Origin of the sequence: Hungatella hominis (assembly GCF_014288005.1) — a bacterium.
Lineage (GTDB): Bacteria > Bacillota > Clostridia > Lachnospirales > Lachnospiraceae > Hungatella > Hungatella effluvii.
The window spans coordinates 1-57671 of record NZ_JACOPB010000018.1 but is presented as its reverse complement, the minus strand read 5'-3'; the positions used below and the strand labels follow the sequence as shown (position 1 = coordinate 57671).

General features: G+C 47.2%; 40 protein-coding genes (1 of these 40 running past the window's edge). 9 read left to right on the top strand and 31 right to left on the bottom strand.

Annotated features, from left to right (window positions below):
- The 5 genes from H8S75_RS26140 to H8S75_RS26120 form a co-directional block, all read right to left on the bottom strand.
- Positions 1 to 594, bottom strand: partial view of a LytR/AlgR family response regulator transcription factor gene (locus H8S75_RS26140; RefSeq protein WP_187024036.1) — the 5' portion only. The gene continues 123 nt to the left of window position 1, outside the view; only the first 594 of its 717 coding nucleotides appear in the window; the start codon lies at positions 592 to 594; its stop codon lies beyond the left edge, outside the window.
- Positions 595 to 603: 9 nt separating this feature from the next.
- The gene (locus H8S75_RS26135; protein WP_187024035.1) at positions 604 to 1668 is read right to left on the bottom strand and encodes an LCP family protein; all 1065 of its coding nucleotides are present in this window, start codon (positions 1666 to 1668) and stop codon (positions 604 to 606) included.
- A 178-nt stretch (positions 1669 to 1846) separates the two neighbouring features.
- A complete protein-coding gene (locus tag H8S75_RS26130) occupies positions 1847 to 2500 on the bottom strand; it encodes a hypothetical protein (protein ID WP_243270468.1) in 654 nt (217 codons plus the stop codon).
- 708 nt (positions 2501 to 3208) lie between these two features.
- The gene (ppdK, locus tag H8S75_RS26125) at positions 3209 to 5833 is read right to left on the bottom strand and encodes a pyruvate, phosphate dikinase (RefSeq protein WP_187024034.1); all 2625 of its coding nucleotides are present in this window, start codon (positions 5831 to 5833) and stop codon (positions 3209 to 3211) included.
- Between the two features lie 278 nt (positions 5834 to 6111).
- Positions 6112 to 6792, bottom strand: coding sequence for a hypothetical protein (locus H8S75_RS26120; RefSeq protein WP_187024033.1), 681 nt, complete (start codon positions 6790 to 6792; stop codon positions 6112 to 6114).
- Positions 6793 to 6871: 79 nt separating this feature from the next.
- Here H8S75_RS26120 and H8S75_RS26115 point away from each other — a divergent pair, with 79 nt between their 5' ends.
- On the top strand, positions 6872 to 8254 hold the full coding sequence (locus H8S75_RS26115; RefSeq protein ID WP_187024032.1) for a B12-binding domain-containing radical SAM protein: 1383 nt from the start codon (positions 6872 to 6874) through the stop codon (positions 8252 to 8254).
- Here the strand turns inward: H8S75_RS26115 and H8S75_RS26110 are convergent.
- Entirely contained in the window at positions 8232 to 9575 is a 1344-nt protein-coding gene (locus H8S75_RS26110; RefSeq protein WP_187024031.1) for an MATE family efflux transporter, read from the bottom strand. The genes H8S75_RS26115 and H8S75_RS26110 overlap by 23 nt on opposite strands.
- Positions 9576 to 9753: 178 nt before the next feature.
- Between H8S75_RS26110 and H8S75_RS26105 the strand changes: the two genes are divergently transcribed.
- From H8S75_RS26105 to H8S75_RS26090, 4 genes are all read left to right on the top strand, one after another.
- Positions 9754 to 10938: a BMP family lipoprotein gene (locus tag H8S75_RS26105; protein ID WP_187024030.1), complete on the top strand. Its 1185-nt coding sequence runs from the start codon at positions 9754 to 9756 to the stop codon at positions 10936 to 10938.
- Positions 10939 to 11038: 100 nt separating this feature from the next.
- Positions 11039 to 12577: an ABC transporter ATP-binding protein gene (locus H8S75_RS26100; RefSeq protein ID WP_187024029.1), complete on the top strand. Its 1539-nt coding sequence runs from the start codon at positions 11039 to 11041 to the stop codon at positions 12575 to 12577.
- On the top strand, positions 12574 to 13719 hold the full coding sequence (locus tag H8S75_RS26095; protein ID WP_243270466.1) for an ABC transporter permease: 1146 nt from the start codon (positions 12574 to 12576) through the stop codon (positions 13717 to 13719). The genes H8S75_RS26100 and H8S75_RS26095 overlap by 4 nt, the downstream gene beginning before the upstream one ends.
- Entirely contained in the window at positions 13716 to 14669 is a 954-nt protein-coding gene (locus H8S75_RS26090; RefSeq protein WP_029466867.1) for an ABC transporter permease, read from the top strand. Before H8S75_RS26095 ends, H8S75_RS26090 begins: the two co-directional genes overlap by 4 nt.
- Before the next feature lie 111 nt (positions 14670 to 14780).
- Here the strand turns inward: H8S75_RS26090 and H8S75_RS26085 are convergent, their stop codons facing one another.
- From H8S75_RS26085 to H8S75_RS26055, 7 genes are all read right to left on the bottom strand, one after another.
- Positions 14781 to 16847, bottom strand: a complete 2067-nt coding sequence (locus H8S75_RS26085) for a DUF5054 domain-containing protein (RefSeq protein WP_187024028.1) — start codon at positions 16845 to 16847, stop codon at positions 14781 to 14783.
- A 12-nt stretch (positions 16848 to 16859) separates the two neighbouring features.
- Positions 16860 to 19325, bottom strand: coding sequence for a glycoside hydrolase family 38 N-terminal domain-containing protein (locus tag H8S75_RS26080; RefSeq protein ID WP_187024027.1), 2466 nt, complete (start codon positions 19323 to 19325; stop codon positions 16860 to 16862).
- A 34-nt stretch (positions 19326 to 19359) separates the two neighbouring features.
- Positions 19360 to 20892: a sulfatase-like hydrolase/transferase gene (locus H8S75_RS26075; RefSeq protein WP_187024026.1), complete on the bottom strand. Its 1533-nt coding sequence runs from the start codon at positions 20890 to 20892 to the stop codon at positions 19360 to 19362.
- Positions 20893 to 20925: 33 nt separating this feature from the next.
- On the bottom strand, positions 20926 to 21645 hold the full coding sequence (locus tag H8S75_RS26070) for a GntR family transcriptional regulator (protein ID WP_187024025.1): 720 nt from the start codon (positions 21643 to 21645) through the stop codon (positions 20926 to 20928).
- Between the two features lie 13 nt (positions 21646 to 21658).
- Positions 21659 to 22471: a carbohydrate ABC transporter permease gene (locus H8S75_RS26065; RefSeq protein ID WP_187024024.1), complete on the bottom strand. Its 813-nt coding sequence runs from the start codon at positions 22469 to 22471 to the stop codon at positions 21659 to 21661.
- A gap of 46 nt (positions 22472 to 22517) precedes the next feature.
- Positions 22518 to 23393 (bottom strand): carbohydrate ABC transporter permease, encoded by an 876-nt coding sequence (locus tag H8S75_RS26060; protein ID WP_187024023.1) that lies wholly within the window; start codon positions 23391 to 23393, stop codon positions 22518 to 22520.
- A gap of 169 nt (positions 23394 to 23562) precedes the next feature.
- Positions 23563 to 24921 carry an ABC transporter substrate-binding protein gene (locus tag H8S75_RS26055; RefSeq protein WP_187024022.1) on the bottom strand — a complete coding sequence of 453 codons (1359 nt, stop codon included), beginning with the start codon at positions 24919 to 24921 and terminating at the stop codon, positions 23563 to 23565.
- 263 nt (positions 24922 to 25184) lie between these two features.
- On the opposite strand from H8S75_RS26055, the gene H8S75_RS26050 reads away from it, so the two are divergent.
- Positions 25185 to 25733 carry a Fic family protein gene (locus H8S75_RS26050; RefSeq protein ID WP_187024021.1) on the top strand — a complete coding sequence of 183 codons (549 nt, stop codon included), beginning with the start codon at positions 25185 to 25187 and terminating at the stop codon, positions 25731 to 25733.
- A 108-nt stretch (positions 25734 to 25841) separates the two neighbouring features.
- Here H8S75_RS26050 and H8S75_RS26045 read toward each other — a convergent pair whose 3' ends face one another.
- The 11 genes from H8S75_RS26045 to H8S75_RS25995 all read right to left on the bottom strand — a co-directional run bounded on the left by H8S75_RS26045 (position 25842) and on the right by H8S75_RS25995 (position 40571).
- Positions 25842 to 27248 carry a glycoside hydrolase family 1 protein gene (locus tag H8S75_RS26045; RefSeq protein WP_187024020.1) on the bottom strand — a complete coding sequence of 469 codons (1407 nt, stop codon included), beginning with the start codon at positions 27246 to 27248 and terminating at the stop codon, positions 25842 to 25844.
- Between the two features lie 11 nt (positions 27249 to 27259).
- Positions 27260 to 29137, bottom strand: a complete 1878-nt coding sequence (locus H8S75_RS26040; RefSeq protein WP_187024019.1) for a beta-glucoside-specific PTS transporter subunit IIABC — start codon at positions 29135 to 29137, stop codon at positions 27260 to 27262.
- A gap of 161 nt (positions 29138 to 29298) precedes the next feature.
- Complete coding sequence (locus tag H8S75_RS26035; protein ID WP_187024018.1) at positions 29299 to 30192, bottom strand: MurR/RpiR family transcriptional regulator; 894 nt, start codon at positions 30190 to 30192, stop codon at positions 29299 to 29301.
- Positions 30193 to 30207: 15 nt separating this feature from the next.
- Positions 30208 to 31596, bottom strand: coding sequence for a glycine--tRNA ligase (locus H8S75_RS26030; RefSeq protein ID WP_187024017.1), 1389 nt, complete (start codon positions 31594 to 31596; stop codon positions 30208 to 30210).
- Positions 31597 to 31640: 44 nt separating this feature from the next.
- Positions 31641 to 32267: a hypothetical protein gene (locus H8S75_RS26025; protein ID WP_187024016.1), complete on the bottom strand. Its 627-nt coding sequence runs from the start codon at positions 32265 to 32267 to the stop codon at positions 31641 to 31643.
- Positions 32268 to 32340: 73 nt separating this feature from the next.
- The gene (locus H8S75_RS26020) at positions 32341 to 33744 is read right to left on the bottom strand and encodes an ATP-binding protein (protein ID WP_349768993.1); all 1404 of its coding nucleotides are present in this window, start codon (positions 33742 to 33744) and stop codon (positions 32341 to 32343) included.
- Between the two features lie 81 nt (positions 33745 to 33825).
- Positions 33826 to 34488: a DNA repair protein RecO gene (gene recO, locus H8S75_RS26015; protein ID WP_055654406.1), complete on the bottom strand. Its 663-nt coding sequence runs from the start codon at positions 34486 to 34488 to the stop codon at positions 33826 to 33828.
- A gap of 15 nt (positions 34489 to 34503) precedes the next feature.
- Complete coding sequence (era, locus tag H8S75_RS26010; RefSeq protein ID WP_187024014.1) at positions 34504 to 35409, bottom strand: GTPase Era; 906 nt, start codon at positions 35407 to 35409, stop codon at positions 34504 to 34506.
- Positions 35410 to 35471: 62 nt separating this feature from the next.
- Positions 35472 to 38396 (bottom strand): insulinase family protein, encoded by a 2925-nt coding sequence (locus tag H8S75_RS26005; RefSeq protein WP_187024084.1) that lies wholly within the window; start codon positions 38394 to 38396, stop codon positions 35472 to 35474.
- A gap of 324 nt (positions 38397 to 38720) precedes the next feature.
- Positions 38721 to 39545, bottom strand: a complete 825-nt coding sequence (locus tag H8S75_RS26000; RefSeq protein ID WP_187024013.1) for a YdcF family protein — start codon at positions 39543 to 39545, stop codon at positions 38721 to 38723.
- A 312-nt stretch (positions 39546 to 39857) separates the two neighbouring features.
- On the bottom strand, positions 39858 to 40571 hold the full coding sequence (locus tag H8S75_RS25995; protein WP_187024012.1) for a LytR/AlgR family response regulator transcription factor: 714 nt from the start codon (positions 40569 to 40571) through the stop codon (positions 39858 to 39860).
- Positions 40572 to 40829: 258 nt separating this feature from the next.
- Between H8S75_RS25995 and H8S75_RS25990 the strand changes: the two genes are divergently transcribed.
- Genes H8S75_RS25990 through H8S75_RS25980 form a run of 3 tightly spaced genes read left to right on the top strand, consistent with a single transcriptional unit; the run spans position 40830 to position 45600 of the window.
- A complete protein-coding gene (locus H8S75_RS25990) occupies positions 40830 to 41552 on the top strand; it encodes a LytR/AlgR family response regulator transcription factor (RefSeq protein WP_187024011.1) in 723 nt (240 codons plus the stop codon).
- The gene (locus H8S75_RS25985) at positions 41549 to 43702 is read left to right on the top strand and encodes a hypothetical protein (RefSeq protein ID WP_187024010.1); all 2154 of its coding nucleotides are present in this window, start codon (positions 41549 to 41551) and stop codon (positions 43700 to 43702) included. The genes H8S75_RS25990 and H8S75_RS25985 overlap by 4 nt, the downstream gene beginning before the upstream one ends.
- 2 nt (positions 43703 to 43704) lie before the next feature.
- Positions 43705 to 45600: a sensor histidine kinase gene (locus H8S75_RS25980; RefSeq protein ID WP_187024009.1), complete on the top strand. Its 1896-nt coding sequence runs from the start codon at positions 43705 to 43707 to the stop codon at positions 45598 to 45600.
- Between the two features lie 64 nt (positions 45601 to 45664).
- Here H8S75_RS25980 and H8S75_RS25975 read toward each other — a convergent pair whose 3' ends face one another.
- From H8S75_RS25975 to H8S75_RS25945, 7 genes are all read right to left on the bottom strand, one after another.
- Entirely contained in the window at positions 45665 to 48502 is a 2838-nt protein-coding gene (locus H8S75_RS25975; protein ID WP_187024008.1) for an alpha-mannosidase, read from the bottom strand.
- A gap of 351 nt (positions 48503 to 48853) precedes the next feature.
- The gene (locus H8S75_RS25970) at positions 48854 to 50680 is read right to left on the bottom strand and encodes a hypothetical protein (protein ID WP_187024007.1); all 1827 of its coding nucleotides are present in this window, start codon (positions 50678 to 50680) and stop codon (positions 48854 to 48856) included.
- Between the two features lie 34 nt (positions 50681 to 50714).
- Positions 50715 to 52544 carry a hypothetical protein gene (locus tag H8S75_RS25965; protein WP_187024006.1) on the bottom strand — a complete coding sequence of 610 codons (1830 nt, stop codon included), beginning with the start codon at positions 52542 to 52544 and terminating at the stop codon, positions 50715 to 50717.
- 12 nt (positions 52545 to 52556) lie between these two features.
- The gene (locus H8S75_RS25960) at positions 52557 to 54347 is read right to left on the bottom strand and encodes a sensor histidine kinase (RefSeq protein ID WP_187024005.1); all 1791 of its coding nucleotides are present in this window, start codon (positions 54345 to 54347) and stop codon (positions 52557 to 52559) included.
- A 27-nt stretch (positions 54348 to 54374) separates the two neighbouring features.
- Entirely contained in the window at positions 54375 to 55211 is an 837-nt protein-coding gene (locus tag H8S75_RS25955) for a carbohydrate ABC transporter permease (protein ID WP_187024004.1), read from the bottom strand.
- On the bottom strand, positions 55192 to 56070 hold the full coding sequence (locus tag H8S75_RS25950; RefSeq protein WP_187024003.1) for a carbohydrate ABC transporter permease: 879 nt from the start codon (positions 56068 to 56070) through the stop codon (positions 55192 to 55194). The genes H8S75_RS25955 and H8S75_RS25950 overlap by 20 nt, the downstream gene beginning before the upstream one ends.
- 81 nt (positions 56071 to 56151) lie before the next feature.
- Entirely contained in the window at positions 56152 to 57546 is a 1395-nt protein-coding gene (locus tag H8S75_RS25945; RefSeq protein ID WP_187024002.1) for an ABC transporter substrate-binding protein, read from the bottom strand.
- Positions 57547 to 57671 lie beyond the last annotated feature (125 nt).

The window sequence follows — 57671 nt, the reverse complement described above, 5'->3', positions numbered from 1 at the left end:
GTAAAGGTTAATCATGTAGCCTCTCTCAATCGTCAGGAACTCCTCTCTGCCAAGCTCCTCTTTTACCTGTCCCAGCGCCTTTCGGACCGGCACCTCCTCCCCAGGCAGAACCAGACAAGAGTATTTCTGTTTTTTATAGATATAGAGAATGTCGCTCATCGCCACCTTCATGATCTGGCGCGGTGTTTCCACCACGTAACACTCCTTCACCTTCCAGGAAAGCAGCCGGATCCCATCCGAAACCGCCATGGATAAGCAGCTTTCCACCTCCACCTTCGGTATATAGCGGAAGATGGAGAGCTCAAAGGACTTGACCGCGTACTTTGTATGGGAGGTTATAAAGGAGACAAGCGCCTGGGGCAGCGAATCCTTTATTAAATCCGCCAGCTCCATGCCGGAGAAACCAGGCATCTCGATATCGAGGAAAAGCATATCGAAATACCGCTTCTCCCCGATGTCATAGGCCAGCATGCCGCTGTCGGTATAGAGAACCGTCTCCGACGAAACGGAAAGCGCGCGGCACTCTGCTTCAATGAGCGTCTTCACCCGCTCTGCAAACGCAGGCTCATCATCACAAACTGCTATCCGAATCATAGTGTCACCTCACTCTCCCAATGCCTGTTTAATAATTTCTCCCCCGATCTCTTTCACCCGGTCTGAGTTCTGATAGTCCTGATCTTCGTACAGGAATTCATGAAGCGCCGTCACATTGGATTCCAGCGTGTTGGGAATCAGACAGCTTCCCAGTTTTCCAAGCGTGGCTGCCTTGTACACGGTCGGAAAGCCTTCGGTTTTTACAATATGGTAATTTCCGGCGTTCTTTCCCAGTTCCAGAAAGTCGCCTGCGTCTATGCTGGTTGCAACCTGTGGCAGCACCGTCTCCAGAAGACGGTTGATCGTCGGAATATCCGCCTGCTTCAGCTTCTCCAATACGGCCTCGATCACCTTCTGCTGTCTCTCCGTCCGGTTCATGTCGGTGTCCATCAGACGCAGCCGGCTGTAGGCGACGGCCTGGACTCCATCGAGATGAGCCGGCCCCGGGCCCGTTAAATGTACCGAAGGGATTCCCGTACTATCCACGGTTTCTGTGATAAAGGCATTGATATACGCATACTCCGCCTTTGTGATATCCATATCGATTCCCCCCAGCAGGTTGACCGCGTCGGCAGCCGCCTTCCAGGAAAAGGAAACGTAATCCCCGATTTTCAAATCCAGGTTTTCATTTAATGCCGTGACAGCCTGCTCCGGCCCGCCTTCCGAATAACTGGAGTTTATCTTCCGGCACTTTCCTTCCTTCACATTGCTCATCAGCAGCGTATCGCGGTAAACGGATACCAGCCGGATTTCTCCATTGGCGCGGTTAAGCGTGAGAAGCATCTGCGTGTCCGCGCTGGTTCCTTTTCCAATGTTGCCGTTGCGGCTGTCCACGCCAAAAATAGCCACTGTCCAGTAATCGTCCATCTGCTTCTCCGTCGCTTCATTCAGATAATCATTGCTGATCGCCTTGATGTCCGCATCCGGGATTTTCTGTGTGGATGTCGCCAGCTTCGTCACATAAAGCAGCGCGGAGCAGGCAAAAAATAACAACAGCGCCAGAATACATGCCGCCGCCTTCTTCCATACGGGTTTCTTCGTTCCTTCTTCTTTCTTTTCTCTGAGTTCATACATAAACTGCCATTCCTTTCCGGGTCATTTGATGGTTTTATTATAGTCTTTTCCGGCCCGGGCCGTATGATCTGACCGCGAATGACCATTTTTTTGCCGTAATTTATGCAGACAGCGAAAAACCTCAGGACCAGCCCGAGGTTTTCTATGTAATCGCGCAGACACCAGTGCGGCTGCTCACCTATTCCTTTACTGTCCCGTCTGTAAATACGATCTGTGTCACCTTATACTCTGATTTTAAGTCTTCATACGCTGTCGTATACAGCTTCATATGCTCGTTGATAAACTCATTGATTTCAAAGCTCAGATCATCGTTGACCACAGTCTCCCCCGCCGGTATGGTATGTCCGGTAAAATCACATCCGGCTGTTAAAATCTCTTTGCCGAACAGATCCATGATCTTTAATTTTCCCTCGATTCCCTGTATATCTTTGTCCGTATTGTTTGTAATCTCAAACTTCAAATTGCTGTAGCTGTTAAATATCCATTTGGAGGAGTCTTTCTCCACATCCTCTTTCCCAATCAGTCTGACGACGACATCTCCATCCTGGATTTCCGCTTCCTTAGCCATCTCATCGATCGTCGCCTGCAGCGCCGCGGCTTTCTTCCCGGCCTCTTCCTTCTGCTCCTTCGCCGATGCCAGTTCGGAAGAAAGGCTTTCCTTCTCGCCTTCGAGACTCTCCATTACCGCTGACAGGCTCTCCACCTGCGACTTCAGCTCCTGGTTCTGAGCCTCCAGTTCCCCCGTGCCGGAGCACCCGGAAAGCAGCCCCGCAGCCAGAAGACCAACGATTCCATATCTCAATACCAAACGCCTTGCCACTCTTCTCCTCATCCTCTTTATCCCCCGTTTTCCGGCATCGCTGCCTCATTTGTTATACTGTTTCTTCTAAACTATTATACTCGATTAAATGGTATTACACAACCGCCAACACAGTCCCCGGAATCCCGGTCCAATCGCTGAAAAGGTATGCCATGGGCCTTCATCCTTCGGTATTTCCATGGTTTCAGGCAGCTTTTCCGTTATTTTGCTTCCTGTAAGCAAATATATTTTCCACTATTTACCATACATTTAACTTGTTACGGTAACATTTTTCGAACTCTCTCTGATTTTATACCTGTTCCTGATCTTGAATATCATACGGATATGTTTCAAGTTTAAAACGGTATTAAAAGAAAACCTCAGATCAGCGCCTCTGAGGTTTTCACTTTTATTCAGAACCTAAATTTATTTAATATTCAACAATCGGAATCTCTCGTATTCTACTGTTAATCACGCACAATAAAACTTGTCGCACCCATTCTGGCAACAGGAAGGAGGGGGCTTACATAATGGATATATTCACTTTTATTCTCTCTATCGCAGCAAGTATTGTTGCTTACTTTATTTGCAAATGGCCAGATAGGAGATAACAGCGACAATTAACCCAAATGAAAACCCCAGGACTTGCACTCCCGGGGTTTTCTCTTGATGCCTACATAAAAGATTTGCTCTCTTTTTGCTTAGTGAAAATATATCACATATTCAAAACAGTTTCAACTATTATTTGTTGTTTAACGCCGCCTGAGCCGCAGCCAGTCTTGCGATCGGCACACGGAATGGAGAACAGGATACGTAGTTTAAGCCTACCTTGTGGCAGAACTCGATGGAGGACGGATCGCCGCCATGCTCGCCGCAGATACCAAGCTTGATGTCAGGTCTTGTCTTTCTGCCCTTTTCAGCAGCCATAGCAACAAGCTGTCCAACACCGGTCTGGTCAAGTCTTGCGAATGGATCAGACTCGTAGATCTTAGCCTTGTAGTAAGAATCTAAGAACTTGCCAGCGTCATCACGGGAGAATCCGAATGTCATCTGTGTTAAGTCGTTTGTACCGAATGAGAAGAATTCTGCTTCTTCCGCAACAGCGTCTGCTGTTAATGCAGCTCTCGGGATCTCGATCATGGTACCGATGTGGTACTGGATGTCAGAGCCTTTTTCTGCCTTAACTGCTTCTGCAGTCTCAACTACGATATCTTTTACAAACTTTAATTCCTTCTTCTCGCCTACGAGCGGGATCATGATCTCAGGAATGATGTCGTATCCTTCTTCTGCCTTTACTTCGATTGCAGCTTCCATAACGGCTCTTGTCTGCATCTTGGCAATCTCAGGATAAGTAACTGCCAGACGGCAGCCTCTGTGGCCCATCATTGGGTTGAATTCATGTAAGCCATCGCATTTTTCTTTAATTGCTTCTACAGTAATTCCCATATCAGCAGCTAAAGCTTCGATGTCCTCTTCCTTTGTCGGAAGGAACTCATGTAACGGCGGATCTAAGTAACGAACTGTCATTGGTCTGCCTTCCAGAGCCTTGTACATCGCCTTGAAGTCACCCTTCTGGAACGGAATCAGTTCATTTAATGCTTCTTCTCTTGCTTCAACCGTATCGGAAAGGATCATCTTTCTGATCTTCGGGATTCTGTCTTCTTCGAAGAACATATGCTCGGTACGGCAGAGGCCGATACCTTCTGCGCCTAACTTCACTGCGTTTAATGTATCCGCAGGAGTATCCGCGTTTGTTCTTACATGGAGTGTTCTGAACTCATCAGCCCATCCCATGATTCTGCCGAAGTCACCGCTTACGGTAGCTTCTACTGTAGCGATATCGCCAAGGTAGATCTTACCTGTGGAACCGTCTAAGGAGATGTAATCGCCTTCTTTGATGGTATGTCCGCCAAGTTCGAAGTACTTAGCTGCTTCATCAATCTTGATCTCGCCGCAGCCGGATACACAAGCGGTACCCATACCACGTGCAACTACTGCTGCGTGAGAGGTCATGCCGCCGCGAACGGTTAAGATACCTTCTGCTGCGTGCATTCCTTCGATGTCCTCAGGAGAGGTCTCAAGACGAACGAGAATCACTCTCTCGCCTGCCTCATGATGAGCCTTTGCATCCTCAGCTGTGAAGTAAACCTTACCAGCTGCAGCACCAGGAGATGCCGGAAGAGCGGAACCGATTACTTCGCCTGCCTTTAATGCAGCGGTATCGAATGTCGGATGCAGTAACTGATCGAGGGATTTTGCTTCGATTCTTAAAACTGCTTCCTGTGGTGTAATCTTTCCTTCGTCTACTAAATCACAGGCAATCTTGATGGCTGCCGGAGCAGTTCTCTTGCCGTTACGTGTCTGTAAGAAGTATAATTTGCCTTCCTGGATCGTGAATTCCATATCCTGCATATCGCGGTAATGGTCTTCCAGCTTATGAGCGATTGCCATGAATTCTTTGTAGCATTCCGGTAAATCCTGCTCCAGCTTTGTGATCGGCTGTGGTGTACGGATACCTGCAACAACGTCCTCGCCCTGAGCATTGATTAAATACTCGCCGTAGATGCCGTTCTCACCAGTAGATGGGTTACGTGTAAATGCAACGCCTGTACCGGAGGTATTGCCCATGTTACCGAATACCATGGCCTGTACGTTGACAGCGGTGCCCCAGTCGCCAGGAATATCGTTCATACGTCTGTAAACGATCGCACGAGGGTTGTCCCAGGAACGGAAAACAGCCTTAACAGCTTCCATTAACTGAACCTTCGGATCCTGCGGGAACTCTTCGCCCATTTTCTCTTTGTAAATGGATTTGTATTTTGCGATAACTTCCTTTAAATCATCGGCAGTTAAGTCTGTATCGTACTTAGCGCCCTTAGCTTCCTTTACTTCATCAAGGATGCCTTCGAAGAAAGTCTTGCTCATCTCCATAACAACGTCGGAGAACATCTGGATAAATCTTCTGTAAGAATCGTATGCAAATCTTGGGTTGCCTGTCTTCTTGGCAAAGCCTTCCACTGCAACGTCGTTAAGTCCCAGGTTTAAGATTGTATCCATCATACCAGGCATGGATGCTCTTGCACCGGAACGTACAGATACTAATAACGGATCTTCGGTATCACCGAATTTTTTACCCTGAATTTCCTCTAATGTCTTCAGAGCGTCAAAAATCTGTCCCTGAATCTCATCAGTAATCTTCTTGCCGCTGGTATAATAGTCTGTACAAGCTTCTGTCGTTACAGTAAAGCCCTGTGGAATCGGAAGACCTAAATTAGTCATCTCCGCTAAGTTAGCTCCCTTACCGCCTAACAGGTTCTTCATGTCGGCACTGCCTTCTTTGAACAAATAAACCCATTTTGTTGCCATAAGTATTTCCTCCTCAAATAAAGTTATCGGTTCGCTTTCGCGCCATAATAAAAAAACGCGCAAAAGACCTGTCAATATTATATCATAATTCAATTTCTAGTAAAGAGGTTTTCTTGATTTACCGGCAAAAATTCGCTCTTTTTTCAGTACAATTTTATGAAAGTGCTTTCAAATTCTGTCATTTTCTGATATGCGATTTTCGTTCGCATATACGATTTTCCATTATCTGACAGGTTCTGCTTATTATCAGATATCCCATTTCTTCCTCTTATATTATCTCACATTTTGTCCGTGACACGAAAACGCACCTTTTCAGGGCGGAAGTGTCCGGAGGCGCGGTGAAAGACCTGGCGGAAAAGCAGTTCCTTTATAATATACAGCGTTTTCGCAAGGTATTCCTTTTTCGGCGTTTCCCGGAAAAAGTCGTCCTCCATTCCGTCACGGCTGGAATTATCCAGAGTCCCCTCGTATAAGAAATACGGCTCCAGCAGTTCGGAAAACAGCTTTGGCGTATAACGGTAATAAGGCTGGTGGAGTTTGATTCCCGCCGCCTCCAGAACCTTCGCGACAAACTCGCCGCAGTGAAACGCCTTATAGAGCGGATGACCTCCGAAGACCGGGATCAGAAGCATATGGATTAAGTTGTACATGATCTCGGGATCATTTTTCACGTCTTCCATATATCGGATGGCGTTCCGGTATCCCTCCCTGGTGACCGGTACCCGGAAAATCTTCGTGTAAATGGGCACATCCTCCCCCAGCGTATAATAGATTCTCTTCTCCTCAATATATCCGGAGATGGGAGGCGTCTTGGCCCGAAGCCTGGAAAATGCATAAAAATGGGTGTACGTATCGTCCAGCGACACCGCCGCATGGGTGTACCGGTAGCCCGTCGCCCGCTGTGTCAGGCGGCCGAAGCCGGAGGGGAGGTAGAGCAGAAGTATATAAATGTATTCCATTGTAGTTCCTTTCTTGCCTTTTTCCCTATTCTACCATATAATTTGATCAGAGGACAGCGCAATTGAAAGGAGGAATGGTATGATTCTGCTGGTAAAACCGGAGGCCGCAGACAGCGGCTTCAGCCTGGATATGGCCCTTAAGACGGAGCCGCTGGAACTGGAGTATATAAAAGCCATGCTGAAGGAATATGATGTGGAAAGCATGATCTATGAAGCCTCCTTCGACAGGCGCAGTTTTGATGAGATTTTTAACGAATACACCCCCGTCGCGGTGGCCGTCACCGGCTATATCACGCAGGAAAAATTAATGCTCTCCTACGCCCGGCGTGCGAAGGCGCTTCTCCCCGGCTGCGTCACCATCATCGGCGGCTCCCATGCCCAGCTGAACCCGGAGCGTTTCTTCGATCCCGCCGTGTCCTACATATGCCGTTCCGACAATATTTATGCGATTGCGGAGGCACTGAGGGCGGAGGGGCTTATTCCGCCGGAAAATGGTTTTTGTCCGCCGGAGCTGTCTGTGATTGACGGACTTTGTTATCCGGAAAATGGGGGCTGGCACAAAAATCCCATGAAACCGTTTGATTTAAATAAACTCCCAATCCCCGACCGAAGCACCTTTTCCACCTATCAGGACCACTACCGCTACTTAGACGTCTCCCCTGTAGCCCTTTTAAAGACCTCATCTTCCTGTCCCTACCACTGTGCCTTCTGCTATGGCCGGGAGCTCAACTGCGGCACCTACTGCCAGCGGGACTTGGAAAAGATCATCGAGGAGCTGGAGACCATCCCCTGCAGCAATATCCAGATCACAGATGACGACTTCCTGTTCGATGTCCCAAGGCTGAAAGAATTTATGCGGCTGCTCCGGGAGCGGAATATCAGAAAGACCTTTATCTGCTACGGACGCTCGGATTTTATCGCCGTTCATGAGGACTTAATCCGGGAACTGGCGGAGGCCGGCTTCCGTTACATCATGGTCGGCCTGGAGGCGGTTTCCGACAGCTTTCTGGACTCCTATCAGAAGCATTCCTCCCAGTCTCTCAACATTAAGACCATCCGGATGCTTCAAAAATACAGCATTCATCTGGTGGGGCTCTTCATCATCGACAGCCGTTTCAAGAAAGAGGATTTCCGGAAAATGCGGCGTTTTATCCACGCACACCGGATCACCTATACGGGAGTCTCCATTTTCACGCCCATACCGGGCACGGCGCTGTTTAACGAATACCGGGACAGACTGACCACGGATAACTGTGAAAAATGGGACTTCATGCATCTGGTGGTCAAACCGGAATGCATGAGCCGCTTCCATTTTTATTTTGAATACTATCTTCTCGTTATGGATTTGTTCCGAATTGCGCAGAAAGCCGGAATATACAGCTTTCTGCGATTAGAAGACTATAAGAATATTTTTCTGAAGCTGCTCTTTACAGACAGCTTTAAGCCCTGGACACGCCGGTAGACGGCAGTTTTTTATTCTGGCCTGCCAGCAGAAACCGGCAGATGATCAGCGTTACAAATTCCGTCACAGGCATGACGGACCAGATTCCGGTAACGCCGAAAGCGACCGGCAGAAGGAACACGAGAATTCCATTTATCACCATCCCTCTCATCATACAGATGAACAGGGAGTATCCCGGCTTCATCACGGACTGGAAATAGGTGCCGTAAAGGATATTAAAGCCCATGGCGAAGAATGACAGGAAATAGATCCGCACGGCCGGGACCGACATGGCCAGGATCTCCGCCGTCGGCTTCACGAAGGCCGCGGTCACCAGGGCCGGCAGAAGAAGGCCGATTCCCGTAAACAGAATGCCCGATATGGTCACCGCCATCTCTCCCATATGGCGCGTCTCTTTTAATCTGGACTTTCTTCCCGCACCGTAATTGGTAGCGAGTATCGGCTGTACGGCCTGGGAGATGCCGTTGCTGATGGACGCCACGATCAGCGCGCTGTTGGAGATAATTCCGTATACGACCACACCCAAATCGCCCACGTAGACAAGGAGCTGGCGGTTGAATAAGAATGTCACTACGCCATTGCACATCTCCAGCAGGAAGCTGGCAAATCCGTTGACCACGACCTCCCACGCCTTCTTCCACTCGGGGCGGGCCACCACCTTCAGCGTGTTGTCCGGCGAGGAAAGATGGGTCAGCAGGATTCCAACCGTCAGGAGGGAACCGATCACCGAGGCGATCGCTGCCCCGGCCATCCCCATTTTCATTGGAAATATAAATATATAATCCAGTACCACATTGGTCACACCGCCGGACACAACCGCCGCCATGGATACCTTTGGCGCCCTGTCGTTCCTGACAAATGCCTGTAAAAAGGCCGAGAACAGGAAGACCGGAGCGCCTGTAACCAGAACGCGGCCGTACTCGTCGACATAATTTCCCATAGTATCATTTCTGCCCAGAAATTCCGTCACAGGCTTAAAAAGCAGGTGCCCGCCTGCAATGTAGAAGACCGCAAAGGCCACGGCCAGCCAGAGAGCCACCGTAAAATACTCCTTTGCCGCCTGCTCGTCCCGGCGTCCCTTCGAGATCGAGAGGAGGACGCCTCCTCCGACGCCGAAGAGCATGCCCGTTCCAAAGAACAGGCTGAATAAGGGAAGCAGCAGGTTCAAGGCCGCGATTCCCACAGGCCCCACGCCCCGGCCGATCATCAGCGTATCGGCCAAAATATAAATAGAAGTAACCAGCGTAGCACTGATGGACGGCATCAGATACTTGATAAACAGCTTTTGTACCGGTTCTTCCAAGAGATTTAGTTTCTGCACAATATTCCTCCTTCTGTTGAAATCCTTTATCAGTTTACCATTTTTTCTTTAAATAACAAGCTGCTTTATAATAATTCTGTAAAATTGCCCTACTTTACATTGTTTCTGATACCAAAATATGGTAAAGTAGAATTAGCTCTAATAACAATCTTTCAAACGATAGGAGGAATTACGTATTATGAAAAAGAGAGCATTAGCAGTAACACTGGCGGTCATGATGGCTGCATCCTTAAGTGCATGCGGTTCTTCGAATTCCGGTTCGGGCAGCACGACAGCCGCTCCCGCCGAGACCACAACTGCCGCAGAAGCCAAAGCGGCAGAGGCCGAGACGACAGCCGGTACCGCAGTGAAATCGGAAACTTCCGATGGTTATGAACTGGCTCTTGTTACCGACCTCGGTACTATCGACGACAAATCCTTCAACCAGGGCGCATGGGAAGGCATGAAGAAATACGCGGAAGAGAATGGTATTTCCTACAAGTACTACCAGCCTCAGGAAGGAACGACGGACTCTTATTTAGAGACCATCGGTCTGGCAATTGAAGGCGGTGCAAAACTGGTCGTATGCCCTGGATTCTTATTTGAAGAGCCTGTTTATCTGGCACAGGACCAGTACAAGGACGTACATTTCATTCTTCTGGATGGCGAGCCTCACAGCGGCGACTACTCGGAATACAGAACCGAGGCCAATGTAATGCCGATTCTGTTCCAGGAAGATGAGCCTGGTTTCCTCGCAGGGTATGCGGCAGTAAAAGACGGCTATACCAAGCTGGGATTCTTAGGCGGTATGGCAGTTCCGGCCGTAATCCGTTACGGCTACGGCTTTGCAGAAGGCGCTGACTACGCGGCCAAGGAGATGGGCGTGGACGGCATCGAGATTATGTACAACTACACAGGCGCATTTGCCGCGACACCGGAAGCGCAGTCCATGGCTGCATCCTGGTATCAGAACGGTACGGAAGTCATCTTCGGATGCGGCGGCGCAGTTGGAAACTCCGTTATGGCGGCGGCAGAAGAAAAGAGCGCCAAGGTAATCGGCGTGGACGTTGACCAGAGTTACGAATCCGACACCGTGGTCACCTCCGCTATGAAACAGCTTTCCGTATCTGTTTACGACGGCGTAAGAGATTTCTATGCAGGCAGTTTCCCGGGCGGCAAGACCAGTATCTTCTCCGCGAAGAATGACGGCATCGGCCTTCCGATGGAGACCTCCAAGTTTACGACATTCACACAGGCAGATTACGACGTTGTCTATGCTCAGTTAAAGGATGGCAAGATTACTCTCGTACAGCCGTCTGAAGACAACAACGATCCCACCAAGGATTTAAAGCTTGAAAAGACAACTATCAACTTCGTAGAATAATCGAATCTACATAAGAAAGGAGATGTCGTTTGATTCCCCAGTCACAACTGAAGACGGGTATCTTACGGCATCTCCTTTTTTGCACTGCAAGGGGGTTCTCATGGATGATTATATTATCGAGATGCTGAATATTACGAAGGAATTTCCCGGCATCATCGCTAACGACAACATCACTCTGCAGCTGAAAAAGGGTGAGATTCACGCCCTTCTCGGCGAAAACGGCGCAGGGAAATCGACGCTCATGAGCGTGCTGTTCGGCCTCTATCAGCCGGAAGCTGGCGTCATTAAAGTCAGAGGAAAAGAAGAAAAGATTACCGGGCCGCTGGATGCCAACGCGCTGGGCATCGGCATGGTACATCAGCATTTCAAACTGGTACATAATTTTACGGTTCTCCAGAATATCGTCCTCGGCATGGAGACCACGAAACACGGCTTTTTAAAAATGGACGACGCACGGAAAAAAATCATGGATTTGAGTGAGAAATACCAGCTCACCATCGATCCCGACGCGCTCATCTCCGACATCACGGTCGGCATGCAGCAGAGAGTCGAGATTCTGAAGATGCTTTACCGCGACAATGAGATCATGATCTTCGATGAGCCCACGGCCGTCTTAACGCCTCAGGAAATCGACGAACTGATGCAGATCATGAGGGATCTGGTGAAGGAGGGGAAATCCATCCTCTTTATCACGCATAAGCTTAACGAAATCAAGGCGGTCGCCGACCGGTGTACGGTCCTGCGCCGTGGAAAATATATCGGAACCGTAGAGGTAAAGGACACCACGCCGGAGGAAATGTCCGAGATGATGGTAGGCCGCAAGGTGAATCTGACCGTGGAAAAAGGCCCCGCCACCCCCAGGGACGTGGTGCTGGAGGTAAAGAATCTGTCCGTCAAGGCCACCAAAGAGGGCCACACGAAGAATCTCGTAAGCAATGTCACCTTCCAGGTCCGGAAGGGTGAGATCGTCTGTGTCGCCGGTATCGACGGAAACGGCCAGACAGAGTTGATCCACGCCATCACCGGCCTGGCCGGGATGAGTGAGGGAACCGTACTGTTAAACGGTGAGGATGTGACGAAAAAGAGCATCCGCTATAAAAACACCCACGGTCTCTCCCATATTCCGGAGGACCGCCACAAACACGGACTGGTGCTGGACTATAATCTTGGCTACAATCTGGTGCTCCAGCAGTACTTTGAGAAGGACTTCCAGAAGTATTCCTTCTTAAAGAATGACAGCATCTACGACTATTCGGATAAGCTGATTGAAGATTACGACATCCGAAGCAGTGAGGGGGCTTACACCAGCGCCAGAAGCATGTCCGGCGGCAACCAGCAGAAGGCGATCGTGGCCCGGGAAGTTTCCAGAGATCACGACATCCTGCTGGCAGTACAGCCTACGAGAGGTCTCGACGTGGGCGCCATTGAATATATCCACAGGGAGTTAATCAAGCAGCGTGACGCGGGAGCCGCGATACTGCTGGTATCGCTGGAGCTGGACGAGGTCATGAACTTAAGCGACCGGATTCTCGTCATGTTCGAGGGCTCCATTGTGGCTGATTTAGATCCCAAGAAAGTTACGGTACAGGAATTAGGTCTTTACATGGCCGGTTCGAAGAAAGAAGGTGGCAAATCATGAAACAGAAACAACCACGGGATTTACTTTCCGCCGAGCGTAAGAGAGCGGGACTTTCCTATGATGGCATCCTGTCTTCCGTCTTTGCCATCGTGCTGGGACTGATCGTCGGCCTGATCATCCTGTTTCTCTGTAATCCGGCCCAGGCTCTGCCCGGGTTTGCAACCATCCTGACGGGTGCATTTACTCACGGGGCAAAGGGCATCGGACAGGTATTCTACTATGCAACACCCATCATATTAACCGGTCTCTCTGTTGGTTTCGCCTTTAAGACGGGACTCTTCAACATCGGGACACCGGGACAGTTCATCATGGGCGGCTTCGGAGCCGTCTACGTAGGGATCCTGTGGACCTCCCTGGGGCCGGCGCACTGGTTTGTGGCGCTGCTGGCCAGCGTCGTCATGGGCGCCATATGGGGCCTCGTTCCCGGCCTCTTAAAGGCATACTATAACGTCAATGAGGTTATCGCTTCCATCATGATGAATTACATCGGCATGTATCTCGTCAACTGGATCGTAAAGAGCAGCAAGCCCCTGTTTAACAATCTGAGAAATGAATCGAGAAACGTGGCGGCTACTGCAAATATCCCGAAGATGGGACTGGATAAGATTTTCCCCGGCTCCAGCGTCAACGGAGGCATCATCATTGCCATTATCGTCGTTATCCTGATTTATCTGCTGTTAAACAAGACCACCTTCGGTTATGAGCTGAAGGCGGTTGGCTTCAACCGCGATGCCAGCAAGTACGCCGGAATCAATGAAAAGAAAAGCATCATCATGTCCATGATGATTGCAGGCGCCATCGCCGGACTGGCCGGCGGCCTCCTCTATCTGGCCGGAACCGGAAAGCACATCGAGATCAAGGATGTTCTGGCTTCCGAAGGCTTTACCGGTATCTCCGTAGCCCTGCTGGGCTTAAGCAATCCGATCGGGGTACTGTTCTCCGGCATCTTTATCGCTTACTTAACGGCGGGCGGATTTTATCTGCAGCTGTTTGAATTTTCAACAGAAATCATCGATATCATTGTCGCGGTTATCATCTACTTCAGCGCCTTTGCCCTCATGGTAAAGATGCTGATCGGAAAGGTGCAGAAGGCGCGCCATGAAAAAGAAGAGGCACAGACGAAAGGGGGAGGAGACGCATGAGTGTTATTTATTTTATCTTTCAGCAGACCATGTATTTCATGATTCCTCTTATGATCGTGGCTCTGGGCGCCATGTTCTCGGAACGGAGCGGTATTATCAATATCGCGCTGGAAGGAATCATGACCATGGGCGCATTTACAGGGATCCTGTTTATCCATTTCACGGGAGGCACCATGAGCGGCCAGATGCAGCTGATTCTGGCAGTCTTAATCTCCATGGCGACGGGCATGTTCTTCTCCCTGTTCCATGGATACGCCTCTATCAATATGAAGGCGAACCAGGTTATCAGCGGTACCGCCTTAAACATGTTCGCCCCCGCGTTTGCCATCTTCGTGGCCCGCGTCATTCAGGGCGTACAGCAGGTACAGTTTACTAATACCTTCCGGATCACCTCGGTTCCCATACTTGGCAGAATACCGTTTATCGGACCGCTGCTGTTCCAGAACGCCTACATTACCACCTACATTGGAATCGCAATCTTCGTGCTTTCCACCGTTGTACTCTACAAGACGCGGTTTGGACTGCGCCTGCGCTCCTGCGGCGAGCATCCCCAGGCGGCCGACGCGGCGGGCATCAACGTCTACCATATGCAGTACGCGGGCGTCCTGATCTCAGGAGCTCTCGGAGGCTTAGGCGGACTGGTATTCGTCGTTCCGACCTCCACCAACTTTAACGCCGATGTGGCCGGATACGGCTTCCTGGCTTTGGCCGTTCTGATTTTCGGCCAGTGGAAACCGGTGAAAATCATGCTGGCCTCCCTGTTCTTCGGACTGATGAAGGCAGTGGCCGCTGCCTACTCCGGAATCCCGTTCTTAAGCAGCCTCGGAATTCCCAGTTATTTTTACAAGATGGTGCCGTATATCATCACATTGATCGTGCTGGTATTCACATCGAAGAATTCCCAGGCTCCGAAGGCGGAAGGCGTGCCTTACGACAAGGGACAGAGATAAAGTCATACCGCCCCGCATCCTGCCCGCCATAAAAATATCCGGGAGTGTCGGACACAAAATACATGTGTTCGCCATTCCCGGTCATTTTTATGGTTAATAGTATTGGCTATTTTATGAATACTTTTCCGATATGGCAATTCTGAATTCAAACTTACAATCATCCTCACACCACATTCTGAAGTTAGTTCCCCATTTATTATTGAATAAGTTAAAGGCAAACCCCTTTTTCAGATCAGGCAGTTCCCGGTAGTCATCATAGAGATTTCTGCCTCCCACGCTGACCAGCGGCGCATGAAGGCTTTCTATTTCCATACTTCCATCCGCGCCTTCATAAGCCAGCTTCTCCACACAGTGCTGCAGACGGTTGCCTCCTCTTAACACATTAAGTGGTGAAACCTGCGTTCCCATCTTTTCCAACAGCCACCGGTTTGGATTCTCCACATTTGGTACAAAATCAAACCACAGCGCCTCCGGCATTCGGTTCGCATCCTTTTCAAACCACGCCAGACTGCAAGTAATGGATTCCGTAAATGTATATTTTATCTGTGCCGCCCTCGGACATCCGTATTTTTCTGATGCCTCTTCGTCGCCTGCCAGATTCAGAACAAGTTCATTGCCTGCTGCCTGTATTCCTCTGACGCCAAACTCATAATACCGGTTCTCTAAATCCTCTACAAACTCCAGACCAGGCTTGGAGAAATCTCCCTCAGACCAGCAGCCATTTTCATAAAACGCCCGGTTATAACGGTAATAATTCTGTACACAGTTTAAAGCGTTAAAGGTTTCATAACCCAGACGTCCCAAAACACCATATCTGGCCCAGTCCCTTCCGTTTCTTTCCAGCTTTCGGAGTGCTCCGCTCCCATCCACGGAGACTTTCCAGCCACCAATCTGCAGCGTTTCCCCTACTCCGGCGGCTTGACCGTTTCGCTTCTCTTTTTCCGGGACACAGCCATCCAGGGCACGCATGGCCTCTTCTTTCAGCTCCGCCGGAAGCTCCTCAACCGCCTTTTTCAAATATTCTCTCTGTTCCTCATGAGAGCTTTCGTACTGCCGGTAAGATCCGGTAAAGACACCGCCCCGGTACCGTTTGAAATCAATATCCAACACTTCCCGCATCTGTGCATTGCGGTTCGTTAAAAATTCCAGAGTCGTCGTATCCTGCTCTCTTGCCTTCTGAAAATCTTCCTTAGTCCAGTTTTTAAAGTCCGCCAGGTACTTTTTATAATCCAATCCCCAGGTATGCTCCGCGATCAGCATCAGATTCATCATAAACGCATCGTATCCCCTGGTACCTTCAAAAAATCTGCCTTCCCTTTTCCACTGATTCTTAAGCTGAATGAGCGTCCGGTAACGGCTGACCTTCCATGGGTCCGAGGCGATTCCATGGATCCATGTATCCCCTATCTCTTCCTCGATTACGGGCAGCCTCTCTTCCACGGAAAGAAGACTCTCAGCATATGCATCCAAAGTGGAGGCTTCTACCTTTGCGTTAGGATACAAGCTCTGAATCCGCTCAAATTCAGTCTCCACCTCTCCCTCGGACTGGGGTCCCAAATTATCTCCGGTGTGGGCGAACTCCAGAACCTCATCCATACCTTCCACATAACCAGGCGCCCCGTACTGGGCAGAATACTGAACGATCACCCGTTTGTTTCCATGTTTCCATACAAATGTCTGCGGCACCTCCGGTACCATGGAAGATGCGTTAACACCGATATGCAGAAAATGGATTCCATGGTCAGCAAGTGCATCCACAACGGCAATCGTGTGACCAGGAACATCTGTCATCTTCGCCGCAATCGTGTGTTTTCCATACTGGTCATCCAGTCTGCGGCCAATTTCTAAATCATAGCAAAACAGATCCATATCCAGAAGTTCGGTGTGGGTCGTACCGGCTATGCCATGCCAGCAGATATCTCCGGCCTCAATCGCCTCCTTAAGCTCCTTTTGGGCAGCAGCATCCGCATGCCGGAAATAGTAATCGATCAGATAGGATCCCACTGTCCAGATAAACTTCTTTTGTTCTCTGGTATTCATCTCCCTCGCAAGACGGACGGAATGTGGAATATGCTCCTTCATATACCTGTCCAGCACGTTCTGCCCCATATCCGTGAATCCTATATCCAGATGCGTCTTATATACTACATGAACTTTTTTAATTTTCTGATAATCCATACTTCCAACTCCTTATTTTTCAATATAGAATGCCAGCAGCCCCTCATTATCTGCTTCACAGATTTCAAGCGCCTCTGCCGGATTTTTTCCTTCCATAGTTCTGACCGTATAAGTGAACTCATAAAAGCCGCCTAAATCCGCCTTAAAATTTGTTTCCCAAAAGTTATTCATCACCCAGGAATACAGAGGCGCACGATTTCTGTCTCCATTCTCTCCGCTGCAAAGCCTGACCGGAGCAGCCTTCAAATCTCCAAAGACCGCCATAGGCGCATCCTTAAAGGCAGCCGTTACAATTCTGCCCTCCTGTTCCCATACCACACCATTCTGCAGCAGATAGAAATCCTGGCAGCTTCCCGGAAGCTGGTCGATTCCCGGACGGATTACGCAGCCAGTCTTATCCAGATAGCTCACACTGGCTTCTCCGGCAGTAAACGGAAGTGCAATATAGAGATTCTCAGGTTCCCACACGCTGTCCTTATGGATGCGTATTCTGGCCTCTATCTTTCTCATTTCTTCATAGATTTTCAAGTAAACGGTATAGAAGCGGCAACCCTCAAGGCTGTAGCTAAGTTGGACCGCAGTATAGACGTCTCCCCGTTCCACGATCCCGATGTTCTCTAAAACACTGTGATACCGCTTCGTCGCAGTCGACTTACGGTTTCTTCCCATGCTTCTTCTGATTTCACGGGCATCCCCATTCATTCCGGTCACCTCATAGATTCCGGAAAATGGAGCGTCTTCCATACCATTTCTTAAAAGTTCTCTTCCCCATAGCTTATCTTTCACAGAGCAAATACCCTTTTCCTGATCAAACAAAACCTGGTAATGCTGTGTTTCCACACAGCCATCATCCTTGCGCATTCCGTCTTCCAGCAGGTCGGCAACGCCTTCGGCTCCCACGTGCGCTCTGTTTTCATATGTTACGGTTTTTCTCTGGCTGGCCAGGCGAATTTCCACAATCCGCTCTTCTTTCGGCTTCATAGTCAATATGATTTCCACTGCTGTCGCCCTGGCAGTCATGTGAATCTGGCTGGGAATGATTTGGCCCGTTACGCAGTCCCTCACCTCAATCGGAATCTCTGTATCATAACGGATACCTTCCACGTACTCCCACAGTTCAATATACAGGCATACTCCATCCTTCACCGCTACGTTATGAGGATTTATGATCCGGTATCGCTGCCCTTTGTCCCTGCAGATACTGATCTCCCCTTTTTTTGCCAGGAGGCGGTCCAGCCACTTAGATGCCGCGCTGTTACCATTCACAGCATACGACGCCTTTTTCCATTCCAGGCTTCCCACCAGTGATTCCCACGGCTCGATTACGGAAGAGGAGTACCCCCAGGTATGCTCCGCATACAGCATCATATTTTCCGCAGCCTCTTCTTTCAGCGCCTTTTCACGCTCGCCTTCCTCTTCCCCCAATTTCTCGCAGATGTCATACTTTCGCCTTCCATCGAGATAAACTTTTACTGCCGCAGGTGTAGAACCGACTCCGTCAGCCCACCAGTCATTCCAGTCACCCCGATAACAGGGTATCTCTTTGCACTGCTCCTTTACAGAGTCAAAGAACTGCTCTAAATTCACCATTTTACATGTGATTTGCCCATTGTACCTCTGGTTCATCTCATTCACCCGCTCTGCTACCGCGGCGCTGGGCGGCGCGTTATCCGTAATACACCCCGATACCATAAACGGAATAAAATTCCACGAATACGATTCTTCTTGCAGATTTTCCAGATATCGTTCCAGACGCTTCTGCCCGATCTCCCACTCCATTTGATCTGTATTCTCAGATGACCGGTTTAAAATCATATGGCTGATAAAGGGTTCATGATACTCATCCCTGATTTGATACGTATTACCGCCGTGAGGAGCGATGAACAGCTCATTGCCCAGATGGTAGTAATCTCCATTCCAGACCAGAATCCGCTTTCCCTTCGGTGTCTCCCAATAGAACGGCTGCTGCTTCTTATACAGAGGAAACATGCCGTGATGCGGATGAATACAGGTAAAAAAACTGGTAACGCCATTCTCATACAAGGCATCGCCATAGCCCCATGCCATCCCATTGACATCCGCACACATACCACTGGTGACAGGATGGCCGATTCGTTCCCCATACTCTTTTGCCATGCGGATTCTGCTGTCCAGCACCTCCGCGGATACCAGCTCCGTCATATTTAAGTAATTGCCGGATAACCCGATCTCTCCGGTCCTCACATACCTCTCGAAATCCCGTATGTACTCTTCTGAAGCATTTTCATAGAAGTTTTTTACCTGCCAGAAATTCTCACACTGCCAGACGAAGCCTTCTGCCTTCTTCTCCTCTCCTGCATGAATCCTATTCAGGATATCGATAGCCTGAATGATAAAATCACAATGGTATCTCATAATTTTATCCTGACGCTCCGTATAACCTATATCTGTGTGGGAGTGATGAATGAGATATACCGTCCATGTTTTCTTTAATGCCATGTTAGTCCTCCAGTCCTCGATGCTGCTGTGCCAGTTAAACCGTCCATTCTTTGATCCTGTTGATCTTGCAGAAGCCGGCTCGGGCCGGATCCTTATGCCGCCTCATCCAGTCCGCGAAGCTGTTTTTCATTTCTGCAAGAACCGAATCAAAGTCTTCCCTGTATGCCAGATTCTCCATCTCAGCAGGATCTGACTCCAAGTCAAACAGCTGATCCATATCCCCTGCGGTGAAGACGTATTTATACTTTCCTTTCCGGAACATCCGTTGTGTCGCCACGATATCCAGGGCTCCCATCCCCTCCGTCACTATCTCATCAGGCCAGGGCAGTGTCTGATCTGTAAAGAATCCACTCAAATCACGCCCATCCCCGAAGCCATGAGAATCCTCCGGCACAAAACCCGCCTGGTTTAAAATCGTAGCATAAATATCACAGGTACCGACCAGCGCAGGCTGATGATACCCCTCATATTTGGAGGCCGCAGGCTTGATCATAAGTGGTACCTTCGCCGTGTCATCATACATGCCATACGATTTATTTTCCAGCTTTCCATGACAGCCCTGGTTATCTCCGTGATCGGCTGACACGATGACGACGGAGTTCTCATACAATCCTTTCTCTTTTAAATAAGTGATATATCTCCTAATCTGAGCATCAATATGGCTGACACACGCATAATAGTGGCGCAGCGTCTCCTGGAAAAACGGCCATTCTGCTTCCGGCCGGCGAAGCATCTCATAAATCCTCGGCATATTTTCGGCCGGCTCCTCAAAGCTGGGCCATGGCTTCAGCTCTATATTACGGTACATGTCCAAAAAGGCCGAAGGTGCAAAAAACGGCTCATGAGGGCCCCAGAAATTAAGATTCATAAAGAATGGTTTTCCTTGTTCTGCCATCTCCTCTGTCAGTTCCATGGCACGCCCGGCAACATAGTATTCAATGGTTGTTTCGATTGGAGAAACCACCTCTCCCATATACGAATGGTCGCCTGCCCGCCGTTGTGGTCCCTGGTTGACAATCTCCAGTGTCAGCCCGTTTTTTCTCAGATACTCTTGAAACTGGGGATAGGCCCACCCTCCGTTGCCGTGCCCCGGAAAATCGTCTCCAATATATCCGATATCTGTGGGAAGCGTTCCATATCCCACATAGGCGGCGCCTTCCATGTACCCCTGTCTCATCCGGTCCAGCAGAATTCTGCCCTCCGTCGAAGAAGCCTTTTCTTTCCCAAATCCCAGATGCCATTTCCCTGTATAAGCCGCAGCATAGCCGGCACGTGTCAGTCTTCTGCTAAGCAAAAAATCCGTATCCTGCAGTTCATGGGTTCTGGTTCCGGTCTGGTATAAATTTGTCTCCATCCCTGTCTTAGAGGGATACAACCCCGTCTGCATAGAACACCTGGCCGGGGAGCAGACCGGATTGCTGGCGTAGGCGTTATCAAACACCACGCACTCTGCCGCGAGAGCTTCTAAATTGGGTGTACGGCACACCGTATCCTTCTGATATACCGATAATGTGTCCGTACGGTGCTGGTCCGTACAGATAAATACTATATTTTTCTTCTTTTCCATCCTGTTCTCCATTCTGTCTTCCGGAACCGGTCATCAGAGTTCTATGGTATATTTATACCGCTCTCCCGCATAATAACATATGGTATATTCCAGAATATCTCCGTCCTGGTCATAGGTATTGCGAATACGCTTAAACACAGGCTGGCCCTGCTCTATGTTTAAAAACTTTCCTGTCACGGCTGTTGCCAGCGCCGCCTCAAAGGAATCGCACCCGCGTGCTATTACGATACCATACTCTTCTTTTAACAGCTCATATAAGGAATTACGATACAGGTCATCGTCAATAGGAAGCCGGTATTTGTTGGTCAGCCAGGTAATGGAGTATACAATCGGAATATTCTGTGCACAGCGTACGCGCTCCAGCTTATAGCAGTAACTGCCCTCCGGGATTCCAAGATTCAGCGCCACCGTCTTCCCCGCCTTTTCCCGGCCCATAACGCAGTGGCTTGTTTTCATAGTAATACCATGGTGCGCCATTTCCTCGGAAAAGCTTATGACCTGCTTTAAGTTCTCGTTAATCTTATTGAATACCACAACAGTTCCAATACCTCTGGAACACTGAAGATACCCTTCATTTGTCAATTCACTGACTGCCTGGCGCACTGTAACGCGGCTTACTCCGAACTTCTCCTGCAGCTGCCGCTCTGTTAGAAAGGTGTCTCCCTTCTTGTATTTTTCTTCTTCAATCTCCTGTTTCAATACCTCCTTCAACTGATAGTACAGAGGCGGCGAACCCTTTTCTCTATTAAGCATTGATGTCCCTCCTTCACTTTGTCGTATAGACAAAGCCGCTGTCAAAATTTTTCTGGAGCAGAACAAATAGAATAATCGTCGGCAGAGAAACAATGAGACAGGCCAGGAACAGCACCGGTACATTTCCCCTGTCCATTAAAGATACCGTCGCCATAACGGTACGGATCCCCTGGGTCTTCGTGAATGTCAGGCCAAACATCAGATCGTTCCATGACCAGTTAAATTGAGACATGAATAAAATCGCAATCGGCGCTTTAGCCATAGGAAGAAAAATTCTTGTCAAAACCTGAAATTTCGAAGCGCCGTCTACCCTGGCTGATTCACTGATTTCCTTATCTATTCCCATGAAGAAATTGCGCAGAACGAACATACAGAATGGGATGCAGATCGCCATATAAAATAGGATCATCCCAAATCTCGTATCGTAAAGCCCGACCTTTGAATATGCCTTATAGATCGGAATTAAATAGATTTGAAATGGGAAAATAGTTCCGCTGTAGATAAACAGGAACCAGAACATCCGATGCCTGATTCGTAAATGGGCGATTGCATATGCCGCCAGAATTGCCATAATAAGCGCCCCGCCTGCTCCTAATACCGCATAAATAAAACTGCTGGTCATCCCGCTGAAAATAACCTTACTGTCTATAATATATTTAAAATTGGCAAACAGCTGATTCCCCTCCGGCAGTTCCCAGAGACTTCCCAGATTATACTCCTGCTTACCCTTTAATGTATTTAACAGTACGAAGACTATCGGTGCAAGCCACACGCAGGTAAGCAGGCATAAAATACCGTTAATCAGCCAGTTTTTTTTGTTCTTCATGTCTTCCTCCATTTCTGTATCGCTGTTGTGATACCATAAATCAGGTTCAGTCTTCCCGGAATGTATTTCTGATATTAAAATACGAAACAATCAGAATTACAACGGTAAGCACCACAGCTACTGCTGCACCTGCTCCCAGTCTTCCGTATGCAAAGGATTCCAGATACATGGTAAGTGCCAGCGTTTCACTGGTCCGGTATGGACCGCCCTTGGTCATAACCCAGATACTGTCAAACACCTTGAAGCTGTTCACCAATGACATTAAAAGTACTACGATGATCGTAGGCTTAAGCAGCGGAAGAATTACCTTCTGATACATTTTTATAGTTCCCGCGCCTTCGATTTGAGCCGCCTCGATGGGGCTTCTGTCAATATTGTGTAAACCAGATATGAAGAGAAGAATATTGAGCCCTATTCCCTGCCACAATCCGGTGGCAATCATAATAAACGTATTCACATATGGAATGGAGAGCCAGTCATAAACCAGATCATCCATACCCATATACTTAAATATCTGGGGAAGGCCGGACAGAGAAAGAATTGTAAAAATCACCAGACCTCCAACCGTACCCGACAACGCAGTCGGAAAATAAAATACATTCTTAAAGCCTGACGGCCAGAAACTGTTGGTTATCAGAATTGCAAAAAGAAGCGGAATCACTAAAGAAACCACCAGAGAGCAAACAACCCAGATAATTGTATTCATACAGGAGATTCTGAAATTAGGATCCTGAAACAGTTTGATATAGTTAGAAAAGCCAGTGAATTCCATGGGCGAAAAGCCATCCCACTCAAAAAAGCTCAAATTTATGGTAAAAAGAATAGAACTGATAAAAAAGCAGCCGACAAACAGTACCGCAGGTGCCAGATAGAGATAGTCGGTATTGATTTTTACCTTTCTGTTTTTGTTCCTCTCCTTCATGATAAACCTCCAATTGTAATCATTCTCCAACGCAGAGAGCGGTGCTGTAAACGATATATTCAGGCCAGGTGGCTCTGGCCCGGCACCGCATATCGTTTGCAGCGCCGGACCCTTTTTTACCGCCTCGCTGCCGCTGTCTTACTGCCGCAGCCTTATTTGCTGTCATGTCCTATTTTGTGCTGGTCCAGTATTCATCTGCCTTGGCCTGAATAACAGCCAGTACATCCTCGATCGTGCCGTTACCGAGTTCAAAACGCATCAGTTCATCTAAAGCAACATTTCTGATATCCTCGGGCGTATTCTCGTAATATCTCAGCATCAGGGAGATTTCATCCGGCCTGGCAGAGTATTCCAGCGTCTTCGCATATGCGGGATCAGTTACATCTACTGTGCTGGTATTGGCTAAACCTATGTTCTGATAAATATAGTTCTGATGATCTTTATCGTACCATTTTTCCAGAGCCTTCATCGCAGACCCCCTGTCCGCACTTGCTTTGGCAACACAGATCGGAGCAGTCTCAAAGAAGATTATTTTTTTGCCTCCATTCATGGATGGCAGTACAAACGAATCCAGATTTTCTCCGGAAACCATACCATAATCTTTTACCAGCGGACTAATTTCACGGTTTGGCTCCAGAATCATGGCAATCTCACCACCTGCTATCTGCTTCTCCATATCGGTTATGGAGATCGGTTTTGTAAAATACCCCTTATCTATCATTTCTTTCCAGATATTCATTACCTCTACAACACGCTCATCGGTGTATTTGGCGGTTCCGTCACACAGATCCTGATACAGCTGCGGTTCATAGGCCGCAATCAGAGACTGAAACCAGATAAAGCCCGCCCATGAGTCATTCTTAAACGCGATCGGGGTTACTCCAGCCGCTTTCAGCGTTTCACATACTGTCAGAAATTCATCGAAAGTCTCCGGTTCCTTCACCCCCGCTTTATCAAATACCTCTTTGTTGTAAAGAATCACATTATAAAGTATACTGTAAGGAGCTGCATAAATCTTACCGTCATATGTAAATGCGTCTGCAATATCAGCGGAAACACCTGCAGGCGTAATATAGTCCTTCCATAGATCCGTCAAATCTTCTACCAGCCCGTTATCTACCAGAGTCTGCAGCTGATAGCCGCCCCACCAGGTAAATAACCCCGGTGCACTCTTATCATGAATACTTTGCTGAATCGATGTTTTATAAGCGGCCACATCAGGTGATGTTACTATTGTCACATCAATTCCTGTCACATTTTTGGCACTCTCTTCATATCCCTGAATGATACTTAAATCAAGGTTGAGAAGCTTGTCATTGGCAAACTCTGTCTTACCTGTAATACCGCCGCCTCCCCCGGCCTCTGTCTTTGCCGCTTCTGCTTCTTTATTCTCTGTCTTCTTTCCCGCTGCTTCCTCCTGTTGTGCCGTCGGTCCTTCTGTTTCCTTACCACCGTTTCCGCCGCAGCCTGTGATGGAACATGCTATCATCGCTGCACTCAATAATACCGCTAATGTTCTTTTCCTCATTATGATTGAACCTCCCTCTTTAAGGTGTATAATGTTATAACATTATAATATCATAATTCATATTTATTGTCTATTATGTATTTATTTTTCATGATTACGCTGTTTTTTTAAGCAGTTTTTCATATATTATGTATAGAACATTCGTGAGGGTTGTATTGAATTTCAACTGTTTTTAATACGTCTCACCGGTGGTAATGTATTGACCGTTCCCCATTGCCCCCTTTTATTACCTTATGGTATAATAAGTTCAGGAGGAATCTATCATGATACAATTAAAGGATCTTTTACAGCAGGCAGACAGCTGTCAATGCAGCTCTCCTGAAGCTTTCACAGTTACGGAAGACACTATTAAGGAACTTCACAGAACGGCCATGGCGGGCAGCAGTGCCCTGCCGTCTGATGCATACCGTACCGGTATGCCCACCAATTTCGCAGACAGGTATCATCCGCCTCATCCGGAAGATATTAAAAGACTAACAGGTCACCTGGCGGATCAGATCCAGTCCTCAAAGTCTTCGCTCCATCCCATTGAACTGGCGGCCATGGCTGGTAAACGACTGATTGATATTCAGCCCTTTGACGATGCAAATGAAGAGACTGCATTACTGCTCATGAACCAGATTCTGATTTCTGCCGGCTACCTCCCCATCTCTATCGGCCCAGAGCGTCAGGAAGCGTATCACCATGCACTCACTATATCCAGAAAAGAATACAATATGGAGCCATTCTCCCGTCTGATCGCAGAATGCGTCCTGGAGGAAGGGCAGAAACGTGTTCCACAGCCCGACAGGCCGTGTCAGGAAATAAGATAATAAATAACCACACAGCTTAAACAAAAACAAGGAACCGGTTCGGAAATGATACGATGCTGTCATTCCCGAACCGGTTCCTTGCTATAGTACGTTTTTTGTTTCTCTGATCTATAAACTGGCACCGTTGCCTGCGATCACGTCCCGATACCACCAGAATGACTTCTTGCGGTACCGCTTCAAGCTTCCGGTGCCGTCATCATTCCGGTCCACGTAGATGTAGCCATACCGTTTTCTCATCTCCGCCGTGGAGGCGCTCACCAGGTCGATACAGCCCCAGGATGTATAGCCCATAATCTCCACACCGTCGCATATGGCTTCGCGCACCTGGATCAGATGCTGCCGCAGATAGTCGATCCGGTAGTCGTCGAGCACCGTCTTTTCCCCATTTTCCAGAGTCACCAGCTGATCCTCTGCACCGATGCCGTTTTCCACGATAAACAGCGGAAGCTGATACCTGTCATAGAGCCGGTTCAGCGTGTAGCGAAGCCCCTTGGGATCGATCTGCCAGCCCCAGGCGGTAGCCTTTAAATACGGATTCTTATACCCCTTTGACAAGTTGCCGCCGGTCGGCTCGCCAAGCTCTTTATGGGTGGTGGCGCAGATGCTGGAATAGTAGCTGAAGGAGATGAAATCCACTGTGTTTTTCAGGATTTCCTGATCCTCCGGCTCCATACGGATCTCAATTCCATGATCCTTAAAATAGTTTAAGAGATACTTCGGATACGTTCCGCGGGCGTGAATATCTGCAAACAGGAGCGTTTCCCTGTCTTTCTCCATGGTCGCAATGATATCGTCCGGATCGGGAGTCAGGGGATAGACCGTAATTCCCAGAATCATACAGCCGATCTTCGCACCGGGCATCAGCTCATGGCCCAGCTTTACAGCCAGGGCGCTGGCTACCAGCTCGTGGTGCATGGCCTGGTACAAATCCTGTTCCGTCAGCTGTTCCGCCGGCGTTTTAATGCCCCCGCTCATAAACGGGGCGTGAAGAAGGGAATTGATCTCGTTAAATGTCAGCCAGTACTTCACCTTATCCTTATATCTGGTGAAAATGGTGCGGCAGTACCGCTCGAAAAATCCGATCAGTTTCCGGCATCTCCAGCCGTCATACTTTTCCGCCAGCCCCAGCGGAGTCTCATAATGGGATATCGTAACCAGCGGTTCTATCCCGTATTTTAAGCATTCGTCAAACAGGCGGTCATAAAATTCCAGCCCTTTCTCATTGGGCGTCTCCTCGTCTCCCTCAGGAAAGATTCTCGACCAGGCGATAGAGGTTCGGAATACCTTGAATCCCATCTCTGCAAAGAGACGGATGTCTTCTTCGTAGCTGTGGTAGAAATCGATCGCTTCCAGCTTCAGATTGTCTGCGGTGGGACCCTCTGTCCGTTCTCCCCGCAGGCCGTGGGGAAGAACATCCTGGACAGAAAGACCTTTCCCGTCTTCGTTATACGCTCCCTCACACTGATTGGCGGAAACCGCGCCGCCCCATAAAAAGTTTTCCGGAAATGTCATCATTCGTCCCTCCATCAATGCAGCCTCAAAAGCGGTTCTCCTGTCTTCACATGGCCTTCAGCCGCCGCGTCGACAGAACTGTAGTTAAAATGATTGGATATGATGACAGGTGTGATCACATCGTATCCTTCTGCTTTTATCGCTTCTAAATCAAATTCCAGAATGCAGTCTCCCACTTTTACCGTGTCGCCGGACTTCATTTTTACATGGAAATGTTTTCCCTTTAAATTTACTGTGTCCAGGCCTACGTGGATCAGAATCTCCGCCCCGTCCTCCGACACAAGCCCCATGGCGTGGCCGGTCTCAAAGATCGTGGCAATGGTTCCGTTCACCGGAGATACCACGCGTCCCTCCGACGGCTGTATCGCAATGCCTTTTCCCAGAATGCCTTCCGCAAATGTGGGATCATTGACTGTTTCCAGGGATACGGCCTCGCCGGTAAGCGGAGCAGCGACAAAAACCGTCTTCGTATTTGAGGAATCCTTAAGCTGGTCTTTGGCACTCATTTTACCGTCCTCGTCCTGCGGATCCTTATACAGTACATAGGAAATAATGAACGCAATCACGACACTGACCGCCGCGCCTGCACAGGCAAAGTAAAAGCTGGTGAGTGTGTCGCCGCCTAAATAGCTGGGCAGTGTTAAAAATCCCGGGGAACCGCCTGAATAGTTCTTAACATTTAAGATTCCCATCAGGAAGCCGCCCACACCGCCGCCGATCATGGACGCGTACAGTGGTGTCTTGAAGCGGATGTTGATACCGTAAAGTGCAGGCTCTGTAATTCCGCAGACTGCCGTGATTCCGGCCGAGGATGCCAGCTGCTTGATCTCAGATTTTTTACTCTTGAATGCTACCGCCAGAGCCGCGCCGCCCTGCGCCACATTGGAGCCAAGCATACCCGGATAGATCAGGGTATCGTAGCCCATGGTCATACGGTTGTTGATGCCGATAGGGATCAGTCCGTAATGGGTTCCTGTCATGACTAAAAGCGGTGTAAATGCACCTACCAGAGCCGGTACCAGCCAGCTGCAGTAATTGTTTAAGCTGTGTACGCCGGAAGCGATTAAGTTACTGATAATGGTCCCGATCGGTCCGATGACCACCAGGCCAACGATTCCCGTCACGATGGCTGTGATCAGAGGCTTCGTAAAGAATTTCACAGGTTTCGGAGAAATCCGGTCTGCGATCGGCTCTACATAGGACATGAACCATACGATCAGGATAATCGGAAGTACGGAGGATGAATATCCCGCATTAGTGATTGGAAGCAGGAAGATTCGGATCGCTTCCCCGCTCTCCTTCGAGGCCGCCACCATATTGATAAAATCCGGATGCAGCAGCATACCGCCCAGCATCATCGCCAGGTAAGGATTACATTTGAACTTTTTAGCTGCGGAATTCGCCAGCAGAATCGGCAGGAAATAGAACGCCGCGTCCGCCATAAAATTCAGGGTCTGGTAGGTGGTGCCCGTCTTGTCCACGAGGCTGAACGCTGTTAAAAGCGCCAGGATCGCCTTGATCATACCGGCGGCGGTGATAGCCGGAAGAATCGGTGTGAAGATGCCGGAAAGTGTGTCCACCATCCGCGCTACGATCTTCCTGTCATCCTTCTTGTCTTTCCCTGAGCCGCTTTCGTCTTCCGCCGTGTGCTCGCACATCTCCGTCAGCGGCTTGTATACGCTGGCCACGTCGCTGCCGATGACCACCTGATACTGGCCGCCTTTGCTGATGACGCCCATGACGCCGTTCACTTTCTTTAAGGCCTCCGTCTGCGCCTTTCCCTCGTCTTTTAAATTAAAACGGAGTCTGGTGGCACAATGGGTAAGCCCGGAGATATTCTCTTCTCCGCCGATTTTTATAAGGATTTCTTCTGCAAGTTTTTTATAATCCATTTACTCGGTCCCCTCTTTTCTTTTGATGGACTCATCGTAACACATCATACCCATTTCTTCACTACGGAAAACGGGAAATGGTTCACCGTTTCAAAAATCATCAAAAAAACCGCTGTTTTTTTGAAACAGCGGTTCAAAACAGATTCTTATTGTGCCTATCATCAAGAGCTTTCCCCGTCCTCCGGCGGTTCCTTCAGATTCCAGTAGTCCACACCGATCCGGAGCGTCTCATGGCAAACCATCTCAAGAGAGGATTTCACATGCTTTTCATACGTCTGGGCCAGAAGCATGGAAAAGAAGATATCCAGCACATAGGTGGCCGCAGTAAAGGAGGTGATCACCTTTAGGCTGAGCAGGGAATCTCTGGAAGGGATTTCCACGATCTCGTGACACCATTTACGGATCTCTTCATTGTGACGGCCTACAATCCCCACAACGAACGTTTCCGTCGTTTCCTTCAAATACCGGGCGGCTTCGATCATGTTCTTGTTGGCTCCGGTATATGTGATCACAAAGGACACCGTTTTCTTCTTTTTTCCCGCGGACAGATAATGCGCGTTGACGCTCTCATATGCCGCGCACTCCATACCGAGGGTGGCGAACTTAAATGCTGCCGACTGGGCCAGGATATAGCTGATCCCGCTGCCATAGATATCGATCCGGTCCGCCGCCTTAATCCGGTTGCAGACGCGGATCATGACGTTCCTGTCCATGCACAGCTCCGTGTCGGTGATGGCCTTGTCATACAGCTTCGGCAGCGTATGGAGGATATCCGAAAATGTGCTTTTCTCCGTGATCGGCTCCTTGCTTAAGAGCTGATTGACCCGGATGTTCTGCACCATCTCCGAGACCAGCTTTAATTTCAGTTCCTGATAGCCCTCCACCTCCAGCTTTTTGCACAGCCGGACAACCGTGGCTTTGCTGGTAAAGGATACCCTGGCTAACTCCTCGGTGGACATCTGCTGGATTTCCTCTACGTGGTCCAGAATGTACCGCGCCACCGCCTGCTCCTGGTGGGTAAAGCCTTCCATACGTTTTAATTTTTCCAGAATCATCCGATCACTCCCGCATTAAAAACGGAATTTATCCTCAAAATAGTTCTTCAGTTCGGTGATCGGAACTCTCACCTGCTCCATGGTATCGCGGTCACGGACCGTAACCGCATGGTCTTCCTCGGAATCAAAATCGTACGTTACACAGAACGGTGTTCCGATCTCATCCTGTCTTCTGTAACGCTTGCCGATGTTTCCTCTGTCGTCGAATTCACAGTTGTAGTACTTGGAAAGCTCGGCGTAAATTTTCTCTGCGCCCTCGTTCAGCTTCTTGGAAAGCGGTAGCACACCGATCTTCACCGGCGCGATAGCCGGGTGGAAATGGAGAACGGTACGCACATCGCCCTCGCCGATCTCTTCCTCATCGTATGCAGAACATAAGAATGCCAGTGTCACACGGTCGGCGCCGAGAGACGGCTCGATTACGTATGGAATATATTTTTCTTTCTTCTCATCATCAAAATAGGACATATCCTGGCCGGATGTGTTCTGATGCTGCGTCAAGTCGTAATCCGTTCTGTCCGCAACACCCCAAAGCTCGCCCCAGCCAAATGGGAACAGGAACTCGATGTCCGTGGTGGCCTTGCTGTAGAAGCAGAGCTCTTCCGGAGCGTGGTCACGGGCGCGCATCTCGTCTTCCTTCATGCCCAGCGCCTTCAGCCAGTCGATACAGAACTGTTTCCAGTAGGAGAACCACTCTAAGTCGGTACCCGGCTCACAGAAGAATTCCAGCTCCATCTGCTCAAACTCTCTGGTACGGAAGGTAAAGTTGCCCGGCGTAATCTCGTTGCGGAAGGATTTACCGACCTGTCCGATGCCGAACGGAATTTTCTTTCTGGAGGTTCTCTGAACGTTCTTAAAGTTTACAAAGATTCCCTGTGCTGTCTCAGGTCTTAAGTAAACTGTGTTCTTGGCGTCTTCCGTAACGCCCTGGAAGGTCTTAAACATTAAGTTGAACTGGCGGATGTCGGTGAAATCATGCTTTCCGCAGCTGGGACAGCAGATGTTGTTGTCATCAATGTACTTTTTCATCTCTTCCTGAGACCAGGCATCTACAGAGCCTTCGATCGTGATGCCGTGCTCGGCCATGTAATCCTCAATCAGCTTATCTGCGCGGAAACGCTCCTTGCAGGCCTTGCAGTCCATTAACGGATCGGAGAAGCCGCCTAAATGGCCGGAAGCCACCCAGGTCTGTGAGTTCATTAAGATCGCACAGTCCACACCCACGTTGTACGGGCTTTCCTGGACAAATTTCTGCCACCATGCCTTCTTTACATTATTCTTCAGTTCCACACCCAAGTTGCCGTAATCCCAGGTATTTGCAAGGCCGCCGTAAATCTCAGAACCCGGATAAACGAATCCTCTCGATTTTGCCAGCGCTACAATTTTTTCCATTGTCTTTTCCATGTCCTCAAACCTCTCTTCTTTTATTCCATCCGCATCCGGATTCTTTATTTGAATATGATGTAATTCTTTCCTTCGGAGATCTCTGCGATGAAGCTGCTGTTTAATTTTACTCCGTCGGAGGTGTACATAATCTTTCCTTCTGTCTGAAGCTTTATCGGTCCGCCGTCCACGGCTACGACGTGGTAATCGGTCTTCTTTGCAATCTCATCCGTAGATGCCGTCTTGCCGTCCGCCGTCTTGACAAATATCGTTCCGGCCGCCCCCGCTTCTTCCAGGGCCTGAGCCACGGGAATGATATCGATGGAGTTCACTAAATTGGCTGTGTCCTCGTAAAGGGCCGTAAACTGGGCTAAGTCGCTTCCTGTCGCATAATCAAAGATCATGCTGGCAGTGCCTTCCTTTAAACTGCATGTCTGTAAGGTAACCGCTCCCTCTCCGTGTTCCGCGTTATACGCCGCCACGTTTTCTTCAAGGAAGGTCTTCCATTCCTCTTCATTATAATAATCCTGGTTGTCGTACGTCTCAACGGTAGCCGTCGAAAATGTTCCCGCATCCGTCACGAAAATGCCGCTGCTCTTAGGCTCAAAGGTACTTGTTCCCCCTCTTCCGGCACATCCGGCGAGTATCCCCGCTGTGATGAGAACCGCCAGGACCGCTTTCATTTTTTTCATTCATCATCCTCCTGCATTTGGCGCATATGAAAGCATTATACCAAATGCATTCCGTCATTTCAATAGTTTATAGTCAAGAAACCTCCCAATAACCATTCCTGTTAGAGCCAATCCTTCGGATCTGCCCCTGATTGTTTAATAATTTCATTAAACTTTGTACCTGCTTTCTGGACAGATTTAATTTTTCCATAATTTCACCCTGTGTGATACTGGGATTTGCTTTTATCAATGACAGTATTTTTTCTTTTCGCTCCTCCATTTTTTGAATCTTCATTTTTTCGGCTCCTTTTTCGGCTCCTTTTTTGGCTCCTTTTTCGGCTCCTTCATAATTAAGATTCTTCAACGTCAGAATAAAATTTTCTTTATCTGAATAAAATTGGGGACTCAGCCTATCCGTATATAAATATTGAGACTGATATACACTTTGGATTTTCTTAAATCCACTTCCTCTTCTTTCCATATACTTCAAACGGTTAAAAATATCTGCAATAACCGGATTTCTGCGCTTTGATGGAATTTTATTAATATCCCGCTCCTGTATAAACGAACCATCGCACATTCCACCCGGCGAGTAAATTTCCAGCCGGTCATCAAAAATATCAATGTGTACCTCACTCCCCAAATCCAAATACTGGCGATGAATCAATGCGTTTACCAGTCCCTCCAAAACACTTCTTCTTGGATAGTCCGGCAGTTCAATTCTCTCTTCCCCAGTCTTTTTCCATTTCACTTTTGAATTAGTCCTTACAAAGTCCAGCCCATTTTCCAGGAGCACCACCAGACTTCCTGTAAATTCCTTATCATCCAGCGCATCCATAGTTCCTGCCGCTTTATCCACTCCGTTCCATCTCGTACAGAATAAGCGAGAGTGTCTGATCGGGGATTCATCCGCCAGCAATGCCCCGGCATTTGTCAATTTTCCATCCTCCGAAACAATGCCAAAAGAAATAAAATCGTCCTCGTCAAAGTTTTCTCCAGTTCTTTGTTTATAGGCCGCCTTCAGTTTAGTAAACGAATAATTTTCAAATTCGTATCGTGAAATGCTGCTGTCATAAGTAGAATCAATTCCTCGTAATATCAGTTCCTTAAGACCCCTGGCATCAACCGGTATACTCTCATTTCCCACCCTCTGATACGCAGTGCGGGTCCCTTCACTCACATAATAATAAGGAGTCTCCAGTCCTCTGCTGATTTCCAGAATGATAATTTCTTTATTGTCTACAGTTTGAATAACCAGATCAAACTTGGGGATTGGGTCTATCCTGCTTTTTATTTGTTCGCTGATTACTTCCGAATCGTGCCTCACATCACCAAGCCCTGTAATAGTGTCATCATCTGCAACACCAAAAATCAGCTTATTGCCATTTCCATTTGCAAATGCACTGACACTTTTACACCAGCTTTTAGGTCTGCGTTCCTCTAATGCCTGCTTTTTATCATAAACATTTGTCTCACCTATCAGTTCTTTTATATTCACCCGCATTCCCCTTTTCTTTTTAAAGAAAAGGCACAGCCGAGTTCCTCCGCCATACCTTTCCAATAGATCAGACAGCACTTTTCACAGAGGCCGCCGCCCCGTCATCGCCTCCAGAATATCCAGGGAATGAAATTCCCGGTCGATAAAGCGCTTCTTATTAATCTCCACGCACCTCCCGAATTCCTGGGAGACGGCGTCGGTCAGCGCAAAGGTATAGAGATGCTCAATCGGCGACAGCACGACGAATTCCCATGCGTAATTGGCCGAGTCGCTGACCTCCCTGGGGGGCTTTTCCGTGTACTCCCCGTTGATGGCCATGGCCTTCAGTTCGTACACGCGCCGGACCAGCTCATTGGGAACCGCCGGCTTTAAAAGGGCCCTCACCGACTGGTATAACAGCTTCAGCATGGCCGTACCGTCCATATTCTCCCTGGTGTAGTAGTCCGTAAATTCCAGGAAATAGGAGCCGTAGCACGTTCCCTCCACGTCCATGGAAAGCTCATCAAAGTAATTGGAGATTTCCGCCGACTGCAGGGAATAGGCATCCCGCCCTTCATATAACGTAAACTGCCCGAAGGCAAAGGGACGGCCGCAGGCCATGAGCATGCTGCCCGGCCTTCTGGCGCCCCTGGCAAACGCCGTGATTTTACCGCGCTCCTTCGTAAGGATCACCAGACGTTTGTCCATCTCCCCGGACGGAACGGCCTTTAACACCATCCCTGTAAGCCTGACAGCCTCTCTCACATCGATCACCCGTTTCTAAATTTCTTTTCCATTGTATCCGTAGTTTTTCATATACAGTTCGCTGTCACGCCATTCCTTCCGGACCTTGACCCATATCTGTAAGTTCACCTGGGTGTCCATCAGATCCTCGATCTCCCGGCGCGCCGCGCTGCCGATTCTCTTTAACATGGCGCCGCCCTTGCCTATGATGATTCCCTTGTGGGAGTCGCGCTCACAGATAATCGTGGCCTCGATGTCCATCATACCGTTTTTCCGCTCTGTCATCTTCTCGATGGTGACGGCGATTCCATGGGGAATCTCGTCACTCAGCAGCCGCAGCGCTTTTTCACGGATCAGCTCCGCAGCGATCTGGCGCATGGGCTGGTCCGTAACGGTGTCCTCATCGTAGTACTGAGGTCCGCAGGGCAGATACTTGTAGATTAAATCCAGCATCAGATCCGTGTTTTTATCCTTCAGCGCCGACACCGGAACGATCTCCGCAAAGCTGCATACATCCTTGTAGGCGGAGATAAATTCCAGAATCTCGTCCTGATTCTTTATGGTGTCGATCTTGTTGATAACCAGGATCACGGGTGTCTTCACGTTCTGAAGCTGCTCCGCGATATGGCGCTCTCCCGCTCCGATAAACGTGGTCGGCTCCACCAGCCACAGCACCACATCCACTTCCTTCAGGGTATGCTCCGCCACACTCACCATATACTCGCCAAGCTTGTTCTTGGCCTTGTGGATCCCCGGAGTGTCCAGAAAGATGATCTGTCCCCTCTCGTCCGTAAAGACGGTCTGAATGCGGTTTCTGGTGGTCTGGGGCTTATCTGACGTGATGGCGATCTTCTGGCCGATCAGATGGTTCATCAGCGTGGATTTTCCCACATTGGGGCGTCCGATCAGTGTTACAAAACCCGATTTATATTGATTGTCCATTCATTCTCCTTCGTAGTCGATGTCAATTTTTATTCTTTTGCAACAGTTGAGACGGCTCATCTTTATGAGTGGAACAAGGTCTCTGTCTCGTAGAACATCGCCTTATTCGCTTCTATCTTCTCCTCGTTGCCGATCACGCATAAGCTTCCGGTGGCAAGAACCGCCTTCACGATCGGAGCCAGCGCACGGATATCGTCCTTTGTTGCGTTTAATATCTCATCCCGCTCCTGCTGCATCATACCATCATCCACGCCGGATAAGTATGCGGACAGGCCGCGGCTTCCCTTCGTGGAAGGCGGATACGGTACATCCATATCGCTGATGGTGCCGATGACATACTTCGTCATGTCACGGTCATCTACGTCGAAATGCTCCAGATACTCCACAATGCCCTCATAGATCTCATTCGTCTCTTTTAAGTTCGGGTCACGGTAGGAGGTGAGATACCCTTCACCGGAACGCCCGAAGCCGCTCATACAGCCGTAGGCACCGCCCTTTACCCTTAAATTGATCCACAGGTAATCATAGCTTAAGATGACCTTTAAGATGCGCAGCGCGCCTGTATAGGCGTATCCGCTTCCGGCAAAGGTTCCGCATCTGGCCACGTAATTGACCTGGGAGGCCGTCTTAAAGCCTTCGTTACGGTTGCCGGCAGGAAACGTAAATGGATACGTCTCTTTGCTGCCTTCCGGAAGCATTTCCTTTAATTTCCGAAGCGCCGCGGGAAGCTGCCGGAAGCCTTCCTCATCAGCCGTGTAGCTGACCAGCAGGTTTTCCACGGTGAAAAGGCGCTCCATCACCTGCTTTAACCTGGCGATAATCTCCTTCTTACGATCCGCGTAATCCCGGTCTAACTGTTCTAAGAACTGGTAATATCCGATTCCTCCGGTGTTGTCATTATAATAGGAGGTCGGTGAGAAATAGGAGGTTGCTCTGGCTACAGCCGCCGAATGGCATGCTCCCTCCAGCTTCATCCTGCCTCTGGATCTGGTCTCGCTGATTACCTCTCCCAGCCGCTTCTCATCGTCCAAAATGGAATTCTTCAGAATCTCACCGAGAATGGAGAAACCGAAGTCCAGCTTGTCATACAGCACTCTGACGCTGGCGATAAATACGCCTTTGAAATCAGCGCTGTTCTTTAAATTCGGATAGGACGTAACGCTTAAATTAATACCGCCGCTGTTTAAATGGATCTCACTCGTCAGATCCCCATACGTGTAATGCTCTGTGTCTACGAATCCCAGCACGGATTTGAGCAGGCCGACATAACATAAGTCTTCTTCCGGCACACGGGAGGTGTCAAACAGAAGTTTCAGATAGCCGATGCCCGAGGTAAACATCTCGTGATGAATCACCTTCACGCCTTCGACCTCTTTCTCTTCCCAGATAATCTCCTCCGGCTCTCTGCCGATGTCCTCTCTGGAAAGCATGGGTATCTTCTTTAGTTCCTCCTGAGGAGACGGTGTCTCCTGGTACTCCCGAAGCGCCCTGGTCTGCTCGACGAGAGCATCGATCTCTTCCTCCGAAAGCGAGGCCTTGTAGGCAGCCAGGCGTCTGGCCGTCTTCTCGTCTTCCTTTGCCGTCAGATTCTTCTCCGGACTGACCACCAATACGGCTTCAAATGGATTATCCAGCAGATAATCGCGGATCAGCTGCTCGAAATAGCCCTCATCAACCACAGTTTTCAAATAACTGAAGGTCTTCTGATAGGTCAGGTGCATCATCGGATCTCCGTCATAGAGCCAGCTGTCCATGCACTGAAGGCCGTACATCAGCCCTTTGGGCGCGGAACCGTAGTCTGCCTCACGGTAACGGAATTCATAGAAATTCAATCCGGCCTTTAAGCTCTTTTTGTTGATTCCCTGATCCGCCAGCTTGCGGAGTGTTCCCTTTACTACGGCGAGGAACTCCCCTTTCTGCTCCTTATCCGCATTCTTTGCGATTACGGAAAAATAGGGCTGAAGGATGCCGTTCTGATATCCGCCCAGAATATCCTGGCCGATTCCGGCATCAATGAGCGCCTGCTTAAGCGGTGCTCCCGGCGCATCCAGAAGAGTGTATTCCAGAACCTGGAACGCCACGTAAAGCTGCGGGTCCAAGTCATTGCCAACCACGGTATTGATGGAAAGATAGGTGGCCTGCTCCTCGGACTCTCCGTCAGTAATAGAGTAATGGGTCTCTTCCTCCACCGGCCGGTCAAACGGCTCCTGCGGCAGAATCCTAGAGTCGATCTCAGCGATATCGTATTTGGAGAGATACTGGTCATTCAGCCATTCCAGCTTCTCCGCCATATCCATGTCACCGTACAGATAGATATAGCTGTTGGAAGGATGGTAATATCTCTTATGAAAATTCAGGAACTGATCGTACGTCAGATCCGGAATAAACGCGGGATCTCCGCCCGATTCCTGCCCATAACAGTTATCCGGGAACAGAACCTTTCTCGTATAACGGTCCAGGACCTCCTCCGGTGAGGAGAACGCTCCCTTCATCTCATTATAGACGACGCCGTTATAGATTAAATCTGCCTCCGGACTCTCCAGCTCGTAATGCCAGCCCTCCTGCATGAAAATATTCGGTTCCTTATAAATATTAGGATTAAAAACGGCATCCATATAGACATCCATCAGATTCTGGAAGTCCTTTTCATTGCAACTCGCCACAGGATAAACCGTCTTATCGGGATACGTCATGGCATTTAAAAACGTGTTTAAGGATCCCTTTACCAGTTCCACAAACGGATCCTTTACCGGAAACTTCTCAGAACCGCATAAGGTGCTGTGCTCCAGAATATGGGCCACGCCGGTGCTGTCCTCCGGAGGCGTGCGGAATCCAATGGAAAATACCTTATTCTCATCGTCACATGATACAGCAAAAATCCGCGCTCCGCTTTTCTTGTGGCGCAGCACGGTTCCTGTGGCTTTCATCTCATCCAACTGTCTTTCTTCCACAACCTCATAGGCTGCCAAATTCTCTAACTGTCTCATATATTTCTTCATTCCTTCCTTAACATTTTCTCTTTATTACCATCTTGCCCATTCTCTGGCGTTTTCATTATTATGTGTAAAAGAAGAACGGAACTTTACTTTTCCAGTCCAATATAGCATACCACAAGTAGGGCGGTTCTACAACAGAATGGAAATATGGCGTTCTGCAGACATATTACCAGAATTTTCCATCCTTATCGTATAAAATGACGGGCGGTGTGCACCCCTTAACTGTAGCAAAACAGCGGGGAAATATCCCCGCCTGCGGCAGCCGGTGCTTCCGCCCGGTACAAATTCCATACTCTTCTGTTCTTTTTTCCATAATTACATGTTGCCAACCAATTTGTCTTTTAATATCGCCGCACATTCCCGGACACAGAAATGCACCAGCAGAACCGGGTCGGATTCACAGGAAATTCCATAGATATCCGGAATGCCCCATTTCTTTGCAATCTGTTCGGCGCGGAATACGTGGAAATCACTGGTCAGTACGCCAATCTTCAATGGCTTATCCTCGATCACCTCATAGGTTCCCGGATCCATTGAGATGTCTGACCTGGCATGACGTGCTTTTCTCCTCAACTGATCTTCCTCGATCGCGACTCTGCTGTAGGCAATATTCTCCACCGTACTGAAGGAACGCGACTCCAGAATCATCTGACGCTCGTTCACACCATTAAACAGGAGATAATCCCGCATCGCAGCCGCTTCGCTGACCGGCTCATCCTCGCCCTGACCGCCGGAGAGTACGAGCACGGTTCCCGGATTCTCCTCCAGATAATCAATCGCTTTATCGAGACGGCTCTTTAACGATCTGCTGAGCCCGTCTTCTTTTACTCTGGCTCCCAGCACGATAAGATAGTCGAGATGCGACGTATCCCGGCTGGCCACACCGGTAAAGATCAGTATCTCCACCATGGAAAACACCAGAATCCCCGTACAGCAGACTGTGATAACCGACACGGGCAGCCAGAGCGGCACCCGGTCCTTATGCTTCATATAGTATTCCCAGCCCAGCGCCAGCAGCAGACAGGCTGCTGCAAATACCATCCAGATAAAGGAAAATGAAGTGGTAAAACCCGAATAAATGACGATAACTACATAGTATATGACACAGGCAGCCGCCAAAAGCCATAAAATCCATGTCATGATTGAAACCTCCGCTTCATCAGAGTTCAGAACCCGCTAAGTTCGTGTAATACCTCACTAAGTGCTCATAGTATACCATAACCGAAGATTTTCTACAAGAAAAAGCAGTTTCATGTTCGGCTTCCTGCAAAAAGAATTGATTGTAAGAGACCAGAAAAGTAAAAGGACCGAACCTGACAAAATACTTCTCATCAGATTCAGTCCTTCTTTTATTTACGGACGGCTGCTCACCGTTTTTTCGGTACAAAAATTAATGGGTTTTCAGCCGTCTCCGATTGCCCATCCAGACTCTTTTAACAGGAAAAATTCTGTTTAATTTTTCATAATATAGTCGAAATACCGCTTTCTAATCTGCTTCTTCTCCCTCACCTTAATCGGAATCCTGTCCCCATTTTCCATTGTAAAATCTTCATCGGCATCTGTAATGTAGTCCATATTGACTATATAACTTCTGTTGCATCTTAAAAAACGGCAGCCGGACAGTTCTTCCTGTACTTCATCCAGTTTTTTACGGATCGAATGCTCTGCCCCATGGCTGCACACAATCCGTACATTCATTCTCCGGCTTTCTATATACATGATATCATCATAGGCGATTCGTCTTCCTGAACTTCCGTTTACCACCAGAATACTCTGACGGATTCTGGGATAGCGTTCTGAAAAGAACCGGTTGACGGCTGCCTCAAGCTTTTCCTGCTCAATCGGTTTAATCAGATAGCCGCTTGCAGCGACAGAATAGCCATCAACGGCAAACTCCCGGCTGGCTGTGAGAAATATAAGTGCAACCCGCTGGTCCCAGCGCCGAATCTGCCGTGCCGCCTCCATACCATTCATAAATTTCATATAAATATCCAAAAATATCAGGTCGTAACTCCCTGCCCCGCTCTCATACTGATCCACCAAATCCTCTCCACAGTCAAAATAGGTGATCTCCAACGATTCTCCCCGTTTCCTCATCTTTTGTGCCAGCAGCTCCCCCACCTTTACGCGGTCAGACACATTATCATCACAAATTGCCACCTGCATAGCGGCCCCTCCAAGTCTGTCTATTTATAACTCTTGCTATTTCACACCATTTTTTTCGTTTAAAACATATTTATTTATCTTGTTTTAAACGTATTTTAGCAATATTCATTTAAAAATAAATCCAAATTGCTTTTAAAACAATAAAAATGGGACAATTGGCAGCAAAACGGGGATAACCGGCATAGTTTTCCCTTGCGGCTATCCTGTTTCTATGATTAAATAGACTGTAATATGTGAAATTAGAGAGGGGATTTTTGTATGAAAATAGCAATATGTGACGACGAACAGCCTGTTCTCAATCAATTGCGCAAATTCATCAATCAATATGCGTTTGATAATCTTTTTGATTATACAATTCTGGAATTTAATAAAAGCGAGCAGCTTCTGGAAGCGGCCTGTCAGGATCCAGATATCAAAATTCTATTTCTGGACATCTATATGTCCAATTTATCCGGCATGGATTTAGCCGAAATTCTGAGAGCAAATGGAAATAACTGCGCAATTATCTTCGTCACAGTCAGTACCGAGCATTACGCCAGAAGCTACGAGGTGGATGCCGCGCATTACCTGGTAAAGCCGGTCACCTATGATCGGGTCAAAAAGGCTCTGGACCGGTGTGAACGCATGCTGACGTCTTCCTCTAAATCTGCCTTCTTTACAGCGGGAAGAAAAGAAATCCGCATCCCACTCAGAGAAATCCGCTTTGCGGAAGTATTCCGGAATCAAACCGTGATTCATGCTGATTCCGATATCACTCTCCGTTCCACACTGGATACCGTGATGCATCATATCTCTGACAGCCGGTTTCTGCGCACGCACCGCAGTTTTCTTGTAAACATGGATTACATAAAAAAAAGAAGCGGAAACGATCTGTACTTAAGCACAGGCGAGAAAGTCCCCTTAAGCCGTGCCTGTGAAAAAACATTTGAGAGGGAGTACGGCCGATACCTGACCGATACTATGACAGGTGAGAAAACATGAGAATACATCGTATTGCGGTATACGCCATGATGGCCGCCACCGTACTGTTCTCCGCTGTAGCGGGGACTTTTGTAAGTGCTCTCGCTGACTCGTATGAAGGCAAAAATACTATAGTAACTGGTAATCCAGCTACACCGGGCAACGCCTCTTCAGATACGGGAACCGCATCAGAGCCAGAGACAGAGAACAGAGGCAGTACTGGCCAGAATCAGGCCACTCCAGGTAATGCTGCATCAGGCGGCATCATCTACACTGTCTCGTCCTATGATTTCTGGTACTTATCTCAACCGCTGCTTGTCAAAATGGGGGCTGAATTTAATCCTGATGCTGAACTTCCCCTTTGGATCGATGTATATTTAGAGGGGCCCGACGGAATTCTGGAGGATCCTCTGTGGTTGTATGCGGATTGGGATTTGTCCGGAGTGGATTTTAACAGAGAAGGCGAATACAGGGTAACGGGTATTCTGGATACCGCTTCCTGCGAAGTTTCGGTCGACTGGGATCATGCGCCGCTCCTTTCTTTTATCATCAAGATCGACCGAGGAGGCACGCTGAGCTTTACTCCTGAAACTGACGGAAATATCCTGAAGCTTTCCTATATCATGAATGGGGAATCCTATACCATATCCGATTTAAACTATGAGCTTTATGAAAGCCGTGACGGCGGGGCTAATTGGCGCAATATTACCAGAGACAACCGGGTATGGGCGGAGGAAGATCACCTTACAGTTTCCAATTTAGAGGAGAACAGTTTATTTCAGGTCACCGATCTTCGACTGGGCGGTGTTTTGTCATACCATTCCGATATTGTGAAAGCTGATATCGGGATTGACGGCTTGATCGAAACCGTTTCCATCATACCATCCGGCGGCGAAATGGGCGGAAAGGACTGGGGAAACAGTAACTGGGATGATGAGCCTTTCGAAAATGGGCCTTATCAGATTCTGGATTACCGGATAGGCAACCCCTATGTTTACGATCCCCTGCCGCTCATAGCCCGGGCTTCCATCGGCTGCCCGGAAGATATCGCCTGGGTATTTTTTAATACAATCTCTGTTTTCTATGGAGACAGGCCAAACGGCCTGTGGAAAGCAAAAAAATTAATTCCGGTAGAATGGAATCAGGAAGAACTGAACGCCATTGATTGGAACCGGAAAGGGGATACGATTATTCATGGAGATTTCTTTGACGAAATCAAAAAGGACTACGGTTACCTTCTGAAGTTTGAAACCATGCCGGAGCTGACACTTACGATATCGATTTATTCCGAGAACCGGGATTTTGTTTTATCCCCATCGGAAGATACGCCGGAGAAAACGGAGCAGGTAACGCTAAATTTTTTCTCCATTACTGATGAAGACAGGATACCTCTGGAATTTGACGATCTTACCGGTCTGACTGTCTGGTGCTCCACAGACTGGGGCGAAAACTGGTATGACATTACAACCAGCAGCAACACGTCGCTTCGTAATGATTCTCTGTCCGTCTCCTGTTTAAAAGATACATACTTGGATCATATGGGCTATTCCTTTCAAATTGAGCAAACGGAGGCTTCTGATCTGGAGCGCTACTCTGCTTACGTAACTGTTTCCCGCAATGCGGCAACGGGGCTGTTTGAATACTCTGCCGATATCGGAGGTGACCGGGGCGGCGGAAAGCGGTTCGAAAAGCCACCGGAAGGATTGTTCGACAAGAAGGATGGGGGTGATATACCTGATTCCAATCCAACAGAGCCGCCTACAGAAGTTCCAACGGTTCCACCCACAGAAAAGCCGACAGTTCCACCCACGAATGCACCGGCTGTTCCACCCAACGGAACGCCGACTTATCCACCTGCCGAAGCACCGGCTGTTCCACCTGCTGAAAAGAGTTCCTCCGAATCCATCTCCGATAAACCGGTTAATGCTCCTGCTGACACGGTAAAACAGACAGTTCCGGGCAAAACAGACCAAACGTATGCTGTTGGTCCGGAAACCCGTTCTGCATCTGATAAAGCAGACGAGAGCCCATCTGATACTGGACAAAACGAAACAGATGAAATTCATACCGCGTCACCGCGTTCTCTCTTTTCCCCTCTGCGCCTGCTCGTAGGAATCTCGGCAGTCTCAGGCGGCGCATTCGCTGGTCTGTATATGATAAGGAAGAGATAATCATGAAGCAAACTATTTACCTTAAGCGGCTCTGTCTGCTTCTGCTCGTCGTAATCTGCACAATCCTTCTGTTTTTTCTGCAATACCGGTATGATAACAAATACCATTTTCCCGGAATACAGGGAGAGCAGGGGATTCTTGATCTGCGGTCAGACAGACAGCCATTGTCTGTCCTGACCTATGGCTGGGAATTCTATCCGCAAAAGCTGATTGCCCCCGGCGAATTTGACGGGCAAAAGCCACATTTTATCTATTTGGGACAGTACGGCGGCTTTGAAGCCGGAGATCAAAACGGCGATCCTCATGGCTGCGCCACGTATCGGCTGTCCATTCTGCTTCCCCCGAAAGTAAATGAATATGCACTGGAGTTGCCTGAAATCTATTCTGCCTCACGAATCTGGGTGAACGGCCGGCCTGTCAGTATTTTAGGTGATGTAAACGCTGTCAATCCGTCCCCCTCCATCCGCACAGGTATGATTACCTTTTCCGCGGCTGGAAAAGCAGAGCTGGTCATACAGGCTGCAGATACACGACACTATTACAGCGGCATAGTCTATCCTCCGGCGTTCGGATCAGTAGAGGCAGTATCCAATTTAATCTCCCTACGGATTCTGCGCACGTGTATCATGGTCGTTGCATCACTGACTATTGGAATCCTGTATCTTTTCATCGGCATCAAAATCGTCGGAGAAAGGAGACGCATGATACTGTTTTCTTTAGTATGCCTGTTCTTCACCATACATGTCATGTATCCGCTCTTTCATTTATTTGGCGCAGGATACTGGACTTATTATCTGGAAGATTTAAGCTTCTACCTGTTTCTGACTGCAATCTGTGCGCTGCACTGCAGTCTCTGTGGCATCAAAGGCAGGCCGCGCCGATTTACCGCTTCCGCCTGCGTGTCTGTAGCTCTGGCTTCTCTTGTGGTTCCCGCCCTGCTGTTAAACGGAAGCTTAACCGCCATGTTACTCTACTCGGTCTTCTTAGACGGCTTTAAACTCGTTCTTTTCAGCTGGCTCATTACCACTGCATTCTTTAACAGGGAACAGACGGAGACCATGGGAGGCCTGCTCCTGGCGGGTCTCTGTACGATCGCAGCCGCCCTTTTTGCACAGACATCTGCTCCGGTCTTTGAACCGGTGCGTTTCGGATGGCAGACAGAAAATGCAGGATTCGCCTTTATCCTTCTTCTGGCCGGCGGCCTCTGGTTCGATACAATCCGAGCCTATGCGGAACGTACCGCTCTCGCTGAGAATATGCGGCTGATGAATAGGCAGTTCTCCCTCCAGGAGGAAAACTACAGGATCCTGTCGACCAGCATTGAAGAAACACGCAAAATGAGGCACGACCTGCGCCATCACATTGCCGCCATAAAAGAACTGACTAAGCAAAAGCAGTATGATGCGCTGGAAAACTATCTGGAAGGCTATGAAAACAGCATGGAGTTGGCCGACTGGCCGGTAATCTGTGATAATCATGCAGCCAATGCCGTTCTGACCTACTTTCAGCAGCGCGCCTTACAGGAGCAGATACCATTTTCTATCCATGTATCTCTTCCGGCAGAGTTGAAACTGGAAGCCTGGAATCTTGGCGTACTGCTTGGCAATCTTCTGGAAAATGCCTTTGAAGCCTCAGAAAAGCTGCCGCAGGAACTTCGCTCTGTGTCCATCTATTCAAAGATAACAAAGGGAAATCTGCTTATCACTGTGAAGAATCATTGGAATGGGAAATTTACGATTCATGAAAACCGGATTTACTCAAGCAAACATGAGGGGGATGGAATCGGTCTTTCCAGTGTCCGCAGCATGGTAGAGATGAACGGCGGTCAGTTTTATCTGACTCCGGGAGAAGATGAATTTGAAGTTTCTCTTGTGCTGTGGAAGCAGGTATTAGATTAAAAACAGTTTTGCTAATCAGCATTTTATTCCAATTGAAATATTTTGTTTATCATGTGTTGGACAATCACTCCAATAATTTAATTGTAATCAGTTCAAATGGTCGTACGGTCATTGCAATTTTGTCACTAAACGTTGCTATAACTGCCTGTTCTCTCTCCAATAGATTACATTTCACTATCTTAGAGTATGTTTTAGCAAGTTTAATTATACAGTCCGTACGTTTATTGGAACTTTCATAAATTCGCATCACGATTCCCGAATTATCCTCCGATGGTTTTAGTGTCTCTATTATAACATTTTCTGCCGAACAGCTTGCAAAGCTGTATATCGGCGGCAGACTACCAGCCTGTTTTTTTACATAAACCGCACGCATGGGTAAATTCAGGCCGTATGCCTCTTTAACGGTATCGGCCTCTTCCCATGTCCCCATATGCGGATACAGAGAATAGATAAACCTGTGCTCCCCCTGGTCAATCCCCGGATATGGAGCCCGTCCAGCCTTGAGTAACGTGAGGCGGATTTTTCCGTGCTTTACATCACAGCCATATTTGCAATCATTTAAGACACTAATGCCATATCCTCTTTCCGATACATCCACCCATTTATGAATACACATTTCATATTTCGCCTGCTGCCATGATGTATTATTATGAGTAGGGCGTCTTATACTTCCGAATTGAATATCTCCTGTACAGAAATCCGTATTTATATCAAACGGAAATACAGCTTTTAAAAGCATTCCCTGCTCGTTCCACATAATATGGTTTTCTATGTCAATTCGCCCGCTGTCTCTGTAGATTCGAATTACCTGTTCAAACTGAGAATGATGAAAGCATTTGTTTATTTTAACAGCTGCAGTTATTCCATTATTCTCCATAAATGTTATGTTTGCTTCCCTATCTACTTTATACCTCTTACGGTCAGCATATGCTTCGATATTCCATGTATCCCACTTTTCCGGTATATCCTCATATACCTCCAGTACATTTCCATATTCCCCCGGCTTTAACAGGTCCCTGCTACACCGCTTATCATATATTCTTGCAAATGTACCATCTTGTAACAGTTCTATATAAAAATACTGATTTTCTAAAATTCGTTCATCTGCTTTCAGAGAAGTACCATCTATCTTCTTATCCTGTATCTCCAAATAGAAAGCCTTCCACCCCTTGGAAGGTATCTGTCCGACCCATGCGGATAATACTCCGTTTTCGATGATTGCATCATATCTGTTTTCGTCATTGTCACATAAATAATACAGACCATTCTGATACTGATCCAGCCCTTCAAATTTTAAATACCCTTCACGGATAAAGGGCAGCATATTAAAAATCAACAGTGCATCCCGATCTGCCGCAATATCTGAACAGATATACTTTACTGTCTGGATTGCATACTCGTCGCATCGCTTCCGCACAGCTTCCATCTGCGGTATTGCGCTGTCATATACTTCTTTGATGCAGGTACCTGGTAAAATATCATGGAATTGATTAAGCAGCACCACCTGCCAGTCCTTTTGAAAATGCATTGCCGTTTCATACATTTCCGGCCTTTCTGAAATAACGCACAGGCTCTCTGACTCCAGCATTCCAAATTCACAGCGCCTGTTTAATTGTTTCATCAATGCCATGGAGGTATAAGTTCCCTGATGATTTTCAAGATATAGCTCGCCTTCCCAACAGGGGAAATCCGTTTTCTGGCTCGCCGCACGCTCCAGCCTTTCGAAAAAACCTCGTGCAGTTCCCGTCTGTACTCTTGGACAGCCTGGAAGTGATTGTGACAGCCGCTCCTGATTTTCAAGCATTTCGGCAGTTACTCCCCCACCTCCATCCCCATAGCCATAAGCAATTAAAATTTCATTGGTCACTTCTTTTTGCTGAAAACGCCTCCAGCCTCCTTCTATGGCTTCCGGAAGGATATCTCCATTATATGTAGTATAAAAATCCCCTTCAGAATAGGATGGATTTCTCGTTGTCAGAAAATAAGACAGGATCTCAGTTCCATCAATCCCTTTCCATGAGAATGCGTCGAACGGAAGCTTATTGTATTGATTCCAGCTGATTTTTGAGGTTAGGAAATAATCAATTTCCGCCTTTTTCAGAATCTGTGGCATGGCAGCACTATATCCAAATACGTCCGGAAGCCATAAAATTTTACACTCAACGCCAAATTCAGTCCTGAAAAACTGCTTACCATATAATATCTGTCGTACCATAGACTCTCCTGAAATCAAATTACAGTCCGGTTCAACCCAGGTAGATCCTTCAGCCTCCCATCTTCCTTCTTTTACTCTCTCACGAATCTCTTCATATAACTCCGGAGCCTCCTCTTTCACGAACTGGTATAACTGAGGCTGACTTGCCATGAATATGTACTGTGGATAGTGCCTCATTAATTTTAATACAGTCGAAAAGCTGCGAAGTACCTTTTCTCTTGTCTGCTCTACTGTCCATAACCACCCCACATCAATATGAGTATGCCCAATGCATGTGGCAGTCACATCCGATATAAACCGTTTTTGTTCGTAAATTTTTAGCTTCAGAAGCTGGTCTGCACTCTTTACTCTTTGCAGGAACTCCTCTGTTCCACTTAAATAAAGTGGAACCTGATCAATCACCATTTGAAGACATTTCATGATATATATTTTATCACTATCATGTTCTTCCAACATATCGGCACACTTGGCCGCCATATCAATATCTGTCTTCAATTCTCCTATCAATTTCAGGTTTTCAAAGAATTCCAGGCGAAAATCAAATAAATGTTGATTCATACCGCCATACGCACAAAAATCCAGCTGGTATTCTGTTCCGCATCTTTCATCAATAAGAATCTGATTATGATTTACATCTATTCCCTGATTTATCTTTCCATTCAGGAAAAAAATAAACTGTGGATTCATGATATCCCATCGTTTTTCCGAACTGCCTGCATAGCAGGACACTAGATGAAACGAATTCTTATGTTCCTGAATCGTAGAAATCTTTGCAGTAAGACATTTACCAGCATATTCCGGTTTTAAGTGAAGGCTGGCCCGAAACCATGCGTGTGCATATTCACCTCCCCAGCGATCATTATCACAAAATCGCTGAAAAGGCTGCCCATTACGGTCAGCATCCTCCGGAGAGTGAAACTTTCCCTTTTTCCAATAAACTGTTTTATATACTTCTAAAGGCTGATACTGCCTGTCTTCCAATTCCAGTATAAATCTATTTATCCTCTCACGTAAGGCCGACATAGACTCCTCCTTTTATCATCTGTATAATTCGTTTACTCTCCTGTTATTTTCTTCCAAACTGGGTATCAGTCCCATCTCTCTTAAAATCTTTGCATACCGAGCCACAGTTCTGGGAAGTACATTGATGACATCGTCTGAATGCTGTAAATAATCCGCAATTTTAACAAAATCTGTCCCTTTTTTCCAAATATATGGATTGAATGATACTACAGGGGAATCCATAGTTGCTATCATAAAACCCGGCCGGATATGAGGCAGGTTATGGATCAATTCTTCCACGGAGCTTAACCGCGCAAAAGGCGACCCGAAGCAAAGAGTTTTAGGGGTCTGGTTAATAGCCGTCATCGCATCACTCTCATAAATAATCAGATTCCGCCCCGGTTGAACAGTAGATATGAAATATTCCAGTCCCACTGCCTGTACCGCCTTATAAATCTCTTCTTTCACCGTAGAGGCCGTCTGTAAATCCGTATCCGCAAAAGCATAATAACCACGAGGCACCGCATTGTCACCGGCAATATTACGAATCCTTTTCATCGCCTCCATGCAGTGAGCATAGAGATACTCCGGAGGACACGTTATTTCTGCTAAAATCCCCATTCCGCCACAGTGAAGAACCGGTTCCACAAGTCCTTTGGCACCGCCCCGGCTATGTGGAATTCCAATCAATTCCCACATTTGCGGACACGTTTCATAACGGGATGCATGAACTCCGATTCCTATTTTTAATCGTGTAACAGAACTGTATTCAACCAGATTAAGCATAGCCTCATTATGGGCCATTTCTCCTGAATGAAACAGGATAGTGGCTAACAGTTTTCCCTCCTTAGCATATTGATGAAGCTGGTCATCATTCGGTTCTTCCTCATAAATATCGCCTTCCTGTCTTACCCATATCTGAGGTATTGTTTCAACGAGCGGAAATGCTGGCCTGTTCGGATCCATAATCTTTATGCAAATACCATCTCTGGACCATTCAAATAAGTCTCCATCTCCTGTCTGTCGTCCTACGATTACCCGGTTATCAAGCTCACGGCAGAGTCTCCTTACCTCAGGTGCGATACCTGTTGCCGCTTCTGTATATTCATTGAAAACATATTCACCAGGTGAACGGGCAGCACATTCCTCATATACCGCAATTCTTTTCTCTCGGCAGAAAGTGGCAAGCTGTGACAGCACTGCCGGGGGATCAGCAAATGCCACCCCCTTAGCACAGTACTTCCATCGTTCTGCAATACGGACAGTGATCGTTCCATAGGAATCTCCCTCTTGAATCCGTTCCACAATATCAGCTGTCTCAGGCAGTGCTGCCTCGATTTCCTTATTCGGCAAAAAAGCAACAATCTCCTGTCCCCCATCCAATTCTATCATCGAAGCAGGATATGCCAGAAGATGGCCGAAGTAAATTTCAGGGTACAGATAAGGTCCTATTTCCAGTTTTCTCTCTCCTGTCTCAATAAAACGAGGTGGAGCACAAAAAACCTTAGGTTTCGCCTTCAATCGAGCATGATGCATCAATTGTTTATACAGTTCGCCAAGTTCATCGGTTTGTACCAGGATCTCTGCCTGAAACTGTTCGATGGAAGAGCGAAAAACATAAGTGTTACCTAAAAGAATATATTTGACATCATAACACGCATTCAAATAGTTAAACTGTGCATGATGCCGGCCGCCCAGAACTGTAGAACCGGTTTTGGCAAACAACGTTCCATCACGTTCAGACTCCAAATAACATTCAAACTCTGCACCTGCTTCCTCTGCGATCCAGGCAGCCGTAGGGACAGCCAAATGTACATCGTCACGGTTCAAGTCAGATATAAACAACCAAAGCAGCTTCTTCATATTTATAATCCCTTCCCTCCAGATAGTTTCCCATCTACGCCAGCGACATATCATTTAAAATCCTGGCATAACGCGCAATCGTCCCCGGCGTTACATTAATTAGTCTTCCGGAATTTCCTCCTCCTGTCATATATTCGGCAATTCTGCGAAGCTCCGGACCACATTCCCATGGCGCATTTTCGAAGCCCCAAACCGGACTGTCTAAAGCAGCCAATACCCAGCCCGGTTTATCAAATTCAACCAGCCGATCTTCACAGAGATCAATCTCATTAAGATCATTTGCCCGTACAAAATTAGAATAGAATCCAAAATAAGGCGGCGACATATTAATTGAGACAAAATCGCCCTTTCTATACTGTACAGCGCTTTCCCCCGGATTCATGGAAGTGACAAGATAATCAAACCCCAGGTCAGCCAGCATCTCGTACAGAGCTGGGTTTCCCTTTGTATAGTCCCGCAATTGGATATCTAAAAAAGTGTAATAGCCTTTAGGAACCGCCTTTTCCCCCGCAACCTCCGCAATCATACTGCGTGATTCCATAATATTCTGCCGAAGCACCGACAGATCCATGTATCCCTGTCCCTCAGCTGCAATCCCAAGCGCCCCAGTATAAAGCAGTGGCTCCACATAGGGAAAAAGTCCTCCTGATTCAAGAGGAACTTGAGAAAGTTCCCACAATTCCGGCAGGAATTGATACCAGTGAGCAGTGATCCCTGCTCCCATCTTCAGTTTATACAGTGCTGCAAAATCAAGAATTCGTGGGATAATATCTGCATGTCGTACATCTCCGGAGTGAAGAAGAATGGATCCCAAAACCCTTTTTTCCTTTGCCCATTTTATTAATGTATCATCATCGGGAATCAAATGATCATATGTGTTTTTATTATGTATCCATGGGCAACGTACTATATCCATAATTGGAAACTGTGGTCGGTTCGGATCTATAATCTGCAAAGCCAAATTTCGCTTAGACATTGCCAGTATATTCTGATCACTGTTCTGACGGCCGAACACAACATGCTGGTCCTTTTCCTCCGCAAAATCCATGAGTGACGGCAGTACAGACGGCATATCAAAATCAAACATGGAACAACAGCGGTGTCGGCAGAGCCAGGCAAGCCAATATGACGCCAAAACAGGGTCTGTTAGAGCCACCTGTTTCGCCTTATCCTTCCATCTGCTGCTAATACGGCACGACACACTGCGGTAGTCATCTGATTCTGAATATTCATCTATTACTTCTGTTTCAAAACCCAGGCGCTTTAATTCGTCAACCTTCTCTTTTTCTGTAAATACACACCTGATTTTCTTTATTCCCATCTGCTGCAGTGAAGTCAGTTCCTCTTCTTTCACAGAAGCATCAATCCCCAGGGTCCTGCTGTAAAATATTTCCGGATAACATAACGAATCACATCCAAACAGCAGTTTTTTAGTCGTCTTTCCATTCAGCATTGTCGCAGTATCTGGAAATTCCAAATTCAAATGTGCAAATATTCTGGAATACAGACCAGCATAATCATCCGCATAGGAAATAATAGGTCGTGCAAACGCATGCACTGCACTTTCATGAAGAACCGGCCCATCTAACATCACATACTCTGTATCAAAATATGCATTCAAGAAATAAAATTGTTCATGATGAAAACCGCCAAGCACTGTAGATCCAAAATAGTCTGCTACCGGAACTTCTCCCTCTTTAAATCGAAAGGGTTCACCACAATAATGACGCCCTGACCGGTATGCATCATAATATACTTCAAAATGAATTTCTGCTTTTTCAGTAAGCCATGCAAGCGTTGCTGCCACAGCATTCTTCCTGGGATTTTCATAGCTTCCCATTAAAAATAACAATTTCTCTCTCATTTTTTCCTCCGGCTATTCTCTATTTTTTCTGGGTATTCTAATAATTATGGTGGTCCCTTCTTTTACCCCTTCTTTTAAACTCAATCCATAATCTTTTCCGAAACTTAACTGAAGACGACGCTGTACATTATAAATTCCCAACTTTTGATAATCGTCCTCCTGCGGGTGCTCCAGGATTTCCTTCCACATCATTAGATTCATACCCACTCCGTCATCATGGACCTGATATTCGATATCCTCTCCCACACCCATCACAGTAATCCGAATAGTTCCACTGCCTTTTTTAGGAACAATTCCATGAAAAATGGCATTTTCTACCACTGGCTGTAAAATAAGGTTAATTGTCAAGCAATTCAGCACGTCATCCGCCACATCGATACTTACAAAAAATTTACCTACATATCTTGTCTCCTGGATATAGATATAGGCCCGCAGCAGATCAATCTCATCACTGATGGTTATTAATTCGTTTTCATATCTCGCGGCAGAGCGTAGCAGCTTAATCAGGCATTCTGCCATATCCTCAATTCCTTTCCGCTGCTGTATGGCCGCCATTTGTCTAATTGTACTTAACGTATTATAAATAAAATGCGGATTAATCTGAGACTGTAATGCTACAATTTCTGCTTTGCGCTTTTTCTCTTCACTCTCATAGATCTCTTCGATCAGCTTTGACAAGCGCAGACTCATGCGGTTATATCCCTCACCTAACAGAGAAAGTTCGTCATTTGTATCAATCGCAACCGTTCCTCCAAACTTTCCTTTCTCTATTTCTCCTAACATGTCCTTTATCTTATAAACAGGCCTTACAATATTACGCGATATTACAACAGTAACCGCCCCTGCCAGCAATACCCCTGTTATTCCTGCAATCAGCATATAACTTCCAACCTTTTTTACCGGTCTTCTCAGTTCCTTCTTAGCTACAAAACTAATTACGCTCCAATCGGTGTACGGTGATATACTGCAGGTAAAAAGAGTATCCTCCCCCATATATTTCCCATATATACTGCTTTCGTCACCTCGCAGTGACTGGATCATTTTTTTGTCAAGCCTTGGTGCCTTCTCTCCTCTGGTCGAATATATCACCTGACCTTCTTCCGAAAGAATCATAAAATCACCCGATATACCCAAATCGGTGAAAGAAATAATCTCATTAATTAACTGATCTACTTCTATCTCAATCGAAATAAAACCCAGTTCTCTATCCTGCCTGGTTTTAAAAAGCATATCTACATTTGGAATCCTGCGTATAAGTGTAATTGCTCTTCTGGAAGGAACATTATCATATCTGGTGTTATATGGACCAATAATAGCTTTATAGTCTCCCCTTTGTATAAATTCATCGCGAAACTGTCTGGAATTTTCTTCTATTGACTCCATGGAAAGATTTCTCGAATAATCGAAATATTTGTAACCGTCATTTCGGTACAGAAAAATTCCTGCTATATTGGGAGAGATACTGCGAAAACCTTCCATTAACTTAAATGCCTTGCTTTGGTTCTCTTTAAGAAAATAGAGTGAATTCTCAACCGATGTATAATCCGCTTTCATGATCTGCTGAATTGTATCATCTGCGGATATCTGTATTGCCATCCGGTCAACAATGCGCAAAAAACTGTCTAGTGATGCACTGATTCCACCATTAACTTCTTTTGCCCTGTCTATCTCGTCATTAATTACCATGTACTGAGTTCCAAAATAGAGCACTGCACTGCATGCAACCGCATATAACAAAATCAGCGTACAATACGTCATCATCAGCTTAGTTCTTAATTTTCCTTTTTTTCTCTTCCCTTTCATACCGTACCGCTCTCTTTCCTCCCAACCCTACATTTTCACAGCTCCAGCTGTTAATCCTCGTATGTAATATTTCTGTATACATATACCGAAAATAATAGGAAGGACCACCAGCAGCGCGGCAACGGCAGCCATCTCTCCCCATCGCATTCCAGATGTTGACATAAAACCCGTTATAATGACTGGGGCCGTCTTCGCTTTAGTCTGGGTTAGGATCAATGCAAACAGGAACTCATTCCAGGTAGCAATTACGCATGATATTGCCGCAGAGGCAATCCCTGGTTTCGAGATTGGCAACAGTACCGATAATAGCAGTCTCGGTAAACTACAGCCATCTATACGTGCAGATTCATCAATTTCAATTGGAATTTCTTTCAGGAATGTTCCCATCATCCAAATAACAAAAGGAATATCAATTAATAAATATACGAAAATAAGGCCTGCTAAAGAATCCAGCAATCCCAGTATTTGGAAACCTGTATAAACAGGTACAATGAGTGCAACCAGTGGAAGCATTAACCCTGCCAATATCCAGAGGAGAAACAATCTTTTTCCCCTAAAAGTATATCTGGCCATAGCATATGCAGCGGGCATGCCTATGATGAAGCTGATAACCAACGCACCACAGGTACAAATAATACTGTTCCTGTAGCCTCGGAGCACACTTAAATCTGTCAGCACAGATTGATAATTATCCAAAATAGGGGTAAAGAAAATTTTAGGCGGCACAGAAATAATATCCAACGTACTTTTAAAGGAGGTCGACAGCATCCATATAATCGGGGACATAAAACAGGCGGCAACCAAAATAATAACCGTCCCAGCCACAATCGAACCAATCATTTTTTTAATCTTCCGTTTTTGCATTCCATATTTCCCCCATAAAATTTGACATGCCTGCACAGATCAGTAGAATGATCGTTAAGAACACGATACTGAGTGCAGCGCTTTCTCCCATCTGGTCAAATGTAAATGCCAATTTATATGCATAAAAAGAGGCATTTGAAGTAGCATTTCCCGGTCCTCCCACAGTTAATCCATAGATCGAGTCGTAGGCACGAAACGCTCCCATAGTGCGAAAGATCAATCCGATCATCAGAATATTCTTAAGAGATGGAACCGTTATATTCCAAAACAGCTGATACTTACTGGCACCGTCAATCCGGGCCGCTTCATAATAAACCTCCGGTACAGATTGCAGTCCTGATGTTATAACAAAAAACAGATATGGTGTTGACTGCCAGATATCAACAATCACGAGTGACACTTTGGCTATCTTAGGGTCTGCCAGCCAATTTATGGGAGGGATATGAAAGAAACCTAATATATAGTTAATCACCCCATTATTGGAGTCCATCGCCATCTTCCATGTTACAGCGGCCAGCACCGGTGCTATTACCATAGGAATAATTAACAGGGAACGAACCGCCCCGATTCCTTTTATTTTCCGATGAAAGAGTAAGGCAATTGCGAAAGCCAAAATAAATTCAATACTTACTGCAGAAATCGTAAACTGAAAGGTAAACGCGATTGCCTGCCAAACCTCAGATGACCGGAGAATGGACAGATAATTTTCTAATCCAGTAAATGTGAATTGTCCTGGTGTATAGATACTTGTCTTATGTAAACTCAAAAAGAAAAGATAACTAATGGGCACGGCAGAAATGCATGCATATACAAGAATCGTCGGCAGTAACATGAGGTATATTCTCTTATTTTTTTTCACGGAACCCCACCTTTCTTAAAGCATAAGCTAAAATCCAGCAGGCCCGTTCAAACTAGAAACGAGCCTGCATAAATCATATTTTTAACCTTTTCCGTCGCGAATAAACTCTGGAATTTCTGTATACGCAGCATCATCTATCATTTTCTGAATCTTTGTATTCGCCTCTTGCAGTGCTTCTTCTATACCTTTTGTTCCAGCTAATGCGGCTGACACCGCTTCTCCGGTTGCGCCATAGATTCCATCACACTCCGGAATCAAAGGAAGATAGTAGATATCCCCGACTTTCATCGCTTCTTTTATTGCCAGAAAATATGGTGCTTTGTTGCTGGCATAGTCCAGAACACTGTTTCTTGTTAGAGCAGCGACGCCATATTTATCAAACGCATATTTTTGCAGATCAGAACCAGTTGCCCATTGAATAAACTGACTGGCCGCCTCTTTTTTTAGAGAATAGGCAGAGATATAGTAGCCGTAGCATTTCAAATCCGGTTTTGATCCTGCAGCCCCCTTTGGCGGAACCGCATAACCGATCTTTCCAACCGTAGTAGATTTATTAGGATCTTCCAGAATACCTGCCTGGATTGAGGAATCAATAATCATCCCAACTGTGCCATTCTGAATACCTCCAAATACCTGATCCCACGTATATACAATTCCTCCGGGAGGGGCAAACTGCTGATTTAACTCGCAATATAATTCCAGAGCCTGTTTTGCTTCCGGCGACGTCATATCGGCTTTCATTTCAGGATTCAAGAAATGTCCACCCATTGATTTTAGGAAATACGTAAACGAGTATGCACTCTGCCCCGGATCTCCTCTGTGGGCAGTACCGTAAAAATCAATCTTCCCATCCCCATTTGTATCTCTGGTCATTTTCTCTGCTGCGGCACGATATTCCTCTAATGTCTGCGGTACCTCTATTCCCAATTCTTCAAAAACATCCTTTCTGTACATCATAATATTCGTTTCAGAACGAATTGGTAAGCCATAGAGATGGCCGTCCGCAGTCATTAGCTCCAGCATTGCTTTCGGAAAATCTTCAAGATCAAAATCCTCCGGAAGATAATTATCAACGGGATCATACCAGCCGGCTTTTACGGAACCGGCGAATCCATTGGTAGCCTCTACGAACACATCATATTCTGTCGACTTGGACGCATGAATCAAAGGGGCTTTTGTTCTGGACTCTGACTCGGGAACAGTCTCAATATTAACTTTAATTCCTGTTGCCGCTTCAAACTCACCAACCTTGTCCTTAATTGGATCAACTACATCGGGATTATCAGCATAATACACAGTGATTGTCTGCCCCGCAGCAGAGTCTTTCATCTTTGGTTCGTCAACTGCTACGGATGATGTCTCTTGACTGGCTGCAGGAGTTTCTGTTTCCTTCTGTACTGGTCCCTTTTCTGTCTGTGAGCATGCCACAAGTACGGTTGCACACAAAATTGCTGCTGCAATGTTTCTTTTCTTCACTTTTTTCCTCCTAGTATAATAATGGTGTAGTCAATCAAGACTACAAGTTAATAGTTACGGTATCTGTTCTAATGAATAACTGAAGGAGAGGCTCTCCCTCCATCAGAGGTTATTGCTAATAATTA

Excerpts from the sequence above, each read along its gene's own strand:
- H8S75_RS26005 (WP_187024084.1), bottom strand. The coding sequence starts at position 38,396 with ATGAGACAGTTAGAGAATTTGGCAGCCTATGAGGTTGTGGAAGAAAGA.
- H8S75_RS26050 (WP_187024021.1), top strand. The coding sequence starts at position 25,185 with ATGATACAATTAAAGGATCTTTTACAGCAGGCAGACAGCTGTCAATGC.
- H8S75_RS25960 (WP_187024005.1), bottom strand. The coding sequence starts at position 54,347 with ATGAAAGGGAAGAGAAAAAAAGGAAAATTAAGAACTAAGCTGATGATG.
- H8S75_RS26105 (WP_187024030.1), top strand. The coding sequence starts at position 9,754 with ATGAAAAAGAGAGCATTAGCAGTAACACTGGCGGTCATGATGGCTGCA.
- H8S75_RS26100 (WP_187024029.1), top strand. The coding sequence starts at position 11,039 with ATGGATGATTATATTATCGAGATGCTGAATATTACGAAGGAATTTCCC.
- H8S75_RS26045 (WP_187024020.1), bottom strand. The coding sequence starts at position 27,248 with ATGATGACATTTCCGGAAAACTTTTTATGGGGCGGCGCGGTTTCCGCC.
- H8S75_RS26040 (WP_187024019.1), bottom strand. The coding sequence starts at position 29,137 with ATGGATTATAAAAAACTTGCAGAAGAAATCCTTATAAAAATCGGCGGA.
- H8S75_RS26060 (WP_187024023.1), bottom strand. The coding sequence starts at position 23,393 with ATGAAGGAGAGGAACAAAAACAGAAAGGTAAAAATCAATACCGACTAT.
- H8S75_RS26135 (WP_187024035.1), bottom strand. The coding sequence starts at position 1,668 with ATGTATGAACTCAGAGAAAAGAAAGAAGAAGGAACGAAGAAACCCGTA.
- H8S75_RS26120 (WP_187024033.1), bottom strand. The coding sequence starts at position 6,792 with ATGGAATACATTTATATACTTCTGCTCTACCTCCCCTCCGGCTTCGGC.
- H8S75_RS26000 (WP_187024013.1), bottom strand. The coding sequence starts at position 39,545 with ATGACATGGATTTTATGGCTTTTGGCGGCTGCCTGTGTCATATACTAT.
- H8S75_RS26035 (WP_187024018.1), bottom strand. The coding sequence starts at position 30,192 with ATGATTCTGGAAAAATTAAAACGTATGGAAGGCTTTACCCACCAGGAG.
- H8S75_RS26025 (WP_187024016.1), bottom strand. The coding sequence starts at position 32,267 with ATGAAAAAAATGAAAGCGGTCCTGGCGGTTCTCATCACAGCGGGGATA.
- ppdK (WP_187024034.1), bottom strand. The coding sequence starts at position 5,833 with ATGGCAACAAAATGGGTTTATTTGTTCAAAGAAGGCAGTGCCGACATG.
- H8S75_RS25965 (WP_187024006.1), bottom strand. The coding sequence starts at position 52,544 with ATGAGAGAGAAATTGTTATTTTTAATGGGAAGCTATGAAAATCCCAGG.
- H8S75_RS26065 (WP_187024024.1), bottom strand. The coding sequence starts at position 22,471 with ATGAAGAACAAAAAAAACTGGCTGATTAACGGTATTTTATGCCTGCTT.
- H8S75_RS25980 (WP_187024009.1), top strand. The coding sequence starts at position 43,705 with ATGAAGCAAACTATTTACCTTAAGCGGCTCTGTCTGCTTCTGCTCGTC.
- H8S75_RS25995 (WP_187024012.1), bottom strand. The coding sequence starts at position 40,571 with ATGCAGGTGGCAATTTGTGATGATAATGTGTCTGACCGCGTAAAGGTG.
- H8S75_RS26095 (WP_243270466.1), top strand. The coding sequence starts at position 12,574 with ATGAAACAGAAACAACCACGGGATTTACTTTCCGCCGAGCGTAAGAGA.
- H8S75_RS26070 (WP_187024025.1), bottom strand. The coding sequence starts at position 21,645 with ATGCTTAATAGAGAAAAGGGTTCGCCGCCTCTGTACTATCAGTTGAAG.
- H8S75_RS26080 (WP_187024027.1), bottom strand. The coding sequence starts at position 19,325 with ATGGCATTAAAGAAAACATGGACGGTATATCTCATTCATCACTCCCAC.
- H8S75_RS26085 (WP_187024028.1), bottom strand. The coding sequence starts at position 16,847 with ATGGATTATCAGAAAATTAAAAAAGTTCATGTAGTATATAAGACGCAT.
- H8S75_RS25975 (WP_187024008.1), bottom strand. The coding sequence starts at position 48,502 with ATGAATCCACAGTTTATTTTTTTCCTGAATGGAAAGATAAATCAGGGA.
- H8S75_RS25955 (WP_187024004.1), bottom strand. The coding sequence starts at position 55,211 with ATGCAAAAACGGAAGATTAAAAAAATGATTGGTTCGATTGTGGCTGGG.
- H8S75_RS26075 (WP_187024026.1), bottom strand. The coding sequence starts at position 20,892 with ATGGAAAAGAAGAAAAATATAGTATTTATCTGTACGGACCAGCACCGT.
- H8S75_RS26030 (WP_187024017.1), bottom strand. The coding sequence starts at position 31,596 with ATGGAAAAGACAATGGAAAAAATTGTAGCGCTGGCAAAATCGAGAGGA.
- H8S75_RS26055 (WP_187024022.1), bottom strand. The coding sequence starts at position 24,921 with ATGAGGAAAAGAACATTAGCGGTATTATTGAGTGCAGCGATGATAGCA.
- era (WP_187024014.1), bottom strand. The coding sequence starts at position 35,409 with ATGGACAATCAATATAAATCGGGTTTTGTAACACTGATCGGACGCCCC.
- H8S75_RS26130 (WP_243270468.1), bottom strand. The coding sequence starts at position 2,500 with ATGAGGAGAAGAGTGGCAAGGCGTTTGGTATTGAGATATGGAATCGTT.
- H8S75_RS26090 (WP_029466867.1), top strand. The coding sequence starts at position 13,716 with ATGAGTGTTATTTATTTTATCTTTCAGCAGACCATGTATTTCATGATT.
- H8S75_RS26115 (WP_187024032.1), top strand. The coding sequence starts at position 6,872 with ATGATTCTGCTGGTAAAACCGGAGGCCGCAGACAGCGGCTTCAGCCTG.
- H8S75_RS25990 (WP_187024011.1), top strand. The coding sequence starts at position 40,830 with ATGAAAATAGCAATATGTGACGACGAACAGCCTGTTCTCAATCAATTG.
- H8S75_RS25985 (WP_187024010.1), top strand. The coding sequence starts at position 41,549 with ATGAGAATACATCGTATTGCGGTATACGCCATGATGGCCGCCACCGTA.
- H8S75_RS25970 (WP_187024007.1), bottom strand. The coding sequence starts at position 50,680 with ATGAAGAAGCTGCTTTGGTTGTTTATATCTGACTTGAACCGTGACGAT.